Raw genomic sequence first — 57,671 nt, forward strand, 5'->3', positions numbered from 1 at the left:
GAGCGCGGCAGAATACCGCGCTCTCCTCACTGAGCTCTTTGAGCAACTTACAACTCAGCTGAGTTTCGCAGCCTCGTGGATCGACAAGTATCTCGGCGGATACCTCCAGAAGTTACGCTAGGTACTATGCTTCTGACGACACCCTCAAGGACCGAGGCGCGTATGCGCCGAGGGAGTAGGGTAGGGTAGTTTACTTCTCCAAGGATGTCGTGAGTTGCTGTTGCGTTTGGAGTCCGGTATGGAACCGATTGTTGACATCCTCCTCGGCGTTCACGCGGAGGAATCCCGAGCGGTGGGAGTTTCAGGTTTGGCGTCCAATCACCGGATTACCAGACCTTTTGGGCACGGATAGTCCCACGGTTTCGGTCTGGTGGACTGCTGGCGGTGCCAAGCCGCCGGTACCCCTATCCTCGACCGTGTACGGCGTCCCGGTGTTGTTTTTGCCACGGGGACGCCAGCAGGCGTCAGCAGACTCGGGGGTATCGTTTTGCTCGCTTTGAGCAGTCGGCACGGGCATTCACTCGTCTCTGGTCTAGGAAACGAATGGGAACTGCTGCAGGTCCTTGTTGTGGTGGTGGCCGTGAAGCACCCAGCCCTCACAGCTCTCGGGGACATTCTCGGGCCGATCGAGACAGTAGAACTCGTATCCACGATGTTCGAGCGTACAGGCGTCGACGACGGCATCTCGGCGGTAACGTGACGCGCTGCGTCTCGTTCGCACACCACAAGGCGGCGTGTACTGGGGGACGGCGACAAACACTCACCGCAGGTTGGGTCACTACTCATCCCACAACTCCGTAATCCGGTCTTCGATCTCCTCGAGGACGAGCGCAACGACATCACGATGGTCGTCTGGCCACGATGCGTCCTCGCCGGGCGTCGGGGCGGTGGGCGGGGGATGGAAATGGTCCCGCGTATTGTGCGGATTCGGGTGCCGGTCCCACCGGCACTCCCAGGCGTGGTCCGCGTGCTGCTCTCGATAGTGGAGTCTGAAGTCGTCGTTCGTGTACCAACGGACCATCAACTGCGCCTCGTCGACAGCTGCCGGGGAGTACGACGGGGCAAAAACGACGTGGAGTTCCAGATGACCGCTGGCGTCCGTGACGGTCGCTCGGGAGACCTGCTTCGTCGCTTGGAGCCGCGTCTGGAGGAACTCGAGGATGGGACGATCGATGGGAGCAGGGCTCCCGCCATCGCCTGTCGGTGGTACCATCGAACGGGTTACCCGGACGCCTGTTCGCGCTCGCCACCCGTGCGTTGCTGGCGCGCGCGTTCGTAGCGGTCACGCTCCTCGCGGGCGGTCGCCCAGTCGCCGAGGTCGCTGTACACGTCGTCGATGGTTCGCTCGTCGGTGTCCTCCGCAGCGGCGACGGCGTCGACGGCGGCCGGTGACGCGGCGTCGTACGTCTCTTCATACTCGGTGATGCGCGTCGTCAGCTCACGAACGCGGTCCTGCAGGTCCTCGACGGAATGGTCGGCTGCGAGCTGGTTGATGCGTCGCCACTCAAAATACGCGTCATTCCGTTCGTAGGTGGCCGGATGGCCATCGTGCCGGGTGACGATCCCCAAATCGTCGAACCAGCCAAGGTACTTCCGAGCGGTCTTGGGGTCACAGTCGGCGCTGTCAGCGATCGCGCTCGCCGTCGTCGGCTCGCGGGTCTGCAGGATGGTGCCGTAGACGCGCTGTTCGACGTCGTCGCTGCTGAACGCGTCCTCGAAGGGGGGCGGCCCATCGGCGGCGTCTGTGTCGGACATACTCGGGATTGCAGGGTGAATGATATAGTTCTTACTTCGGGGAATAGTTTCCTGATTAGAGTAGCGTACAGGGTGCCGCCTGATTGGCTTCGAAAGGAGTACGATGTTAACCAACAACAGGTCGTAACTCAGGGTGTTGTTGGTTAACTCACGCAGGTCAGCGCATCTGGAGCTTTCGAGCCGGTTTGACGCTGAACGTATCTGGGTTGTTGACTGGCACGTCGTGACTGCGATCAGTTGCTTGTGACAACGACCGGGTGAGCCGGGTGATGAGATCCTCACGAACAGCCCGCCGACTGACTGTCGACTCGTGCCACCCAAGTCGTTCATCGTAGTGCCGTTTGTAAACTACCCCACCCTACTCGCTCACGGCTTGGCCGTTCGCTTCGTTGAGGGTGGGGCTTTCGCGTGGACTCCCGCTCTGGCCGGAATCTTCGGCAGGAGGTTCATACTCTCCGTTCGCGTTCAGCGTCCCGCGATTCAAGCGCACGCCTACGGGTGCGCCTCCGCCGTCCCCAGTTTGGTTACGGCGGAGATACCGTAGTCCAATGTTCTTGGCCGCGTTGTAATCGGCGTGGTTCTCGTAGCCGCATTTCAGACACTCGAACTTCTCGCCGTCGCGGTTATCCGGGTGCGTGAATCCACAATGCGAACAACGGCGTGAGGTGTTCTCCGGGCCCACTTGCTCTACGTCGATACCGTGCATCTCAGCCTTGTATGCGACGTACTCGTATAACCGCTTGAAGGCCCACTTGTGCCCCCACGATGCGCCGGGCAGTCGGTCACGGATGCCGGTCAACTCCTCGAAGGCGACGACTGTACACCCGTTCTCGGCGGCTTCTTCGATGATGCCGTTGGCAATCCGGTGGAGCATCATCGTGAACCGCCCCGTTTCTTTGCGCCCGACCGACTGGATGTTCTCGTGGGCGTGGCGCGACCCACACCGCTGGAGTGACGCCCGCCGGTTCTCATACTCGCGCCGCCAGTGGTCGAACTCGTGACCGCTCCAGAACGTGCCCGTCGAAGTGACCGCGAGTTGGTTCACGCCGAGGTCAACGCCGAGGACTGTGCTGTGCTGGGTCGTTGCCTGCTCCGGCGTGTCGAACTCCACCTCCGCCTTTGTGCGAAGATGAAGGAACCACTCGCCGTCCGTGTTGTGGAGTTCTGCGCCCGTCACCTCGTAGTCGTCGTTGTCGAGATACCGGCTGTGAGGTGTGTCGCGGTCCCCATCTGGCAGAACGTACTCGACTTCGATACGTCCATCTACGGTCGCCAGCGACACGTACTCATCGTGGAACGTGGCGCACCGCTTGTCGTAGACGGCAGTCGGTTGTGAGAAGTGTGGTTTCCCGGCGTACTCGCCCTGTTTCCAGCGAGCGACGACGCCCTGTACGGCGTCGGCGGCCTTGTTGCGGGCGTTCTGGACGAGATTCGCGTGCAACCGTGTCCGGTCGCGTACCTCGTCGTAGGTTTCCTCCTGCAACTGTGCCTTGCTGGTCGTCTTGTATTCGCCCTGCCAAGCGTGGTCCGCGACGTAGTTGGCAGCCAACAGAAACTCATCAACTGTTTCGCGGAGAAGGGCGGCGTCGTGGCTGTCCACGTCGAGTTTGACCGGAACAGTGCGCCGCACCTCCATACGTCAGATGTATGGCCGGTAGTTTATTAGCGTTGGGGAGAGCGGGCGGCTACAGTCCGTGGTCTGTGCCGGAGTTGTCGGCTTCCTCCCCGGCCTACTCGCTTCGCGCTTCCGACTGGTCGGAAGCACTCGCTCCTTGAGGCCGGGGGCTCCGCCTCGAAACTGCTGAAACATCTCCCCGTTGTCGTCGATAGAGATGAACTGCGTTCGCTTTGTTCCCCACACGTTCGTAGAGACGTACTCCGCACCAACCTCTTCGTGGGTGAGCTCCACAAGGACACACTCAACGAAGGAGACGATGGAGAGCTGACTTCTCTCGTTGGGAACCGTCAGTTCGAGATCCGCCCACGGCGCTTCGCTCGATTGTTCTATCTGTTCGCCACGTAGCCGCGATTGCTGTCGCTCGTGTTCTGAAGACATGGTAGTTGAGTGGGCGCTCCCTGCGCCCCTCACCCCTCTTGGGGGTGAGAAAACCCACCGCAATTCGCGTCACTATCCGATGAGTGGATTCTGATATGTTTGCTGTAGACACTCTCGTTTGCTGGCCCTTCGGCCGGAGAGAGCCAGCGGCGTTTGCACCGGTGTACCCTAGCCTTCCTTTGGATAATTCTGGAGGTACAGTGAGAACCGAAACCCGCTTAGATTTGACGATAGGCTCGTCGGGCTGTTCTAAGGCGCTATTGATGTCCTCGACGAACTTCAAACACGGCTATCCGAAGTAATTGTACTTGACGAGGTGGTGAAAACCTCGAATTCGAGAGAGCGGTATCAAATTCTGGGCAAAAATTCGACAACCGCGAATTACAGCAGTTGACGGAGGTTCGTTGCGACTCGTAGAGAAATAACTCTATTCGGCTGAAAACAGATGTTACAGTGCCTGAAAAGTGCACGACGAGGATTCTGACCTCTTCAAAACCAGGCCTCTAATAAAAATTATATATGTGGTTCATTCGCCCATTGAAACTCAACGTGCCATCAGCGATTGAGACTTCCAACAGGGTCGCTTTGATCACATCCAATTGGTTCCCAGCAGAGCTAGAACTCTTCGCCGGTAGATTCCGCCTCATCCAGTTGGTCGTACATCTCGTCCGGGAAGGGAAGACTTCCCCAGATAGAGTAGGGACACTGGTCCTGCCCGATGCAGTACCGCTGCATATCGTCGTTGTCGCAGTTCATCGGGAGCGGGGTGTCGCCACCAATCGTATTCGAGAACTCGTAGCGAATCTGGTAGTCGGTGACCTGTTCGTCGTACCACGGCCATCGTGAGAAGATGTCCTTGAGATCCGCGACAATCGTCTCGAGGTCACTGTCCTGGTACTGGGGCAGCCACATCACCATCCGAGCAAAGCTGTACAGATCCTTTCGGACTGGCTTCTTTTCATAGAGACGTTCGGCCATATTCGCCATACAGGGGAGCTCGAACAGATCTTCAATCGACTCGACGTCAAGAGGCTGGACGCCACGCGAAGACTCCTGAATCCGATAGTGGTTCGTATTTCTATGCTGTCGGATAGTGAGATTCCGATGGTCGCGCTGGGATGCAAGGAGATTCCCAAGACTCCGAGGACTGGAGATACGATTACACACGTCTCGCTTCCAGTCTGCTTCTGGGTCGTACGCCTCTACTGCTTCAAACAGCTTCTTCGCCGAGTGGAACTCCCCCAGTGAGACGACCTCATCTGGAACGTCTCGAATCGCGTCCCGGAGCACACGGATGGTCCGCTCACCGGGGTTCCAATCTCGCCAGATTCGCTCGTGGTGTCCCGTCTCGATGAAGCGGTCAATGCGCTCTGTGATGGCCGACTCATTCGTGCACAGCCACGTCAGCTGGTCTTCGGAAAGGTTCTCCTCTTGGACTCGCAGGAGCTTCTTGAACGCACGTCTGGCGTACTCGCGATACTTCGTGTCGAAATCACCGACCGGTACGTAGAGGCAGTTGTTCTCGACGCGAGTGAGCAGTTCTCCGGTCTCTCCTGGCTCGGTGTCGGCGTGAACGAGACAGTCCCTCGACGCCGCAGCCATCGGGATTTCGAGATAGAACCCCTCACCGAACTCGGGTATCTCCTTGATCCCTGTACAAACGCGACCAGGGTTCGGACCATCCTCTCCGGGGTCTTTCGCGTACAACACCTCTGCAATATCCTGTTGAAGGCTCCCGTCACCGAACTCTCGAAGGAGGGACGCGAGGTTGTTGACATAGAGCTCGCGAATATCGTAGAGGACCTGCACCTTTCGTGGTGGGGCGTGCTCGAACTTCGGGTGTGCTTTGACGCAGATCGCACTCAACGTCGCGAGGATGGCGAGCGTTCCGGGATCGTCGACGAAGGGTTCCTCTGCGGCATGTGTCCTGATGTCTTCTTTGAACGCCGCTGTCCCGAACCGCTCGAGGTCGTTTAACAGATCGTCTGGTTGGTCTTCGCCGTCGACGATGTAGCGATTGTAGCCCCGCGTGAACAGCTGGTTGATGCGAGCTGTGCCGTATTCGAGCGGGAGCGTCGCAACGCGATATGCGGCACGCTCGTCCTCGACAGGCGTCGACTGAGTCATTCCTTGACCACCTCCGGTGTCGCAGACTGAACGTCAAAGTTCGGGCTCTCGATGGGCGTGACGATACTGCAGACGTCAGCGTGCAACGAGTAGGGTAGTCGTGCGACTCGACGACGGTCGGCGGTAACCACTGGGTCGATGGGGATCTCATAGGTCTCTTGCAGAAGTCCGTTCAGCACTTCTCGACTCTTGGCGTCGTACCGATGGGCTGGATCACTGTCGAGGAGGTAGACGTGGACGCCCTGACCGCTGTACACCACCATCGTCTCCTCGGCGTTGAAGTCGTCCTCGAAGATATCCCGCAGTTCGAAGCCGTACTCGATGGCCCGTTCGATATCCTCAAAGGCATACGGATACCCCTCAGGCACGGCCTCTAGGATTCCTGCGGCGTTGAGGAACGCATCGTCATCCCGGTCGTCGACGTCCTCCGAGACCGTATCCGCTGCTCGGTTCCTGGCGATATCTTTCGCGTCGATGTCGACGAGGAGGACCCAGGGCCGCTCCCAGTGATCCAGCGCGTAGTAGACTGCATCAGGACACGGGTCTGGTTTGTCAAGCAGGTCTGGATCTGCGAGCGCGAAGTTACTCCGACCGAGTGGATCATTCCGTGCTGGATGCCGGATGAACTCAAGGACGTCGTCGAAGTCGTGGAACGCTGCCGTGGTCCGCTCTCCGGAGGTGTTCGTCTGCCACGTATCTCGCCGAATGAAGTCCTTGTCTGGGACTCCGTCTTTCCGTACTGGGTGGGGTTCCCGAAACGCGAGTGCGTACTGTTTCGGCCCTTCTGCTGTGATGAACGACGGGAGTTCGTCACGGTATGAGGGGAACTCCTCGGCGTAGTACCTGTAAATCTCCTCGCGAGTCGCTTGTCGCCAACTCATTTGTTGAACTCCTGGTCGAGTTTGTTGAAGCTCCGAATCGTCGTCATCCCTTCTGCGTCAAACGATTCGACGGCTTCCCGAATATCCGAGAATCGACGGGCTGCACGCCCACTCACACTGCTGTCTATCCGGTCGGCCTCAGAGAGACAGTCCAGAACCTCGACGGCTGTCTCGCGTCTGTTGAACGCCCAGACAGCGTTCGCATCCACTGCACTCTGCTTGTCGTAGTCGTCGACCGGCGCGTGTTTGTTGTTACTCGCGAGTTCAGCCTCACCGACCCACACGAGGTCCCCGTCAGCATCGAGACCGGCAACATCGAACACCGTCTCCTCATCGTACTCATAGTAGGATTCGACCTGTACGACCTTGTCGCGGGAGTCTAACCACAGTTCGAGCAGCTTCACACCGACCTTGTGCGGCGTCTTCTCGCCGACATCTCCCTGACCAGGGCCGACCTTGAGTTTCTGGCCGAGCAGTTCTCGCCCTGCTGGGAGTACGGTGTAGTACTTCCGACTGCACGCTCGCCCTTCCTCCAGCAGGTCCTGGTCGATGAGCCGCTGCGTGTCTAGGTCATCAAAGTCGTCTTTGAACGCACTCATTGAATCCATAAGTCCATAATTCGGTGCGTCCCTGTTCATCACGTCGAGGACGCGAGTCAAGAACCGGATGTCGTCGTGAGTGAGTCCGCGCCGTCGGAGTTCGTCATCTGAGACGGTCACGCCACCTGCCTGTACTGGCGACGATCCGTTCTCGTCGACAGCGGTCTCCTCCTCTTCACCGACTAGCTCTTCTGACTCAGTTGACTCAGGATCTCCAAAGAGCGGGTTGCTGGTGTCCCTGTCTTCCCCTTCGTTTCCTTCGTTCTCTTCGTCGGCTGCTGAATCACTGGTTGCCTGTCCGATGAACGACGACTGCGTCGTGTCCACAGGGCTAGCCGATTCTGTGGATGTCGACTCTTCGCCCTTCGGTCTACTTCCCCATCCCTCGGTGCCTCCGGCATCTGATTCGCTAGTGGTCTCAGAAAGCCCGTACTGGGTCTGTGTCCGCTCGGACAGTCGGGGGAGGGCCACGGTCTCAAAGTGGTCCTTCTGTTCAACAGAAAGGGGCTCGTCGCTCTCTGGATGGCCGGCTGCTATCGGGATCGGCTTCACAGAGAACGGGGCTGGTCCCGTTTCCCCGAATGACGGGCTCGGGAGTTGTGCAATCCACTCCCCGCTGGGGAGCGTGTTGATCCGGTTCCGAAGGTCGGTCGGGCTCAAGTCTTCGTGGGCCAGCGACTCTGCGAGGTCGCGCTCGATGGAGATGTTCCCGATGAGCTTCGTCTTGATGTTGTTGAGGACTTCGTCGTAGGCGCGTTCGCTCCGGTTCCGGACCTGCCCGGGGAACTGCATCACCAGTCCCATGCTCAGGCCGAACGACCGGCCCTGTGGAAGCAACTGCTCAGAAACGAGTTTCGTTGATGCGACGGGGGCTGCCTCCTCGATGATGAGGTTGGTAAGGTTCTCGTAGTCCGTGTTCCCGTCACGTCGACGCACCTGTACTGCGTCCCAGAGGTTACTCAACAGGAGGAGTGTGATCGCTCGCTGTGCCTCCGGACGGAGATCTCCTAAGTCGAATAGAATCGTGGCGTCTTCGTCTAGGAACTCGCGGAAGTCGAAGCGGTTGTCGATGTATTCGCCGTTATCGTCCTGTTCCGGGACGTGACTGAAGATCCGTCGCAGGTGTGCGTCCTCTCTGAGCTTATCAAGGCGGTTCCCGACGGCGTCCATCGACACCTGGAATCGGTGGTCGTCCTTCGCAAAGTGCCGTGTGAGCGACTCCTCGACGTTCCTGTTGGCCGCCGAAACTGGCGGAACAGTCCGCTCGCGTTGCATCTGGAGTGCAGCCGCAAAGAGTTCATCGAGGCCGAAGGCGTCACTACCGTATTCCTCGTCGAAGAGCGCCTTGATGAGGTAGCTGAGGATCTCGTTGGCGACAAACGCTTGTCCGTACTGTTCGCGACCCATAACCATCCGCATAATGTCGTGGAAGTGGTCGACCTTGTCCTGAATCGCGTCTTCACGGTTTCGTCCGGCCTTGAGCGCAGGCCGGATGTCGAAGAAGGAGAACGCAGGAACTGTCTCTGGGACGCGGAACTGGTAGACGTCGTCCACCCCGTGGAAGTGTTCGTAGTGGCAGCGAAGGTAATTCGCGCACATGCCATCGCCTTTCGGATCGACGATCACGACGGGTCCGCCAGTCGTCTCCCGGAGGGACAGCGCGTCGTTGATGATGGCCTTCGATTTCCCGCCGCCTGTCGATGCGAACCGGCCGTAGTGCGTCGTCAGGAGCTTGGGCGGAATCCGAATCGGGTTCGGTTGGGGAACTCCGTTCTCATCGAGTGCATACCCGATCGCCATTCCCTCTTGGAACTGTTGAACCAGGTCTGGATTGGGCCACGGAAGCGGGTTTCTGCTTTGCTGTTCAGCGCGGGTACCGCGTGTTCCTTCTACTGTGAGTTGCTCAGACGATGGGACAAGCACAAAGGTCGCGAGTTCCGTCCCACAGAGGACGAAATCCGGTCGGGTCTTGCCTCGGCCGGTCGTAATCTCTCGATCAAGTAGCCGATGGAGGGCAGTCCGGGCGTTCTTCTCCTTCGTCTTTTCTCGAAAGCCGTCAGCACGGAGTCGGTCCCCTTCGACTTCGTAATAGGGGCCGTCAACCGGGTCGAACACGGGACGAAGCGCGTCCATCTGGGCCACGAGGTCGTCGCGAGCTTCATCACCGGTCGGAACGCCGACTGCTCTGATGTTGGCAGTGAATGACCGCTTGGGATTCTTCGCGTCGATATACTCGATGCGCTTGGCGACTGACTCGCTGAGCTGTTTCTCGTCGCGATTACTCCGCTGATCTTCGACCTCGAGGAGGGAGCCAATGATTTCCTGGAAGAAGGTGTCCCGCCCGTCGACGAGATCTTCTTTTCTGATCTCAGCGTCGGACTGCCAGCTTGTCCGTCGCTGGAACACAACCTGAAACGCTACTGGTGATGCCGCCTCCATCAGGTGGTCGACGAGTGACGCGAGCGTCGCACCGGGCTGGTCGATAGCAGCCAATCCGTCGTCTTCGTCCCCGGATGCGAAGGGCGTCAACGACGTCATCCAGTCTTTCTTTCGGGTGGCTGAACCAGACCAGCGTACGCCGACTGGCGAGACGGCGTCGACGGTGGGCCGAGCGAGTATTGTTCCCTCTGCCGTCTCGGTTGGCTTTTCGAGTGTCGTCAGTGGCCCCTCGTCCGGAACTGCATTTGGAGGTCCAAGCTCAAGCGCCGTCTCCCCAATCTCGACGACGTGGCCATGGGACGAGTCGACTGTGGCACCACCATCTGCAAGGGAGGATGCTTCGCCCGTTGGTGTCTGGTCTTGGTCACGCTCCTCGCCGCCAAGCTCGTGCTGCTCGTCGGGACTAAATTCGTACTGTAGCTGCCCTGCTTCGTAGTGTTCAATGAACTCTGCTGGTGTGAATTCGACTGGCTGAATGAGCCGTGAAGCGACGCCGACGTCGACGCGTTCGATGTCGAACGTCTCGGGATAGATCGAACGAAGGCGTTTTTCCAGTGTGTCGAGATGCTCGTCGGCGCCGTAGAAGAACTGGACAGGGTCGTCCGCTCCTTCAGATAGTGCGAGAAACTCGAACTTGGGCGGTGTCTTACTGTGGAGTGGGTTCAGCTTCTGTGCGAGACTCGCAGACTCTGCCGTCGTCAGCTTGTGCAGGCTTTCGAGGACTCGAGGGACCCCCTCAGGATCCAGGCCTTCTGATGTTGGCGTGACTCGGAGATACTCACACATCGTCTTCCCCCTCCATCGAACCGCCGTCAGGCTTGGCGGAGATGGATTCCGCGTCACTCGACTGTCCATTAGTCGTTTGCTCTTCCAGTTTCTCTCGGAACTCCTGCACGTCCGTATCAACTGCACCTTCACCCGCGCCGGGGAGTGTGGAACGGCGCTGCTCGGTCGGATCGAAGTCGATGACTTGCTTCTCCTTGGACATCGCCTCAACCTTGATGCCGCGCCATTCTCCGTCAACGCCGACGAGCGCCTCGGAGAAGCCGGCGTCCTCGTTGCCGGGCACGGCGTCTTGCACGTAGCGCATCTGGGCGTGATTTAGGCCGAACTCGTCGGCCCACCGGTCGTCCATCCCATCAAGACGATGGAACTGCTTGACGGCACACTGATCAAGGATGGCCTCGCTTTCAGCGTGTTCGAAGAACTCGTCGACAGTCTGGGTGACGAGTCGAATTGAAAGGTCGTGATGGCGGTGATGTCGGAAGACCGTCTCAAGGAACGCCAGACTGGCGGCGTCCTGCATAATATAGCGCGCCTCGTCGATGACGAACACGACCTCCTTGTCCGTCTCTTTCGCCCGTTCGTACACAAGCGAGATGAGCAACTGCATCGTCAGCGCCGTACTGCTATCGACGCTGCCTTCTTGCTGGGCGAGATCAAGGTAGATGACCTTCTCATCACGGATATCAAACTCCGAGGACTTCCCCAGGTTGGCGTGGCGACCCTCTTCTTCGAAGGGGCGGAGCTGATCAAGGAGCCACGTTGCGTCCGCTTTGATCTTCCCTGCTTCCTCGTCGGATCGAACCACGAACGCTTCGGGATTCGCCACCATCTCTTCAAAGACGTCCATCATATCTCGGATGGTCGGGCTGGGATTGCTATGCGTGGAGATGTCGTCGGTTATATTATTGCGCTTGTAGGCACGCTTGAGCCCAAGTTCAAGCGTCGTCCGGCGATCGCCGAGGGAGATACCGCGGAGTGCAAAGAAGTTCGTCAGGAAACTCATCGCGTCGTCGAGCTTCTCGTTGAACGGGCTCGCGTCCTCACCCATCGCCCGCTGGACGTGCTCTGGCGTCTGGCGAATTTCCAGGGGATTCAGACCGAGCGTCCCGCCGACAGTGATACGTTTCGCATCGAGAGCTTCGGAGACGCCAGCCCAGTTGTTGAGCGGTTCGAGAATGATGCCGATGCGGTCCTTACTCTGCTCGATAGAGCGGATGAAGTTCTGTTTCGAGCCGAACGACTTCCCAGACCCAGTATCGCCGACAGTGAACATCGCATACCCGTTGTCACGGGCGAATGGGTCGATAACGACGGGACTCTGGTTGTCCTTGTGGATACCGAATTCGACCCCGCCCTCTTCGAGGATGGTCGCATTATGCGGCGAGGAGAGGAGTGCGCCAACGGCTCCACCAAGGGCGATTGACTCGCGGCCAAACACGTTGTCTCCGATGGGGGCCGCTGATTGGAGAGCGAGATCCTGCCGACAGATCGCCGTCTTTGGTGTCAGATTTGCTGGGTCGTCCCGAAGTGCGCTCTTGACCTTCTGGACAGAGTCTCGAAGGTCGTCTTTGTCGTCGGCGCGAACCGTGACGAATAGTCCTTGGTCGAAGACGTTCGCACCACTCTCAACAGCTTTGTAGGTCGAAGCGGCTTCGGTCGCTCGCTCTTGGAGATATGCGCTGCGAATACTTTGTTCAAGATCAGCGTCGACCTGGAGGTCATCAGCGATCTCTTGGAGTTCATTCCGGGCTCGCTGCTGGTTCTTCGGGGTGATGTGTGCGGTAAGGTCGAACTGGACGTCGGTCAACTCGAAGAGATCGCTCAGGTATCCGTCGTTCGGGTAATCGGCGTAGTCTGCGATATACAGCGTTGTCGTCCACTGCTCGCCGACGTGGGCTGCCCGGGTCTCCCATTCGATGGCTGCCGGCGCAGTCACCGTCTGATGCGACTCGGAGATGTCGTCGAGGAGTTGGCCCTCTACCTCTCCTTCGTGTAGCGTCTCCTCGTCAAGGACATCCGAGAAATCGACTTCAGGTTCTTCGTCGGCAGTGTGTCGGGTCCAGAAGAGTTTCCCGATCGCTCCGAGGGCGACAACCAACAGGAGATACATCGCTGTGCCTTCAGATGACGTTGGATTCAGTAGCCACTCGGAGAGCTGCGAGATAGTCTCATCACCCACCTGCAGGACGACGCTACGCATTGGTCTCATCCTCCCGCGGGGAGTGGCCGATGATCGGTTGCTCGCGAACAACACGCTCGGATTCGTCATCGTGCTCACGACCATTCCAGAAATCCATATTCAGGACGAACAACTCGACCGTACTGAGCCGACGGGCAGACCACCCGGATGCTTGTTGAATGAATTCGGCACGAACGTCATTCACGCGGCTGTCGAGCTTCTCGAACATCTGAGCGCGACGTTCGACGTCAGTGAGATCCTCACGGCGTGTCACAAAGGGGTTGAACAGGAACCCGATGACGGGGAATTGCGTCAGTTTCTCCGCAGGTGTGCCTTCATCTCGATATCTGTCGTAGACTTCGAGCGGGGTCACCTCGACACCAATGTAGTAGCGAACTTGCTGGATGCCCCGATCACGCATTTCCCTGGGGCGGGTCTCGCGGTACTCTGCAAGAAGTTCCCGGAAGATCGGGTTCTGCGTGACGTCCTCATCGCTGAGCCGCTTCTCGATCGTCTCAGTGATCTGTTCGACTGGAAATGACCGCGTTGTCGCGTGGAGTTTGAGTTTCGAGTCCAGTTCCTTGTTGGCGAAGTCTTCGCCAGCCGACTGGAGCTGGGCCCAGTCGTCGGACATCGCGAAGTCCATATTGTCGGGGTCGATCTCGATGAACGCTTCCATCGTCCCATCGGCCCGTTGAATCGCTCCAGCTCCGGGCCACGCCCGCTTAACATTCGTGAGGTCCTGCGTTCGCTCGTCTGGTTTGAATGGGGTGTAGTTCGCAAGCCCGCCCTCGTTTCGCTCTGTCTCGTTCGTGCTACTGTCAGCCTCCGCTGGAGCACTGAATGTGACTCGTGGGCGCTTCGCGTACCGATAGACGTCCTTCGTCCACGTCCACGCGTTCAGGTGGTCAGGAGAGACGTAGATGACTGCAACACCGAATCCAAGCCCGCCAGCCACGAGCGGGAGCGCGAGCGATTCGACGCCGGTGAGACTCGCGATGAAGAGTGCGATGATTGGGAAGGCGATGAGCACGCCGACATCGCCCTCCTCGATGTTGAGATAGGGGATGCGACTCTCCTCGCCAAATTGGTTCATAATACGCCGTGCGGCCGCGTCTGAGTCTGTAGACATTTACTGAATTCCTCGGTCGTACTCCATTCCGCGTTTGTCGCTCGATGCGTCTGTGGTGGCCCCACTCGGGTCATTCTCGGTGCGACGGTACGATGGGGACGCATCCTCAGTTCCGTGTCCACCTCGAGCCGAGGCCTTCTGTGCAAGGGCTTGACCGGCGGCCGCTTTCGGTCCCCACCGTGCTGCGGTTGTCGCAACACCGGCGCCACCGACGTAGGCGCCGGCTGCAACACCGCCGATTAGGGCTGCACCTTTCGTTGCACTGCCAACGACTCTGGCTGTCAGCGGAGTCGCGAACTTGAACGTCTTCCAGGTAATGTAGAGGGCAATCAGCGGGAGTGAAACCGCGACAAGGTATTTGAGAAATGCAGTCTGTGGTGTGAGTGTTCCGCCACCGTATATCAGATCATATCCTTTGAATACTACAGCAGCTGGCAGCGGCAGAATGGCAAGGGGAACAAACCGCTTTGAGAACCCTGCTGCAATGCTAGAGAGGACAGGAATATTTCCGTAGGCGAGGGCGAATGCAATCGGCATCCCATACAAGTATACGTAGAGTAAGATCCTACGAATGTAGAACAGAGCCTCCAAAGCCCACATCGAAATTCCACCGATGAACGCGAACAAGAATCCCAAACCAGGATTTGTGATCGTCACTTCTAGGAATCCAAGCATAGCCTCAGTAACTGAGTAGAGGTCTGGCATCAGTGCAATCGTGAATCCGTCCACGAGATAAAGTGCCAGAGTTCCAACCCAGTACCACGTGATGATTAGAAAAGCCCCGACCCAGGCTGTTTTCTTGGCTTTCCGGGCTTCATACGCACTTCCAATATTAAAAATCCGAACTGTATGGCGTCCCTGAACGCTCATAACCAGAAGCAGGAGCGCGAGAAGCAGGATCTCGCCACCGACAAGAGCATCTTGAATTGTTGGCCAAGGCGCATTGGTTGGCTGCCCGAAAACAAATCCCCCGTTCGTTTCGGGAGTAGGAGTTCCAAATATCTCTTCGGTCAAAACCTCATACCCCGAGACGAGGCCATCCATAAACAGCTCGATGAGCCAATCAACAACGCCTTTGGTTCCCTGAAGTACGACGTCAATTAGGTCAACCATCGCTATGGCTCCGTGATTGTGACATCACAGTCCGTCATATCGTTGGACCCTGAGTACACAACATCATAGACTTCCGAGATCCGGTTGCCTTCGACTCGTGTCTCAACAGTGACGATGAATTGACCACTATTTCCGTCTGGTGAACAACCCATTCCATTCTCGGTTTCTGTTCCAAATGCGAACGAACTACTGAACAGATCAATTGTCTCGCCTGGAGCGATTACAACTTGTTCAGCATCGTAGATTCCACTCCCTCTTGGGTCTTCAATTGGATTTGGAACATCATCAGAGAACAGAAGTTCTACGACAGCATCCGGCCCACTACCAACGTTCTCGATGGTGACAAATGCCTCTCCGTTCTTTTTTCGGTCAGTCTCAGTGTCTCCGTAGACCTCATCCCACGGCTTGTCGGGGTTGTTTCGGTAGAGCCCAACGTCTTGGATTTGAATGTCTGGTACGATATCTGTCGTACTCTCTGTGACGGTCTCCCCATCTTCCAAGGCGACTACGCGGTACTCTCCGGGCTCGTATGCGGTTCCAATCTCGAATGAGACCCGTTGAGCTCCTGCAGCCACATCACGGGTTCCGAAGAGCTCTCCGTTCGGTTGGATGAGGTTGATCTGGTCAACGCTGGTGTCTGCTGAAAGTTCGACAACGAGTGTGGTCCCGTCGACAGCGACTCGTTGCAGCGGGCCGTGATCGTCTGGAGAGCCAGCCCCATCATTGGGCGTGCCAGAGTCTCCATCGTTGTTCAGGCAACCAGCAACGCTCACAAGCGCGGCACTTGCGGCTGTACGAAGGGCGGTTCGTCTACTGATGTGTGAATTGTATCTTGTCATTGGTCTTGTTGGAAGAGGTCTTCTGGACCAAACATTCTGAGAAGACGATGTCCGGCGTAGAACATCACGAAAAACGGTATCAACTGCCAGAAACTCTCAAAGAGGAATGCGAACCAACCGTCGATGGTTCCGAGTGGATGCCAGCGCACTGTCGCTGTATCACTCACGTACGCCGGGTTTTGCCCCAGCCACGATCCTGGATAATATCGGGCAGTGTAGATGTCGGGATCATCAAGCGTGACGAGAGCGATACCAAAGGCATTGGTCTCGACTCGCTTCTCACCGATTGTGATGTACCCCTCGCGGGCATCCCCACCGATGGGACTCCAGCGGCTCTCATTAGCGAGGACAATAGGATCGCCAGTCTGTGAATCACGCAATTGCACCTCCACAAGCGCTTGTGACTGGTTCTGCCACAGGACGTCAGCTGTCAGGGTACTCTCGCGGAGTTGCCGTTCCGACCCAGACGGCGGTTCGACAATTGAGGCATTAACACCCCGAACGATGCCGGCGACACGAAGGGCCTCTCGATCAAGGGTCTGCGATCGGACCGCAACCCCGTATGTCGTCGTATAGGACTGGTTTACGACTTCAATATCGACGTTCTCGTCGATCGTTCCGGTAGGAGTCCCGCGCTTGATACCCCACGTCTCGAGAATGTCTGGTCCATCTCGCACGGGTTCTGCACGGGGGCCAATCCGCGACGGATACGCGTGAACATAAACTGGGATCGCATCCGATTCGTGTTCTGTACTCGCAGTCTGATTTGCAGAGACGAGCGTGTCCCAGTTGGTGTCACGAGCGGTGTAAAAGCGCCAGATCCCACGGACACGTGCATCCGTCTTATCAGTGAGTGTATAGCCCTGCCACGGCTGGGTTTGGAAGACCGCAACTCCAGCGTCACCGTTCGGGAATGTCGCGTAATACGGCGATGCCGAGAGGGCATAGATCTTGACGGCTATTGAATCGGAGACGGTGTGAGTTTCAGTGTGATAGCTGACAGTGCGAGCGGACTGAGTACCAGCGCCGGTTCGGACGGCCTGTCGCAATCGCACGTGGATATCCGCTTCCAGCGTGAGCGTTGCATTCCAATCGTCGCTGATCTGATAATCAAGGACCGGCGTGTGTGAGCCACTCGTCTTCGCGATCGTCTCCCCGTCTTTCTGGAGGCGAATTTCTTCGATCTCGTGGGTCGCGAGAGACCAAGTGGTGCTCTCGGCCGTGTCGCTTTTGTTCGGCACACGAACGCGATAGTCGATAAAGCCGCGGAGCGTGCCCTCCGGTGCAATGTAGTGGGGCGTGACGCCGGATTCGAGATGCCCGTGCGTCGAGGGTTGGACAGCGAATATCGTTGCGTGGGCGTCTTTGATGAATTCCCCATCGTGTAGCGCCGCGTGAGGTGGATAGACAGACGTCTCTGTGTCGCCGGCGTTGAGATCTGCAAAATCATTCTGGGTCCACGTGGCGGCGGTCGCCGGTGGTCGCTTGAATGTGATATCTGTCCCATTCGCGAGTTGGTGGGTGACCGTCCGGGTGTCCCCATAGCGCTGCTGGTATTCCGCCTGTGTAATGTAGGCGTCTGCGTCACGAGACCAAAGCGTGGCAGACTCATTTTCGGAGAGTCCATTCGCTTCGGTACCGGGCCGCGGCGGGTTCGCTGAGACGACGCTTGTGATAAGACTCGCTATGAGGACAGCCGCAATGAACACCGCAACCGGCGAAGGGACTGGTGATCTCACGAGTGCGTTGGAGACGGCTTACCAGGGTGCGAGATCAACACACTGTGCTAATGGCAGCCCCATCACAGAACCAGCAACGGTGTAGAGTGGTCCCAGAATGAGCAGGACTACAGCAGATTTCATCGCGGACCGCTTGTGACGTTTGAGTCCCTTCTTCTGATCGGGGTTGAGCGTGAACATCTCAATAAGAGAGTCAGCCTGCCAGACGACTGCCAGTCCGACGATCCCCAACGCAGTCGAGAGCTGGAAGAATCCCTCAATCATCCCAGGGAGGTTATCAGCGCTACAGACAGCGCTCTGTGACGTCTGTTGGGCAAGCACAGGCTCAACCGCAATTACTGAAAGAAGTGCGATTGCGATCGGAATTTGCAGTGTGAGAGTCCCTGCTGTGACCGAATGCGGCGTTCCGACGGTTGTGTTGGTGTCAGATCCGTGCATACGTGTGAGTTGTCGCTGCCCGCATTCGAGAAGCTCCGACCGCCCTCAGAGAACGGGATATCAGCGTTCCGTTCTAACACTGAGTGGTGCCGTATATGAATTTGAACATTCGTGCGTATTCTTGAAGAATAATACGACTGTCCTAGTTTTTGACGGAGTAAATCTAGACATATACAACAATCATCTAAAGCCAAGCCTAGGTAAAACACACTACTCTACCGACTCAGGAGTGGCGTCGTTCGCTCCTTGAGAAGGGCGTTCTTGCATTCACAGGCGGTACGAGGCGGATGCCCCGAGGTCAAGCCGCGGGGCATCCGCCGTGACTTTTTTCTGTGAAGACGAACTTCCGCTCGCTACGTGTCAGTCCGTCCGCCAGGAGCCGAGACTGTGACTTCAGGAGGCTCCACTGAGTTAATGACAGACTCAACAACATCCGAGGGCCGGGTATCACTCAATTCAGCATCTGCACTAAGTATAAGCCGGTGAACAAGCACAGGTTCTGCGAGAGCTTTGATGTCGTCTGGGATCACATACTCCCGGCCTTTAATTGCTGCACGGGCTTTGCCAGTGTGCAGAAATGAAAGTGAAGCCCGTGGAGATGCACCATATTCAGTCTCACCGGCATCACGAGTGGCTCTGACAAGTTCAAGGATATAGTCATAGATCTTGGGATCAACGTAGACCTCTTCCACTTCTTGTCTTGCCGCAGTTAGATCAGTCGAGGAAGTGACCTGTGAAACAGCCTCTTCGCCGAGCTCAGGACGCTCATCAAATCGTTCAAGCACCATCCGTTCATTGCTTTTCGTTGGCAGTTCGACTGTGAGTTTGAGCTGGAAGCGGTCGCGTTGAGCTTCTGGCAGGGCGAACGTCCCCTCCATCTCTATGGGATTTTGTGTAGCAATAACAATGAACGGCTGTGGCAAGGGGAGTGTTTGCCCCTCAATCGAGACGTTTCGCTCCTCCATAGCCTCCAAGAGTGCACTTTGAGTTTTTGGAGTAGCCCGATTAATCTCGTCTGCTACGACAACGTTTGAGAAAACTGGGCCACGCTGAAGTTGGAACTCCTCTGCTGAATCCCGATAGATGCGCGTCCCAAGAATATCTGCAGGGAGAATATCTGGAGTCATCTGGATCCGGTTGTAGGACAACCCAGTAGCACGGGCAAACAGATTTGCCATCGTCGTTTTTGCGACACCGGGGACTCCCTCTAGAAGGATATGTCCGCGGGTCAGCACTGCGATTGTAAGATTCTCTATAACATCCTCATTACCGATAAGTACTTTCCCAACCTCATCTCGGATTGAGTCGTAGACATCCCCCGGATCACTCATTATCGTCATTGTGTGAATCCCGCGATAAAATCCCTGCTGTTATGCGAGTAACACGGTCGGCATCCCAATCCGGATGCTGATTAAAAAGCCATACACGGAGTGCGTCATTATCTACCGGTGTGGGGTCTTCGGTTGCTTCCGAACCAGATACCCACTGATCAATTAAGTGACGGCGGTTTCTAGCCTCGGAAACCGCAAAGACCGCTACAATGCCACCAATACCAACCAGTGCCTGGAGCAGTGGTGTATCCTGCAGAATCAGCAGGCCGACAATCAACGGCGGACGGCCAGAGTGGTGAGAATAATCTAATAACACTCGTTTGTGGTCAGCGAAGAGCAGACTGACGAAGGCACGATTGCCCGGTCGCTCTAACATCGTATTGATGAACAAGCTTGGGTCGCTCACAGCGATGACACTCCCGGACCCGACCCGTTCCTGAACAACGATTGGCCGGCGCTCAAGAGATTCATTAGTGTCCAGAGCGTCGTTCCGGTTTCGATCGAGATACGCGAACTCAGACGACCGGGCCAAAACAGTTGCATTCCCAATAGTTTCATTCCGAATAGTCGTCCCGTAATTTAGAGTAAGTTGGCTAACTCCATCTGTGCGCGGTGATGTAGAAATATTCGTTGCAATGGGGAACGCAGGCGATCTGTAATAATTGCGTTCATCTCGAAGAAGGGCTCCATCAAACCGAGCAGAAGCACCAACACCACGTAATAAGCGGTTCCCCTGGGAACCAAAATCTTCAGCAATGACGATCGTTCCACCTCTTCGCACATATTCCTCCAGTCGCTCTTGCTCGCTATCAGTATAGGGCTCATCAGGAGATAGCACAATCGAAATACTCTGATTTGCTGCTGTTGAGTCGTATGTAGACGTATTAAGAACGATCGTCGATTCTGCACCCGCTGCATTGGCCGTGTTCCGGAGACCGCTTGCACCATCCCAATCAGCATTGTAGAAGCCAAAGGCGGTCGCTGAGGTGCTCATAGCAACTAAAACGGTTGCTGAGAGCACAACGAGCACCCCTGCTAGAAGGAGTGTTGGATATGAAATCGTCTGGTTGCGGATCCGAATCCCCATTTAGAAGACCCCCGGTGGAAGGATTTCAATGATTCGGCGAATAACGATATACCCAAAGCCCAACAGTCCAAGCAAGATGACCCACCTAAGACGAGAGCGCCAAGTCGGGGTGAGATTAAACGGTGCAGTGAGCTCAGTAACGACTAAGAACCCAATCAGTGAGACGACGAACACAAGCTCGAACGACAAGGACTCCAGCAGTACCAGAATCAGAACAGCCCCAAGCATCCAAGCTAACTGCGCTTGAATAAAGTGTTCTCGTCTACCTATCCCCATACACGATAGCATAGACGCAGGTTTACAACATTTTCGAGCTTAGTTCTCTCCGCTTAAACAGCGGAGTTAGCTCCGCGAAAAAAGATAGCTTGGTCGTCTGACTACTATCCTGTACCCTAAAAATCATATCCGTGTGTCAATTACCAGTAAGATGTGAAACGCGTTGACAAACTCAGACATACCTACACCAACTTCCCAAGTGCGCCTCATTGAACGGGAACCAATTCCAAGTTCCCCCACAATGGTTTATCAGACCCTTCCAAAATTAAATCCAGAAGCCCGGATCCTCCATATTGATTACGTGTGGGCGCCAAAAGCACGCCTACGCTATTGGGATGATGAATTGGCTGAAGGGCCCGCCGAGATCGGAATTGTTCACACAGGGTATGGACTGCCAGACGCACAGAGCATCGAAAATTACGGAGAGTCACTAGGCGTCAAAACGACCTTCACTTATGTAGCACAACCAGGTGATCTCTCAAGGATTGGGCTTGAACTCGTCAAGTTTCTTGATCGGGTAAGTGCGGAGGAGGCTCAAGTTGTTGTGTGTGTGGATTCCTTATCGTTGATGCTTCAGTACGCATCTGGTGATACTGTAATGAACTTTTTAACTGAGTTGTATAACAAACTCGAATATTACGATGCGCTCGGTAGGATCTATTTTACACCGCTTGCGCACAGCCAACAGGTAGTTGAGAGTATCCGTGCGGAATTAACTAATAGCTAGAGCATCTGATATTCTCTCACGGCTTCACAGTAGGTGCCGAAGGAGCTGAGTCGGCGTTTTCGTTGTCGGTGACCAATCTATGTGATCCACGCAACGGAGGCGAAACAGCGGTCTCGTGCTGCTTCTACAGAGAAAGCAAGGCGAGTGCCTCGGGGCTTGACCCCGAGGCGGTTCACCGGAAAATTGGTGAGTTTCTCCCGCGAACGTCGGCTAGTACCTAAGCAAAGTTCTGGAGATTAAGAATTCTAGAGAGCCGTTGATGACTTCGTGAGACAGGGCATAGCTGCTATTCCACAAGCAGCAACCTCCAAAACTTCTCTTGATTACTAGCCGACGTTCGCGGTGCGGCTGTTCGAGTTCCTGTTCGCGGTAGCGCTGTACAATCTCTGGATTCTGGTGTGTCTCGTTCTAGTTGACCAGCGGGAACTCCCTGACCGACCGGCTGTCTTGACAGCGCTGTTTCGGCTGTTCGTGTTAGCTCTTCCAGACGGATAGCAGAGCGTGCGGCGACTGGCAAGGCTCCATTTCACCGTCTTTTGAGGCCTCCAGATTGTCTATGGAGGACATATAGCCGAGGAAAGAACGCCGATCGATCGGACTTTCTTAGCCCTCGTGGCCGGATAACGGTTGTCTCTGTTCGAGGTTCGTCACCTACTGTAAAGGCGGGGTATGCGTTCGTATCATCATCACCACCGCACGGCAGTTCGTCCAGATCGAGACGTTCTGACTGCCTGGCAAACGTGTTTTGCCAGAAGAAAAAACAGCAAACTAAGCCTGGATCACTCCTTGAGGTCAATAATCGAGTGGCCTTCTTCCGAACTTCGGCACCTACTGTAAATGGATGGGCCGTCGTCTCGCTACCGCTGTAAGCGTTAGTGTTGGCTGTGCTGTAATATTGGCATCACAATACTTTTATTCAGTCCGGAATCACGTTGACACGCCTGTTGGACTCCATAGAACAACAGGTATCCTGGCAGTTCCCCCGGAGCTGCCCCCCTTCCATTCACACTCCTTGTTCAGACGATATGTGGCGGCACGATTGTCTTCACACCCCTCGTTCAGACTGTATTCAGTGACATATTCCGGTCAACGACCGTACCCTACTTCGCTCACTCTGACGGATTCGCTCGTGGAGGGAGAGGCTTGTCGGCGAACAATTCCTGCGTGCGAACCGACATCCACACCCCCAATTCAGACTGATAAAACCTGACTAGAGAGCCTGTAAATCCAGAATTCCTAATCTGTCTCACATTGGAATAATGTTATACCAACTCTGCCGATCTCCCTGATATTCTTTCGTTGCATATTACCCTCGTCTTGCGTTTTCACTCTGAACGAGGGGTGGGAGGTCAAATGTTGAACTCTTGTATTTTCTATCGACTAACTTACAGCGGTAGCAAGGCGGAATCCCGCCCGCCTTAGTCCCAGCCGTAACCCCACTCTTTGAGTTTTGTCAGCACCAGTTCCGGATTCTCTTGTGCGACTGCCATTGCCGCTTCAGTAACATCGGTTTTGTATACACTCTCACTGAGCTCTGCTTCCATCTGTTCGAGTAGCTCATCAATCCCATCTTCAATGTGCTCTCGAAGGAAGACTGGGCGTTGTGTGCGGCCATCTTTCACACCGTTCCGAGAATGGATATACGGGAGCGAGTGGGGTTGCCCACCTGCTGTGTCTTGTTCTGTTGTAGCGGACTGGGTGCTGTCGTTCGAATCTGTACGGTCTGGTCGCGAAGACTGCTCTGTACTCTGTGTCTCCTCTTCCGACTCTTCACTGCCCTCCTGGTCTATTGCAGGGTCGTCTGCAAAGGGATCATCCGCTGACCCTTGCTTCATGCTTTCACCACCTTGGTTTCTCGAATATGGTTAGCCAGCTCATCGAACTTAGCGAGAGTGTCTAGTTCGTGGTCTCGCTCGCGATCTCGGTGGGTTTCTACGTACTGGAACGCCGTACATTGCTCAGCCCAACACCCTTCGAGTAATGAGGACCGTTCGCGAAACTTCACTGGAATATCCCACCCATCCTGTGTTAATTTGCCGAGGAACCGATCCTGGTCATTCATTCCTTTGTACCGATTCGGGACGACTGCAAGAACGCCAACTTCGATTCCGAGTTGCTCTTCGAGTCCGCCGACAAGCTGATCCAGCCCTTGGACAGATTCGTATCCTTTTCCACTGGGTTCAAATGGGATTACTAAGTGCCGTGTTGCGTGGATTGCATTGTGGAGCTTGATGTCCGCACTCGCCGGCGGGTCAATGATTAGTGTGTCGTACTGGTTGTGAACGCCCGCTTCTTGTAATACTCTGAGTAGTTGTTTGTTTGGGTTCCACGACTCCCCGAAGTCAGCTGCTTCTTCCTCACGACGACGCAGATGTTTGGATGCGTACTCGAGAATATTATGCGCCGGAACAATATCGATCCCTTCACTGGTCCGAATAAGATTCTCAAAGTCGTCTCTGGGCCGGTCGATCATATGTCGAAGGAGACTATCGGCTTGGTCGTTACTTCGGTCCTCAGCAACATCAAGTAGATATGATAGGGATGCTTCTTGCGTGTCCAGATCAATTACAAGCACATCTCTCCCTGCTCGAACCTCGGCTTTCGCAAGATTCGCGGCAAGTGTCGTTTTTCCAACTCCGCCTGCTTCGGAATAGACGGTGTACGCAAGCATATTCACTCAGTTGAGCTACTCATCTATAAAACTCAGTCAGACGATCTAGCTGATCTACTCAGCTGAGCCGCATAGCTGAGCTTCGCAGCTAATTCGCCCTAACCATCACCTAGTCTTCGGAGCAATCCAGAGGATGACAAGAATCAGTCCCCAGAATGCGGGAAAGGCTCCAAAGATCCCAAGGCCAGTGGTTGTTGCTGTTGTCTTAGATTCAGACGTTGGTGTGGCTGAATCGTTCGGCTGGAGAAGGCTATTATCTGTTGTTCGATCTGTTCTCCGCTGAGATTCAGTTGAGGTTTGTTCTGCGGTTGACGGTGGGGACTCCGTCGTCGGTGTCGGGATCGTCGTCAAGGGTTCCGGAGTTGTCGTGGTATTCACCGTTCCTGAGGTTGTTATTTGCGTTGTCGTTGGGTCGGATTCAGGTTGTTCCCCGCCACTGGATTCTCCACCACCCTCGTTAGTTGATTCTGTTTCTGTCGGAGTGGCAGTGGTCGATACCTCTTCAATCGACAGTGAATGTGCGTCACTCACTCCAATCGCCTCTTTGTTTCCGTTGATCGTCTCCGTCCCCCGCACGAATACGTTCATCTGATACTTGCCAGCCGGAAGATCGTCCGTTGAAATGTTTGCTTGGTACGTCGAGGAATCAACCGATTGCATCTCAACGCGCCGAGTAGTCTCGTCGTTTGAGACCACCACCTCCACAGAGTCAATGCTCTTTTCTGACTCAATTCGGGAGAGAGTTGCATTCGCCGTTATATTGCTCTTTTTTGCTATTTCGCTCGGCGCTTCCACTGAAATTGTAAATGCCGGAACTACTAGCGGGTGGATTGTCTCGAATGACCCATCACGCTCAAGAGCAAAGGTGTATGTTCCGGGCTCGAGGTTCTCTGTCGCGAAACTCACCGTTGTGTCTTCTTGTGCCGACTTTGTCTCGATGCGTTGCCTGTCCTTGTTGTACAGGTGGAGGTAGTATTGACCCTCTGTACGTACTGTCGTGCTCACGCTTACTGATGTCCCACTCTGTGCTCGGCCAAGTGCAGTTATCGTGTATGCGTTTCCGTTAAAGGAAGTCGTTCGATCTGGGACATCCACGTCAGGAGAGACAGTCAACGTGTCGCCTCCACTGTCTGCAGTGGCAACACCCCCAACAACAATAGCGACACCAATCAAGAGACTCAAACCCAAGGTTAAGAAGAGCGATTGACGAAACACGTGGGATATCCCTCGACACAAATTAAGTATTTTTCGACCGAATTGGCGAAGGCTTCTAACTAGACATCCGAGATACCTCTCTCAGCACAGTCTTCACCAGAGTCACGCTGTACGTTCGGCTACCCGCATTCGTATTACATCGAGCAAAAAAATCGCTGCAAAAGTCGCGCGGCGGAAGGCTACTTACTACTCGAAGTCGAGCGACCGGTAGGCAGCGTAGCCGACCGCAGCAAGCACGAGCAGCAGCGCGATGATGAGCGGGAGCGAGAACCCACCCGGACCGTCACCGGGACTCTCTGTGCCCGGAGCGGTCGTTGTCGGCGAAGTCGTGGTGGGGGTATCGTCCGTCGTTGTTGTCGGCGGCGTCGTAGTCGTGGTTGTCTCTTCGCGAGTGGTCACAGCGAACGGCGAGAACCCAGACACCGGTGCAGTTAGCGTAACTTGGTCGCCAGACTGCGAGACGTCGGTGTCAAGCACTTCCCACGCACCGTCACTGTAGTGTTGGATCACCAGATCGTCAGCGGACACACCCAACTCGGTAAGCCGGGACTGGCCCACGGTGATCGTCACCGTCGCACTCTGTCCTGCTGTCGGATCTGGTGCTTCGATGTCAACACCAGTGACGTACTGTCCCGTGGGAGCCGGGATCTCGGCTGGCGCACTGGCCAGTTCTTGGACTGTCACCTGACCGGTGGTGTTCGGAACCGAGACCGAAACACCCGTTACGCCGGTCTCACCAGAGAGCTGAACGGTTGCTTGTCCAGCCTCATCGAGAGGCGCTGAAACCGGCTCAGGGGTGACTTTGCCAGGCGTTGTCGGGGCGGCTCCGCCGCCGCCACCGCCGCCACCGCCACCACCACCGCCACCAGTGGACTCAACTAAGAGATCACCGATGGATTGGCCGTTGACAGAGAGGCTGTATGTGTTAGCGGTTGTTCGGTTGATGGTGAACGTTTCCGTAACTGTTTCACTGCTTCCGACAGTCACGGTTTTTGTTGTTTCGTCGGTGCCATCAACGCTGAGCGTCAGGTCGATCTGTCCTCTGGCACCGCCAGTGTTCTCAACTGTCACCGAAACGGTGGCGTCTTCACCTGTGTCCACCGTAGTCGGATCAAGATCCGTCTTTGTGATCGCGATATTAGCCTGCTGGCTCGTACCGATCACGAACCGGGAGAAGCTCTGGGTTTCGGTCTGGTAGATGTAGTTGGTCTCTTCTTCACGAACCAGCGTCACATTGAGTGGCTCGTAGCTACCAGTTGTCTGGTTGTAGTGACCAAACGTGACTCGGTCGGGCGCAACGTCAGTCCCGAGTGCAGACTTGCTCACACGGAACTGCAGTGTACTGTTCTGCAGTTCACTCGCAGTGAGGTTCTGCTTGGTAACCGAGACGTACTGAAGCGGCTTGGTCTTGTCTGTGCCAACTGTCGTGTTTCCGAAGGCTGTCGCCTGCGTCTCGAAGAGGAATCCGAAGTCCGAATCGGTCGTGGTCGTCGGCTGTGCAGCGATCACCGACGCATTTCGACCAACGTTCCGTCTGAACGATGCTTCGGGCTGCTGTCCGGCATCGACGTTCGAGTACGTGAGGTTGACGCTGCCGTACTGCGCCCGGACAATTGTTCGAGTGTTCGAGAGGAACACTGCCTTACCCGGCTGCCGCGGATCGTTCGTAGTAATCACGAGCGATGCGAACTTCGCACCGGGACGATCGGGGGTGAGCCGGACCGTCAGCGAGGCCGATTCACCCGGTGAGAGCGTACGATCGGACGGGGCAGCGACGGTGTATTCACCGCTGGCTGGCCCTGCAACCGTGATCGTCTCCAGGTTGATGTCTGCAGACGCGCTGATGTCGTTGGTGATCGTCACCGAACGCGTCGACGTGTCACCGATTGACGTCGAACCGAACTGGACCGCATCAGGTCCAGTCAGTACGGGCGTCTTGGGGGTGCCACGGAGTGCGGTCCGAACAACGCGCTCGTCCGGGTCATTACTCTGGGCCACGATTGTGGCAGTCTGTGCGACTTCATCGGTTGCAGCCGTAACGTTCGCCGACGGCTCGAACGTCACGGTGACTTCTCGAGTCGTCTTTGCGGGAATCGTCACACTGGAGCGATCCAGCGAGAACTCATCGGGATTCGCACCAGCGAGTGCGAGACTGTTGACGTTGAGCTCTGCGTTTCCAGTGTTCCGGATCCGAAGTGTAGCGGTGTCAGTCTCTCCGATCCGCGTTTGATCGAAGGTGAGGCTTCCACGCTGGATCTGGATGTCTGGTTCAACGCCCGTCGCACCCAGCGTAGCTGTCAGCGTGCCCTGCTGTGCTGTCTCGACGACGAGTTGGGCAGAGACACTGCCAGTGACACTCGGTGAGGTCGTGACAGTGAAGCTCTCAGTCGTCTCGCCCGGAACCGTTCCGGTAGTAAGACCCGATACTGAGAATGCTGCTGGGTCAGCACCAGTGACCGAGACACTGGTGATGTCGAGTCCGGCAGCACCGGCGTTCTCGAGGGTAACTGTCGTCTCACTCGAGTTACCGACTTCGATGCTGCCGAAGTCGATCGTCGACGGCGACAGTGAGGCGTCGGCTTCAATGCCAGCGCCTGAGAGACCTGCGGTGTAGCTCGAAATGTAGGAGGCGTTCGCTGCCAGCTCGAACGTCCCAGTACTGTCTTGTGCCGCAGTCGGAGTGAATGCAACAGCGTACGTAGTCGTTTCACCGGGACTGAGTGAGACCGGCTGGCTCCCACTCACCACAGTGAATCCGTTGGATCCAGAGATCTGCGGCGTCTCTAAGACCAAGGTCGCATTACCGGTGTTCTCGACAACCACTGTACCTTGGGCGGAACTTCCGACACGGACCTGCCCAAAGTCACCGTTGAGTTCCTGGCTCACGTTCAGTTCGGGCGCAATGCCGTTGGCGCTCAGCGACACCGTCGGGCTGCCACCGTCAGTGTTGATCGTGAGAGTACCGTCACTCGCTCCAGTGCTGCTCGGCGTCGCAGCGACGCTGAGTTCTTCGGTTGCACCGGGCACGAGCACATTCTGATCAAGACCGTTTACCACAGTGAACTCATTGGACGCGTCGATCGAGGTCCCCTGGAGTTCGAGTGGTGCACCACCGTTGTTCGTGATGGTGATGGTCTGTGTCGCACTCTGCTCAGCCTGACGGACGTCACCGAAGCTGATGGATGTCGTGTCCACTGCAGCTTCGGGTGCTGTCCCGACACCGGTCAACTGAACCTGTGTCGTCCGCTCGTCGGGATCGTTCGTCACGATGTCCAGCGTAGCGGTCTGCCGACCAGATGCCGACGGATCGAACTCAACTGTGACGGTGAGTGTATCACCGCCACCGCCAGCAACCGTTTGAGCTGGCTGGTTCACCACAGAGAACGCATCTCCAGTTGCAGAGATACTGTCGATGTTGAGTGTCGTCGACGGTTGGCCGACGTTGCTGATGGTAACATTTCGGGTGACCGGGTCAGCACCAGTGTCGACGTATCCGAACCGCTGCTCGGTCGCATCAACTGCGATGTCCGGCGGTGTTGCCTCCCCAGCCAGCGAGACTGCGAAGGAGTTCGGGCCAGTCACTTCACCTCGTGCAGCGAAGGTGACCGTCGCCGCGTGCGTCCCTGTCGCAGTCGGATCATACTCAATTGCGACATTTGTGGACTCACCAGGCGCGAGCGGTTCGAGGGTGCTTGTCTCGACGGCGAACTGTCCTGCACCGTCACCACTCTTCGAGCTGACGCGGAGGTTCGTGAGGTTCTCCGTGCCGTCGTTGGTGAGGGTGATGATCTGTTGGACGTCTCCATCGCGACCGATCGTTCCGAAGTCAATCGCAGACTGGTTGCCGGTTAGGCGCGTTGCCTCACCTTCACCGGTCAGGTTGACCGTCACCGAGCTGTTGTTCGGGTCGTTCGTCTCAAGGGAGAGATCAGCGTTCGATGCCTGCGGCGTAGTCGGTGTGAACACCACAGAGACCGTCCGGCTCTCGCCCGCGGGCACAGTCACGTTACTTGTATCGCCCGTAATCGCGAAGGGCACGTTGCTCGGAAGTGCATCCTCCCGATCGACTTCGAGAGTTGCGTCGCCAGTGTTTTCGATTGTTATCGACTCAGTCGTCGAACCACCGACTGCGACGCGGCCGAAGTCAAGATCCTGACTGATCTGTGCTGTCGGCGTCAACCCGTTTGCCGTGAAGTTGAGTACCGGATCGCGGCTTGCATTGGTGTCAAGCGTAAGATCACCACTTTCACTCTCGGCGCTGGGTGTGACGGTGACCGTGAGGTATCGAGCCTCTCCAGGTTCGAGTGTGAACTGCGTGGTGGTGTCAACACTGAATGCGCTACCCGTAATCGACGGGTTCACCGTGATCGCCTGTGTCCCCGTACTTGCCACGTAGATTTGCGTGCTCTCTTCAGCGTTGACGCTGACGTCGCCGAAGTCGAAGTCAGTACCCGTCCCAGGGTTCGGTGAGACGGTGACTTCACCACCGAGACCAGTCCCAGTAGCACGAACCGTCACCGTGTTCTGGAATGGGTCGTTGGTCGTGAGCGTCAGCGGCGCGCCGTAATCGCGGGGCGCGCTCGGGTCGAAGGTGACCGTGATCGTCTTGGATTGTCCTGGATCAACGGTCAGGCTGCTTGTGTCTGCCTCGAAGCCTGCACCCATCGAACTGGGACTAACCGAGAGCGAACGGTCACCGGTGTTGTTGATCTGAACAGTCTTTGTTGCACTCGAGCCATCGACCGCAACCTCACCAAACTGGAGTGAGGTCGTGTTGATCTCGAACTGTGGTGCTTCGCCCGTACCAGAGAGGCCAACCATCCGGGTTGGTGTACTCGGCGTATCGGACTTGAACTGCAGCGTTGCGCTCGCAGAGTCGCGCTCCGTTGGCTCGAAGGCGACTGTCAGTGTCCGACTAGCGCCAGCCGGGATCGAGCTCGGGAGCGAAGACGTAATCTCGAACTGGTCGGCATCCGGTCCGACGACCTCAGCACTACTGAGGGCGACGCTCCGACCGCCAGTGTTCGTGATGGTGACATCCCGAGTTGCCGTCGCGGAGTTCGGTCGCGAGTCTGTCTCCACTGGCGAGGCTTGCACACCTCCGTAAGTGACTTGCTGTGTTACTGCCAGCGGGTCAGTCACTTCGACGTCAACGGAGTCACCGGCGAAGGCTGTTGTGTCGTTGGCAGCCTTCGACACTCTCGCCGTGTAGTTGCCGCTAACTCTGACTGACGTTGTGACCTGCCCATTCACAGCACTCACACTGGTGTCACCAATGCTGACTGTGGCATTGACAGGGTTCCCGTTCGAGTCAGCAACTTCAAATCGAACCGGAGTTCCGGCCGGGATAGCCGACCTGTTTGCGTTTAGCGACAGTTGCACAGTGGTGACGGCGACAGAGACCGTTTCAGTACGCAGATCGTTTACTGAAACAGTTCGTGTCCCGTTCGTCGTGAAGGTCTCCGTGAGTCGGACCGTATCACTGTTTCCAGCGTCAAGCGTCACCGACTCATTATCCACGATCGTCCCATCAACCGTGAGGTTAACGACCACTGTGTCGGTGATCCCGCCACGGTTTTTCACTGTCGCGTCGACAGCGAGCGTTTCGCGTGTCGTCAGAGCAGTTGAGGAGAGTTCGTAGTCCGTGACCGCTGCGGCGGACTCAACAGCGATTGTCTCGACTGTATCGCCGTTGATTGAGAGTGTCTCATCACTGGATTCGTTGAACTGTGTTGTCAGCGTGACTGTCGTATCTTCACCTGCTCCAAGTTCGACCTCGCTGCTATTCAGCTGGGTCGTGCTGTTGTTCAGGCGGATGGTCTTCGTACCGGTGAGTCCACCGTCGTTCAGGAGGTCGACCTCAACGGTCACTTCCTCGCCAGCGTAGATCGGAGCAGCCGTCGTGACATCCGTGTCAATGACGCGGATGTTGGCCGGCTGTCTGATCGTCACCGAGGTAGCATCCGAGCTGAATGTTGTCGTATCCGTGGAGGCTGCTTCAGCCTGGGCCGTGTAGCTTCCAGTTGCGGCGAACGTCGTGGTTGCATTGCCGTCACTGTCTGTGGTCAAGGTCTGGCTGCCAACCGAGACGCTTGCGCCATTCACAGGGTTATCATTGTCTTCGCGGGTGACTGTGAACGTCACTTGCTCGCCGGTTGCCGTCACGACGGGTGTCGCCGTGATGTTGAGATCGACGAGTTCGCGCGAGACAGTCACTGTCTGTGCATCGAGGTCCTCAACGCTCACCTCAACGGTTCCGGGTTCGTCAAGAGTGGGCGTGAATGTCGCGAAGGTCGTCGATTCCGAGCTGACGTCGACGTCCTGACTCAGGTTGGTGTCCCCGTAAGTGGCGTTCAGCGGGAAGGTATCCTGCGTCGTCCCTCGATTCCGAACTGTTGCGTTGATCTCGACCGTATCACCGACGTTGACGGCAGTCTCGTTGAGACTGAATCCGGTGACGACGGTCTGGGGTTCGATTTCCACCGCCCCCGCGCTAGTGTCTTCAACTGAGAGCGTCTTGGTGCCCGCGGTGCTGAAGTTCGTCGTTAGCGTTACGGTTGTGTTTGCTCCCCCAGCGAGACTATCGATAGTCGTACTGTTGAGGCTAGTGCCAGTCGAATCGGTGAGGTTGACTGTACGACTGCCTTCTCGGTCACCGGTGTTTTCGATGACTGCTTCCACAGTCACTGAATCGCCAGTGTACGCTTGTGCAACCTGCCGGTAGGCATCGGTCACAGTGAGCATCGCTGGCTCTTCAACATCGATCGTCACCGAATCGCCGTTGTACGACGTTCCGGCCTCGTCAGCCTTCGAGACGACAGCACGGTACTGATCGACGTCGTTGTCGGCTCCGATCGACGTTGTTGCGAGTCCATCGGATTCTGTCGTGGTTGTCTTCCCAGCAACGGAGATTGTTGCACCATCGATCGGTGCCCCGTTGCTATCAGTTACGTTGAACGTGATTGTCTCGCCTGCGAGGTACGTCTTATTGTCCCGCTCAACGCTCACCGAGAGATCGACGATGTCCTCAGAGACCGTAATGGTCCGGGCGTCAAGCCCTTCAACTGCAACCGTACCAGTCTCAGTGAATGTGATGTCCATCGAGACTGTTGCCGTACTCTCGGCAGCAATCTCTCCAGTCGCAAGAGCCGTCTTGTACTGGCTTCCGTTCTTGTAGAACGCCACATCAATGCCCTCGGAGTCTGCGTTTTCACCGCGGTTCTCGACAATGGCTGTGACATTCACTGCTTGACCGGACTTCACAGCGGTCGCATTCACGGTGAAGTCTGTCACGACCGATTGCTCATCGACAGTGACAGTACCTGCAGTCTGGTTATTAACTGCCAGAGTTCTGTCGCCCGTTGAATCGAACGTTTCAGTCAGTTCAATTGTCGTCGACCCACCGGCGCTCACGGTTACCTCTCGGCTGTCGAGGACGTCACCGCTGGTGTTGGTCAGGTTGACTGTGGTCGAACCGGAGACACCACCATTATTCGCAATGGTTGCCTCCACGGTAACAGTGTCACCCGCGTACGCCTGCGTGGTGCCGAGGAACGTGGCGACAACACTGAGATTTGCAGGTGCATTGACCGTCACCGAGACGCTATCCGAGTCGAATGCGGTCGTAGCATTCTGGGATTTGCTGGCCGTCGCAGTGTAAGTCCCTGCCGTGGAAGGGGTGTAATTTGCCTGGCCAGTACTGTTCGTCGTAAGCGTCTGGTCGTTGATGGAGATCGTCGCGTTCTCGACCGGTGTCGCCATCTCTCCATCAGTTCGCTCAACAGTGAACGTCACTGTCTCGTTGGCGACGAGCGAATTCGGCGTCGCAGTAATCTCAAGCGGGACGGTCTTACGTTCGACCGTCACCGTCTGGTTCGCCAATCCGTTCACGGAGAGGTCTTTCGAGCCAACCTCCTCGACGGCGGACGTGTCCCACGTCAGCGTCGTCGTGCGTGACTCTCCGGGGGAGAGATCAACGCTATTGGTGACTACCTCAACGCCATCGACCGTCAAATTCACAGCTACCGTTTCGTTCGTCGAGCCACGGTTATTCACCACAGCATCGACAGTGAGAGTCTGTCCGACAGTAATTGTGTCAGACGTGGGCGTGAAGCCTGTCGCGACTGCGGCTTCCTTGACCGTCACCGTTTCAGACTGCACGGTGTTGCCATCTTCAATGGAGACGGATGCAACCTTCTCACCGGTTGTACTGACAGTGGTCGTGAACGTGATGACAGAGGTATTTCCACCGCCAACAGTCACTTCTCGTTCCTCGACAACGGACCCGTTAAACGAGAAGGTCAGATTCTTCGTGCCTGCGACGCCGCCAGTGTTCTCAACGGCTGCTTCAACGGTGAGGGTATTCCCAGTGTAAGTCTCCGTTGAGACCGGCGTTACGTCAGCCACACTGAGGTTCGCCGGTGCGTTGACTGTAACTGGCGTCTGGGCCGATCCGTAGGCGACCGTGTCAGTTGACTCTTTGTCTGCAGTGGCCGTGAATTCTCCGGACGTGTTAAGAGTCAGTGTGACAGTACCATCAGGGCCAGTCGTTCCAGTTTTGATTGTCTCCGCGGTCGTTCCGACAGAAATCGTCGCGTTCGAGACCGACTCGCTGTCATTCTCCCGCGTGACTGTGAAGGTGATATCTTCGCCCGTGCCAATGACTCCATCCGTGGGGTCAGAGGTCACGTTCAGCTGTACCTGTTTTCGTGCGACATCAACCGTTGCTGGAATAATGCCACTGTTCGGCTGAGCAGTGATGTCGAATGACCCACTGCTCTCAAAGGTACGTGTGAAACTCAGCGTTGTGTTCTCACCAGGTGCAAGCGTCACACTCGGCTTTGTCTCAGTATCGACGCCATCGACAACGAGGGTGATCGGAGCACTGTCCTCTACTGTGCCACGGTTCTCGACCGTGACAGTCACACCAACCGCGTCACCGATCGCTGATGACGTCTTGTTCACGGTGACATCAGTTGCAACAACTGCTGGATCGACCGACACCGTCCCAGCAGTGATCTCACCGACGGAGATCGTCTTCGATCCCGGTGTGTTGAACGCGACCGAGACAGGGACAGTCCGAGAGTCTCCTCCGGAAACAGTCACTGTTTCATTTACTGTGGTCCCATCGTCAGCACTCACTTGGATCGTTTTTGACCCGGCTAAGTCGCCGGTATTCTCGAGTGTGACATTAACTAGGACCGACTCGTTGGTGTACGCTCTGTCAACGTCCACCGACGCGTCTGTGACCGTGATGTTTGTGGGTGTAGGCTCTTCGATGGTTACCGTGTCCTTCGTGGCGGCAAGCTCGGTCCCCTCTTCATTCATCGCGAAGTGAACCAGCCGATACTCACCAGGCTGCCAGTCAGGCAGGGTTTCGACAACCACGGAATTATCAGCATCAGCTTCGACAACAGTCACCGAAGCGTTCCACGTTGCTTCGGGATCGACTGGCTCCGATGGGACATCCATCCCGGTCTCGTCGCCGAAGAAGGTGAAGACTTCACCAAATGCAAAGGGCCCATCACTGCGAGTCGAAGGAATCTCGACCCCACTCAACGTAGCGTCGTTTCGGACAGTCCAAATCCCATTGACTGTTCCAATCGTGTGCTCAACGGAGACATTGTCTGAGACACTTTCAATCGGCCGTTCTACGTTAACGGTGAACTCTTGCTCGTCGAGTTTGCTTTCGTTGTACAGCGCGACGATATGGGTGACGTTCTCTTCTTTCTCAGTCTGAATGATCGAGCTTGTATTCGCTGAGACAGTGACGTTGGTGCCGGCCGCAGACGTGGACGCAGTCGAGATAGTTGACTGTGCGTCTTGGACCATCACTGGATCGACGCCGAGTACCGTCGTCTGTCCATCAACCGAAATGTTTCCTGCGTCATCGACAGCAAGACTGCCACTTTCGTTACTCGCGACTAGGAGCACGTACTGACCCGGCTGGTCAGGGGTGAAACGGAACGCTGCATCTCCATCCGAATCTAGTTGAGTCGAAGTAACGTGTTGGAATGTTGCATTAGTGTTGGCGTTCTCACCTGAAAGCAGGTCTTGAAGATCTTCGGTAGAATCTACCTGCGAGAGCATCGGCGATCCACCCGTTTCCAAGCGCGCGGCGACAACTGTGACATCCAACTGGTTATCGGTGTAACCCAGCTGTGTATCCGCGACTGCTCGCGCATCGTCAAAGCTGACCGGGATTTCCGTTCCAGTTGTGTAGATCCCGACCGGATCTTTGTTCAGGTCTTTAACACCTAAATCTCCAGGGCTGGCAAACCATTTGGCGTTATTAATCGTTAGATCAGCCGCGCCCGTATCCGTTCGCAGTGGGAAGATCGACCGCTCCCACACCTCGACGTCCTCTGTTTCCGTCAGAATCTGGTCTTCCGGTGGGTGCCACACGTCGAGTTCGAAGGTGTTGGTCGTACTGGTTGCGACGTGCCCTTGTGAATCGGTTGCGGTAACCACTACTTCGTAGGTTCCGTCGTTAGGCGCATTCTCGCGCTCTGCGGTGACCGTCGCATCGTAGGTCCCATCGCCGTCTTCGTCGGTCAACTCGAGTGCCCCCGCACCGCGCACTGCGACGGTGGCAGTGACCGATTTGAGATCGGAGTCAGACACGTCGGCACTCACAGTGACGTTTTCGCCGTCTTTGACGATCCCATCACCGTCTTCGTCTTCTACCATCGCATTTGTGATCGATGGCTTCTCGGAATCTACCGAAAGTGACCCCCCGTTGACGCCCGTAACTTGGTAGTTCGTGCCGGTCTCGTTGCCAATCGCTGAGACATTGAGCTGGAGGCCAGTCTGTCCGGCCTGCTCAGCGCTGACAGTCACTTCGGCGAATGTGACTGGTCCTGAATCAGTCGTGTTGGCACCAAATGCATCGAAATAGACGGAGCTACCGTCCAGTGAGATGTTTGTTGTTGTTGTGCCATTGGGATCGCCAAGAAGTGAAACAGAAGTGATGTTGGCAACAGTGCCGTTTGTGAGAGCCGCGCTCACATTGTAAGCGCCAACACCTCCTGTTGTATTCTCAACGACTAGTTCATACGTGGTCGTTTCGCCCACCTGTACCTCCTCGGTAGCGGGTTCAACGCTGATCTCGGTCGCCATATCGGTGTTCGCAGCGACCGCGCCTGACATAGACACAGTAGCTGTTACTGTCGATACAACGACGAGAAGCGCCAAGAACACACTCCGCGCTTTCTTTCGTCTTGATTCGCTCATATGCTCACTCCGATCTTGGGCTTCAATTGTACAACAACTCAGTTAGGATCCATTTTAGGAGTCGCCCTCTTAGACTTTATTATATGATATTTGAGTAGTACGACATCTCTACCGTCTGCGAAAATTTGCTCTAGCGAATTAGTTACATCCTAATCCAGATAGAGAAACACATCATCTGCCCGTATATTGGATTTTTTCGGCAGTAATTGCCGTACTGTTAATGACTTCATCGACGTAGCTTGTCGAGCGAGTCTCCTTTCTGGAAACTCCTAATGAACACAACCTGCGTACGGGTTAATTGCTCATTACTCTGTGACAACATTTTAGTTAACGTATGAAAGCACCATCTATAGGTGATGCCAGATGTCGATTCACAAACAGGGATCCCTAATTCACTAGAGGGTTGTATCCTCATTCGAGTCGGGGGCTCGATAAGATATACTCGCCAACAGAGAGGTACGCGTGCCCGTAGCTCTCCAACCGATGGCGTGTATAACGGAGCGTGCTCACAAATCACTGCATCGGCTGTGAACAGCGATCGCAGTTGGCACCATTCCGATTATCGCTGCTACTGGCTGTTTGAGCACACTCCTCCGCGTTCGGTGAATCGTCATCGACACCTGCGGAGGGTACGCTGATGGTTGCTAGGAAGACACCCCCCGCTTCAGCAGGTCCCACGAAGATACAGCAGTTAGACACTGTACCCTTCTGGCTAACCCAACTCGATCCAGTCCGTCCATTTTCATCCAAGACTGGAGTTCAGTTCCACGACGGAGTCGTCCGCTCCCTGATTGCGCCCTACCAAAGTTGGATGCTGCCCAACATATCCAGCCCGAGTACTGTTTTTCGTTCAATCACACGCGCGGTGCACGTTGGTTCATACCAACGTACTGTACGCGCCCCGTATCGAAACCGGACCTACGTCCGACACCCTCCGATCGGAGTTACTAGTCGTTACCAATGACACGCAAACACATCCATCCATCCTTGAAGTCGAATCGGAGTGAAGTACTCAGGAAACTACTCGCAGTGGTCTTCACCGTACTGATGATCGGGTCGGCTGCAGCCCCGGCGGTTGCTGTTTCGTCTCTCGACGGATCCGCCGATTTAGATCCAGCCGGTGCAGATACACTCGAAGCGATCGGGTCAAGCGGAGATTTTGCAGAGACAACCACGCAATCCAGCGAGATTGAATACTCGAATTTCACTACATCGCAGGATACCGTGTACTTCGGTACCAGTGTCCGGTTCTCCGCTACAGTGACAAATAATGGCAGTTCTCAGCAAGACGTTTCCGTTCCGTTTAGACGGAATGACGAGGTTGTCGAAATCCGACCGATTACGCTGAATGCAAGTGAAACCACGAGGATTTCATTTTCGCTATTTTCTACGCCGGGGACCGACGAATATAGCATCGGTACGGCCGGCCCGGAAAGTGTGACCATCCGCCCTGCGTGGTATCAGTTCCAAAATGACCCTGGTCGACTGGGTACGCTCCCAGGCACTAGTGCACCTACTAGTCCCATTGTCGAAGAGTGGAATGCGAGTCTCAATGGAGGCAGTGCGGAATCTTTCGACTCCTCACCCGCGGTTGTCAATGGGACGGTATATGTTGGCAGCCCAGGTGGGTCAGTCATCGCCTACAACCAATCCACCGGTGACGAAATCTGGAGTTATCCCACATCCAGTCCAGTCCACGCCTCTCCCTCGGTCTCGAATGGAACGGTATACATCGGCAGTGATGACGGAACATTGTATGCAATTGATACAACAAGCGGGGCTGAGCAGTGGAGTACTTCACTCACAGGAGAGATCTCCGCGTCTGCTGAAGCAGGAGTTGCATCTGACCTGATTGTCGGAACGGAAAATGGTACGGTCTACAGAGTGGACAACCAAGGGAATGTTGTGTGGAGGTTCCAAGCTGGTGATGCAATTCGCTCCTCGGTAGCCTCTGGTGTTGGGTCGGTCTTCATCAGCAGTGATGACGGCAACGTGTATGCACTGGACCCCCAGACAGGCACCGAGAAGTGGAATTTCTCAGTCAGCACTGGCTCAGAAGTTGAAGCCACTCCCACAGTAGATCAAGGAGACAGGACACTGTATGTGGGGTCTGTCTCCTACGAAGAGACGTCCGATGGGACTGCAACTTCAAGTGGGACTCTCTACGCAGTTAACACAACGAACGGAGCTGAGCGCTGGAGCACGTCTATAGGAGCACCAATTACATCTTCGGCGGCCTTGGTGCCGGGAATGGATCGCCTGTACGTTAGTGCGGGGTCTGCATCTGGTACGATGTACGGCTTCAACGCCACGACCGGCGCACAAATCTGGGCTACCGCAACGAAGAGCGAAATTGAGTCTGCACCAATCACTGCCCCACCAGGTGTCGTTATTGCGGGAACTGCGGCCGGAAACGTCACCGCGTTCAATATGACGAGCGGAGACGTCCGCTGGACGTACACAACTGGAGGTGCGGTTGAATCCACGCCAGCCCTCCTTGACGAAACGGTCTATGTCGGGAGTAACGATGGCCAACTGTACGCACTTGGAGGGTCGGATGACACTACAGATTCAGGCGGTGGCGGTGATAGTGGCAGTGGCGAGCTTGTAGATGGTCCCGGTGCGCCAAACATTACCGAGTTTGAGGTAGAAGTCGAGGGGACTCGAACAGTCGAAGTCTCATTCGACTCCAATGAGACACTGAAGAACCTCTCCGTTCGGATTACGGACCCCTCGACTGGAAACACGGTCGATACGCTGACCGAAGCGGAGTTCGATAGCTATGACAGCTCGTATTTCAACGAAAGAACGTTCGACCAGCCAGGCACGTACCGCTATGAACTCATCAATGCGAGCGATGCCGATGGTAACAATGGCGCCAGCGGACAAAACGCGACAGTAACGCTCGTCACCAAGTCTGTTGACATCAGTCACGTCTCCGGCCCAAAAATAACTGATACAGAGAACCTCTCCGCGAATGTCTATCTGACCCGAGGGTCTGGCGGACTCTTGCAGGTTCAACTTCGAGATGAGAGCGATGAGTACGCAGACATAGCAAACCGAAGCAACCTCTCGGAGCTCGGCATTACAGCAAACACGACGCTTAGAATCAATGTCTCGGTGAAAAACTGGACGCCACAGCTGCTCCTTGGTGCCGGGCAAAATACGACGTGGGAAACCACCGCTGTTGGGTCGAACACGACGAATATCACAATCTACACCCAGCCGGCGAATGTCCAGTACAACGAAAGCCAACTCGAGGGCTCAGACAAACCGTGGTCTGAGACCGACACAGCAGACTTCGGATCGAACGTCACAGTCGATATGGCCATCAGTGACCTAGGGTACCTCAGCGAGACCAAGCGCTCTCAGCTCTCTGGGGCGTCGCTGATGACTGATGCCCAAGAATTTGGGACGCCTCAGTATAATCCCACAGCTGAGACACTCGGTCTGTATGTGGCTGCACCGGGGACCAACGTCAATGGGAATCCAAACCAGGGATTCTTTGATGCGGTATTGCCGTGGGCACTGCTGGACACGTGGAATGTCAGTGACCCGTCCGAGCTTAATGTCACTGCGATCGGGGAAACTGCTGAGCCCGCCACTACCGCGACAACAAACAAAGGCATCCGGATTAACGTCCCAATTGGGTACTCAGCTGGACAGGTTACTGTCTCGCCTGAGAGTTCGAGTACAACAGATACGACTCCTCCGTTGATTACTGATGCCCAGGTCGTTGACCTAACCGACGGTAACGGTAACGTATCCGATGGAGATACCGTGCAGTTGGCAGTCAACGCCTCTGATAATGGCACTGGTGTCGCGGGCGTTACGGCAAATGCGTCGGCGTTCGGTGCCGGTTCTGTCTCGCTCACTGATTCAGATGGTGACGGTCGGTACAACGCGACGTTCACTGTCGATAGCACGAACGCTGCCTCGCCCGGGCAGTATGCAATCTCAATCACCGCCGAAGATGGCGCTGGAAATCGGAACGAGACGACAACGGATAGGTTGACACTCTATGAGCTGTCAACAGCCGTTTCAATTGTTCCGACGAGCGATATTGGGAACACTGCAACTCCCCACACCGTTGTTGAGGAGACGACCACCGTCGATATCCGCGTCCAGAATGCGACTGGTGGAGTTGGAGAGTGGTCACTCACTGTCAATCAGATCGGAACCGGCACAGATGTCGTTAACATCACTGACGCTACGGTCCACGGTACTCCAAGCGATCAGAACGTCGCAATCGCCGCCGACAACAACTCAATCACGATTGATGCTGGTGGCGCAGACACGAACAACACTGGAGCAGTCACTCTTGCAACGGTGACCCTCAAAGGTGAGCACGTTGGTCGGGCGATGCTCGAACTCAACGTGACTTCACTCCGGACTGAGTCAGGGAGCAACTACAGCATCACCAGCACAGAGAACAGCCAGCTTGTTGTTACGCCGCCGAAGGTCAACGCAGATTACAGCGGCCCACCGAACGATCTCAACGGAGACGGGAAGTTCGAGGACGTCAATGGAGATGGCCAGTTTAACATCATCGACGTGCAGGCACTCTACGCCAGTCGGTCGAAAGCGGTTGTGAAAGAATATGCTGCTGCATTCGACCATAATAACCAAAGTGGCGTGGATATCGTCGACGTGCAGCGACTCTACTACGAACAGAAGCAAAACTAACAACTTCGAGACACTCACAGCCCTCACTCCGTGAACTCCCTCACCCCGCTCTCTAATGGACGCCGCCTGGTATACCTCATACTGGTTACTCTGACAGTTGCTGGGATGCTCACCGCGCCTGTAAGCGCTGCTGGAAGCACCGCGGTTGAACTCACACCTGCAGATAGTGACGTCGATGTTGGCAACACAACGACTTTCGATGTCGTCGTTGCTTCGGCTGACGGTGGCGTTGGCGCATACGAACTCGTTATTGACGTCGCTGAAGCCGACACCGCACGCATCACTGAGGTGCACCGGCTCGGAGATCCTGGCGTCGGCTCCTCCAATATCTCTGGAGACGGCAGTTCAGCTGCTGTTGAGTCCGCGCTGATGGATACTACAGAGACTGGCAGTGTCACTATCGCGCGCGTTACAATCGAAGGGACTGTTGATGGCTCCACAGCGATCCACCTTCAGGTAGATGCGCTTGGTGATGAGGCCGGCAGTAGTTATACGGTGACAGCTAGCTCAGGGTCAACACTAACTGTCGGTGCTGGTGAAGACACACCAGCGGACAGTTCCTCAGGATCTTCTGGTTCGTCAGGGTCGTCGGATGGATCGGCGTCAACAGACCCACCTGATTCGACTACGACAGTCTCATCCGCAGAGACCAGCACGGCCACGGTTGGGACCTCCCTCACGTCCTCTACTACCGCTCAGTCCGACGAGGAGCAGCCGGCCACTGTGACACCGGCTGTGACCGACGCAGGCAATGCGACCAATTCAGCTACTTCACACTCCGACACAACAGGTGCAACTACTGGACAAAGCTCACCGCCAGCACAGACCGATTCATCGGTACCTGGGTTTGGGCCGCTCACTACTCTTGCAGTGTTGGCCGCTACGCTGATGGGTCTCTGGGTCCGATATTCGCCGTCTTGAGACAGTCGGCTCTGCTACGGATGAGCTAGGCGAGTGCTCTGGGGGCGGACAGAAATCTTTGATTTCCGTGATGACGGGAAGCTCTGATACTCGAACCACGTGAACCGCGAGAAAGGATGTTCCACGCCGCATTCGCGTCTCTGTCTGCCTCGAACCCGCAGGCAGGACAGGAATGTTCACGGACCCATAGCGGCTTGTCCGTCTTGACACCGCAGGACGCGCACTCCTTGGTCGTCCCTCTCGGGTTGACCGCGACGAAGTGTGTCCCCTCGCGCTCGCACTTGTATTCGAGCAACGAGAGGAACGTCCGCCACGCGGCGGAGGCGGTGTTGCGGCTATTCGACAGCGACTCTATCATCTCCTTCACGTTCAGGTCTTCGACTGCCACGAGGTCGTACTCCCGAGCGTAGTAGTTCGAGAGTTTGTGCAAGAAGTCACGGCGCTTCCGTCGGAGGTCGGCGTGACACTCCGCAACGCGCCGTCGTTGCTTCTCGTATCGCAGAACCGTGTTGCTTCCGCGAGAGGGACCGCTGTTCGTGTTCCAGTCGCTCCCGCTCGGCGGAGAGGTCAAGCGACCCGACCGCCGTGCCGTCGGTGTCGTGGGCGTACGTGAGAATCTCCACGTCGATACCAACACACTTCTCGGTTCTCGGGCGGTTCGGACGGTTCGTGGTCCATTTCGACGCCGAAGGTAGCGAACCACTCGCCCGTCGGTTCCTTCTTGACTGTGACCTGCTTGAGTTTCGCGTCGTCGGGGATGGCGCGGTGAAGCCGAATCGGTACGTCTGCGAGTTTCGAGAGTGACAGTACAGTCTGACCGCCCTTCTTGTCGAGCTTGAAGCCAGACTGACTGTACGTGAAACTGCGGAACTCCCGTGGTGGCTTCCACTTGAGTTGGCCGACGCCGTAGCCGTTCTCCTTGAGCTTGGAGAGGCCTTTGAGGTTGTCGAACAGGCGTTCGACGACGGTTTGGAGAACCTTCGAGTACACGTCGGAGAGGTCGTCCCACCACTTCTTGAGGTCGGGCAGTTCCGACCGAAGCGTGGTCATAGACGGCAGTTCGCCGTGTTCGTCTTGGTACTCGTTGAAGCGGTAGAGCGTGTGGTTGTACAGTTGCCTACAAATGTCTCGGTGGCGGTCCAACTCCTCGCGGTGGGGGTCGGACGGCTTGAGACGGTACTTGTAGGCGTAGTATATCCTATTCGCGTTCCTCGATTAGCTCGTCCAGTTTCTCACGGACGAACGAGGAGAGATTGAGGTGTTGGTCCTCAATCCACTCGTCTTGGTCCTCACGGATGGTGATTGTCTTCCGTTTCACTGTAATGCACGGTATGCGCGTCACACGCATAATAACTACAGTAGACATAGGCCTGTGAGTCTGCAACAGAACAGTGTATGGAAACGATGACGGCGCTGTATCCCCGCCCTACTGTGCTACTCGGGCTTCGCTCTGGTTGCTCGTTGCGGACGAGGGCTTAGGGCCTTTATCCAGCTAAGTTAGGATAGTGTTATTTATTGTGATGACGGCAGTTAGAAATGAATGGTACAGGGGGGAGGAGAGGGTGCCTCTGACCTTGCACTTTCCTCCCCTGTGTGCCGATTCCGCAATCGGCACTGTGGACTATGCTTCCGAGGGATTTGAGTGCTTTGCGATTGCGCCACTGATTACTTGACCTCCTTCTCCGCGTGAACACGGCATCTCGCCACGGGATTTCAGACCGAGCGAAGCGGCCTGTTGGTTTCAAGACGCATACGGTCCACGCGTCACTTCCTGGGTGTCAGCATCCGCGTGGCTGTCTTGTGGCCCGATCAAGGGGGCCCCATCCGTAGCCGAGTCATCGTCACCGGCCTTTTCTCCGAAGTTCCGGTTGCTTTGGCGGTGACTCTCTCCACTATGGTACGGTCTGCAATATTCATGAGCCCTGACTAGTCAAGCGGATACGGATCTATCGAGTAAGAAGTCGATATAGCGTTCGTCGTCTGGATACAATTAAGTACGAGACACCTAACAAATCAGCTATATGGCTGATGCCGCCTCAATTACCTCCTCCAAAAGTACGGCACCACCAGTGGTGTCGTGTCAGAAAGTGACACGCCAATATACGCGTGGCAGTGACTCCGTATTCTCCAGACAGAGCCAACCAACCGTCACAGCTCTTGATTCGGTTTCCGTTGATATTCATCCAGGGGAATTCGTTGGAATTGCAGGCCCAAGTGGGAGTGGGAAATCCACACTGCTGCATTTACTTGCCGGGCTCGATACCCCTACAACAGGACAAATCACGCTTTCCGGAACAGATACGACTGGACTTTCAGAGCAGCGGCGAGCACAGCTCCGGTTGGACCACGTCGGGATTGTCTTCCAACATTTCTATCTGCTTCCTTCGATCTCAGCACGGGCGAATGTTGCTCTGCCGCTCGTCGAACACGGTGTTGGAAAGCGGACCCGTCGGAAACAAGCCACAGCGCTCCTCGAACAGGTTGGCCTTGCCGATCGGATCGGGCACAAGCCTGGGGAATTGAGTGGTGGCGAGCAACAACGGGTAGCAATTGCACGCGCGCTCGTCACAGATCCAGACGTGGTCATCGCAGATGAGCCAACAGGTGAACTCGACACGGCGACTGGTGAGCAGATTATTGCGGTCCTCAGCGAGAGTGCTGATGATCGGGCTGTAATCGTTGCCTCACACGATGAGCAGGTGTTAGAACAGACTGACCGCGTCATTCGACTCCGCGACGGACAGGTTGTCCACGATGGGTAGGTGGCACCGCTACACTGGACTGGTACGATTAGCTATCGGCCGTATTAGTGGCCGGTTCGCCCGCGGCGAAGGGAAACAGCTGGCAGTGAGTATCTTCGGCGTCGCGATCGCGATTATGGTGATGGTCACTGTGGGTGGCGTTGCAATCGGCCTCGCATCACAATCTGCAATTCAAGGCGAAGACGTGGACTACTGGGTCGTTCCTGAGGACCGGACGGCAACCTCGATCGCTGTCTCTGTTGAAGGGACACAGCTCGGCGGGACCCACGATGTCGCAGCCCAACTCAACCAAAACCCCCAAGTCTCATACGCCACCCCAGTCTTGCTTCGAGTCATACAGGTACGTGCACCAGCGTCGAACACCTCGGAGTACGTCCTTGCTGCTGGTGTTATTCCGAATGGGGCAGATCGTGACATTCTAGGCGTCTCGACAGCGTCACTGACGCCAGGAGATCCATACTACGCGAACGGCACCTACAGCGGCGAGTGGACAGGTGAGGTTGTGGCGAGCGATGCTGCTGCTGACCTCCTCGCTCTTGATACTGAAGATTCGGTCACCCTCCCGAGAAAGAAATTCAATCGCTCTCTGCGTGTGGTAAATGTCTCTACAGGGAGTTATTCGACGGGTACTGGGCCATTGCCGATTGTTATACTCCACCAGAGTGAACTCCAGGCAATTACAGGGGCCACGAGTGGGGACCCAGCAGATCAAATCCTCGTCAGTACGACTAACTCTGGAGTCAAATCCCAGATTGAAGAACTCTATCCCCAAACAACAGTGGTTACTAAGAGTGGCTTTGCCGGTCAAAGCGTCTCGACATCGAGCCTGCCCGTTGCGATAGCGGTTACTGCGCTGTTGACCGCTGTTGTTGTTGGGACGCTCTTCGTTGCGACGATGATGGGCCTAGAACTGCACGCTGATCGAAAGCGTCTCGCTGTATTAACAGCAGTTGGATATCAAACGAGTTCGAGAGCGTTGCTCGTCGTTGCTGAAACGTTTGTTCTCACTCTTCTTGGAACCGGGGCAGGGATCCTGCTTGGGATCGGTGGAATTAGCGTGACGAACCAGCTTGCAGCGCGGTATCTCGGCGTGCAGTCAGTTGCTACCTTCGACCCAAGACTGCTCCTTGCTGCCGGCGTCGTCGCCCTGGTCATCGCAGCGGCTGCGTCGATCTATCCAGTCTGGCTCACTCGTCGGGCTGATGTGTTGGAGGTGCTTGGCTGATGTGGCTACTCTCGAAACTTCGGGCCGTTATCGGAATCGCCATCCAACAGCTGCGCCACGACAGAGGCCGCACGATACTCGCTGTACTCGGGATTTGCCTGGCGGTGTTGTCAATGACGCTGCTTGGAAGCGTTGGCCTTGGTGTTGTCGAGACCGGTCAGGAGAAGTTTGATGCCTCCGGTCGTGACCTCTGGATCACTGGTGGTGCAGTTCAGCTGGCGCCCGGAGCTGGTGGCGGCTTTGAGAACACGCTGTATGATGCACACAACGTTTCATCTGAGGTTGAACAACGAGATGCCGTACAAACAGCGGTCCCGATGGCTTTCCAAACCGTGTATGTCTCCCCCAATGGGTCTGATTTTGACACACTCATTGGAACTGGAGCGCCAGCTCGTGGGGGCTCTGTCCAAATAACGCGCGGAAATGGCTTCTCATCGCGGGATATCCATTACGCGGACGGAACGTACAACGGCACGATGACGCACGAAGTCGTCATTTCTCCGCAGACTGCGGAATTGTATAATGTCGGTGTTAACGATACACTCTATATTGGTGGCACAATCGGAAATGCCCGCAATAACGAATTCCGCGTCGTTGGGATTTCGCCCACCTTCTCGCAGTTCCTTGGCACGCCAACCGTTATTGTTCATTTGAGCGAGCTGCAAGAGATTACAGGCACTACGGCGAACGACAAGGCGACAATGATCACCATCGACGTACAGGATAGTGCGTCAATTGCTGCTGTGGAATCTGATATCCAATCGGCCTACCCAGAGTATCAGGTCCGCACGAACCGTGAGCAGCTCCAAGCTACGCTTGAGCGGCAAGCAGTGCTCCTTGCGGCTGGTGGCAGTCTTGTTATTCTTGCTGCGATTGCAGGGATCGCGCTGACGACGAACTTACTGCTCTCATTAGTCTACCAGCAGCGACGGACTCTCGCTGCTTTGCGCGCACAGGGCGCAGCTGCATCGACACTTGTCGGTGTCGTCGGAACGCAAGCATTGCTCCTCGGAGTTGGTGGTGGAGTGCTCGGTGCTGTTCTGACTGTCCCTGCAATCCGTGTGTTAAATATCGTTGCTGAAGCGGTCGTTGGATTCGAGAATGTCGTCAGTATTCAGCCGTGGATCCTTCTGGGAGGTATTGTCATCGCTCTCCTCATCGGGATTATTGGTGCCCTCACTGCAGGCTGGCGTGTGTCGCGTCTCTCACCGCTTGAACAACTTTCCTGAGAACGCGTTACAGGCGTTTTTCTTTGGACTCAGATCCTAGATCGATATCTAGATCCCACAGACACGTGACGGTAAAGGTGCCAGGATCATTGGAGGCTGTTGTTTCAACTCGCACTGGAGTGTCTAATCCGACTGCGACCCCAACGGCAAGGAACGACGCAATCGGGTTGTCGAATTGTGAGCCATCATACGCACTTCCAGTCACTTCGATCGAAGCCCGGCCGTCCTTAATGACCACATCGGCTTCCGTCGAATCTGCAAGCTCAAACCCATCTCGTACTGCCGTCGTTAGCTGTGACACCAATTCTGCTGGCTGATCTGCAAGCGGCCCGGTACGCATCTGCTCAAACTCACGGAATAACCGACCACCAGTTGGCTCAAAGGCGACACCGCGTTCGTGAGGTGTTTCAGTAACTACAAGCAGTGACGATAGCGCCTCCACATCTGGAAGCTGATGTTCTGTGTGCTGTGGGACGAATAGCTTCGCTGGTATTCGTTCTCCCGTCGGAACATACACACGTGTGTCTGTGAGGCCGAGCTGTCCACTAAGCGCTGCTTCGTTGCTTGCAAGTGCAGCAGATATGCGTGCACTGACATCCGAACTGATGAACTGTTCAGGAGTTAGATAATAGGTGAGCACGGCTCCGAATATGCCGATGGCGCCAAGTGTGAGTAGGATTTGCTGTGCCGAGGGAAATACGAACGCGATAAGAGCGGCAACAATACCACTCCCAGCAAGTCCAAGTGCTGTACGTTGATATTGTGTTTGCCGTGCTCGTTGGTACTCTTGCCGCAGACGGTGGTTCTCTTCTTCAAGCAGTTCAATCCGTGCTTGAAGTTCCGCACGCAGTTCTCGATCATCAACGCCCTCCGTGTGGCTGCCCTCCGTACTTGTGTGTCCTGCAGGCTCTTGTTGCTGGCTCATCTGTGCACCTCTGTTCTGGAATCAGTAACAAGCCCCAGCGTCACTTGCTCGTAGCGGTGCAGCACATAGGTGATGGAGAGAACAGTGATCATAAACACTGCCGCGATGATCACGTTACTCTCAAGCCAAATGTACAGTCCAGCAACTACACTCAAGAGCCCGCCGAAGAGAGCTATGAGCCCAATTGGGAGCCACTCCTGACTTTGTACGGTATTCGTCTGGAGAGCTGCAACAAGGAGTGGAATGAGGCCAGCCTCAGCCACGCCCAGTTGAACAACCGAAAGCTCAGGAAGTACGCCTATCCACAGGAAGTGAGCAAGGGCAAACGTTACGAGTCGAGTTGATGCATACCGAAGTATCAATAACGCTACGCCCGCCAGAATCCCACTTCCCCCTGCAAACAGCGCGAATGCGACACTACTCAGGAGTATTGAAGCACCATCAAGCCACGTCACCTGCTGTCTGGGTGTCACAGAAAAGTCGGAGAGAGCAGACATACTGTACCCGAGTGAGTCACTATTCATAAGTCTGGGTGCCCTGTCGGCGTGCCGTAAGAATTGCATTCAACCGATCCTGTGGGCCGACCTCAAGTACTGTCGCTCGGGGAAATTGCTCTAATTCGCGTCTGAGCTGTTCAAATTCGACATACTGTTCGTATGCCGTATCAAGTTCGCTGAGCTGCCCCGGCTGGAACAAGACCGCTGGGTGGAGGAACACAATGACGTGGTTGTCTTTTTGCACGGCGAGCCGGACTGCTTCGCGCACGCGATCTGGACGTGAGTCGTCAGTAAATATCATCGTCCATACAGTCCCACGGATCGTCGCTTGAATCCGTTTTACAGCGGCAAACAGCGCATCCTGCTTAAATCGTTTAACATATGTGTCTGTTGTCTGAAAGAATGGTTGGAGGACGGATGCAAACTCTGAGTCATCAGCGCTTAGCTTAGTCTCCCTCTTTCGGACTGTGCTTGGTCGTGTCAAGCGTGTTTCTGTGAGGGTCCCTTCAGAGTCCTGTGTTGGTTCAAGTGATCGCAGTGTCGTGCGGATTTGCGTATAGATCCCGGCTGCTGTCCCCGGGTTTTGTCCCATTGTCAGCCCCTGATCGCCAACCGTGTAGAGGCCGAGAGATCCGCCTGTGGTTTCAACTGCTCGTGTGACTCCCAGCGCAACCTCACGCGCATAATCAAGCATCTCTTCTCCGCGTGGCCCAGCGCTCATTGACGAACGGTGATCCACCAATAACATCGTTTGCCTGTCGGTCTCCGCTTCGAATTCCCGGACGTGCAACTCGTTCAGCCGTGCTGTTGCTTTCCAGTCGATACGAGCGACCTGATCACCCGGTACATACTGGCGTACTTCTTCAGGAATAAGCCCCCCTCCCCGAGAGTCTGCCTCGTAGTTGCCAAAGACTGCGAAGACGGGATCGCCGGACTGCCCGACGTGGATATTGTCGGGCTGTGGTGGTTCAACGACAATCGCAGGTGGAGCCTCGCCCAGCAGTGTCTCTTGTAGGAGGCCTTGTTCATCTGTCAGTGTAAGCTCCGGTTCTGGGAATGTATATTCGCCTGCGACAGCAAAGCTCACAGTAAATGTTGTTTCTGCGGACTGTTCGCCCGGTCCGAGTGTCACAGATCGGGTCTCAACTGATGACTCACTTTGGGCACCGACAGGAAGCGGCACTATTACATCGATCGATGTTCCGGTTGCCGTTGCCCGCTCAACGTTTGCAGTGATCAGAATTTCTTGATCTGTCGCAACTGTATTCATCGCAGGTGTCACTGAAACGGTGGTCTGTTCATTCGCTGTTCTAAAGGATTGAATAGCGGCATACTGACACGTGAGAAACCACGCACTCAAGCCAACGCCGCCAAGAAATGGAAGAATCCGAGCAGAAAGAACTGCGATACCGATCAAAACACTTCCGACCCCGGCCACAAGCCAGGCCCGGCGTGTCGGATACATATCCATCAGAATTGGCGCAATCTAATTGAAGCCTTCCTTTTCTGTACTAGTTGACCAGATCCCAATAAGTGTCAAATAGTCATAAGATATAAGTGTAAAACGATTCTAGGAGCCGCTGGGGAGCCAGAGGCACATTCCTTCCCCACTAACTCACCCCGCGTTACCCGAGGTTGGTGAGATATTTCTGGAGGTGATTTGCAGTCTTTATAAGTTTCTCCGGTGATACCCCCACGCTAATGGCTGACCTCAGTCGCTGGGCATATCTCTGCCTTTTTTGCTGCTTTTTGCTTCTCGTTAGCTCTACTGGGGGCGTGGTCGCTGCACCGGCTACGGACGTCAGCGCTGGCTCACCAGCGTCTATTGCATCGGAGCCAACGTTCTTTCAACAGTCAACACAGAACAATACGACCCAACAGAAGAACCCAGACACGGTGAATGACGATGGTGACCTACAGCGTGTGCAGTCCCACCTACAGAGCCAACTGTTAGGCAAACTGAATACTGGCGTGATACACCTCGATCAGGGCGAATACGAACGGGCACGCGCAGTCCTTGGTGATGAGTATTCTGAGGAGTATGACAAATATGTCGACGTCCTTGGGGAAACCACAGGTGGTGATGGTGAGGGAGGTCCAGGAGACGGCTCAGCTGACGCCTTCAACCAAGCGCAAGAAAACCAACGTAAGCTTGCGTCAACGGTTGATACCTTCCAAGAGACACAAGAACAATATCAAGACGCTCGACAAGCCGGGAATGAAGAACGCGCACGGGAGTTGGCTCGAGAGATAAACCAACTTGCTACCGAGACGAACACGACTAGCAGACAACTCCGCGATAATTACCAGGTAATCGGGACCACTACCGGCACCGATGTGAGTACTGAGATCCGCGTTATTTCAACCATTACGCAAAACGTTACTGAGTCCAGAGCCGAGATCGTCGAACGAGAATTCGTTAAAACCCGACTCCAAATTGCCTCGAGCCCGGCGGAACTGAATGGCTCTTTCAGTGATCCCCTCTTCATTACTGGATCACTTCGGACACAGACCAACGAATCGCTCGCCAATCGCCCTATAACGCTTTATTTCGGCCAGCGATCCATCCAAACGACTACCAGTTCGACCGGCACATTTGCTCTTTCATATCGACCTCGGCTCATCCGCGTCAACACCTCGAATGTCTCTGCGCAATTTACACCAGAGTCGGAATCTCAGTATTTGGGTACTAATACTACTGCTGAGGTGACGCTCCGTGAAACCACGGCTGAAGTGCGTTCCCAGACGAGTCCAGGTTCCCTTTCGTATGCTGCCCGTTTGAACACAAGCGGGGTACTGCGCACTACCAATAGCTCTGTTTCTGGTATCCCGCTTGCTCTCTCAGTCGGTGGGCAACGGATTGGGACAACAACAACCGTCTCAGATGGCAGCTTTCGGTTCACATCACGTCTCCCAGCGAGTGTGTCCACTGGGAACCAGTCGCTGCGTATTACGTCTGCACAATCTGGGCGGGCGATCAGCGTCAGCCCAACAGATTCGCAGGTTCGCATTATATCTACGCCCACTGAACTTGAGATGTCTGCAGCCCAAGCGGGTACTCGCAGTCTGACTGTGACTGGAACCTTACGAACGGACAGTGGTACTCCTGTGTCAGGCCAGCCTGTGCAGCTCCGACATCAAGGTGAACTCATTACACGTACACTCACAGCACCCAATGGCTCATACACCACGACTATTTCACTGCCATCGTCCGTCGAGCCGGGTGATACGGTTGCCGTTTCAGCACGCTATGTTGCTCCCGACTCAAACCTCAACGACTCACGTGCGACCGTCTCAACAACACTTGCTCAGATCGGCTCGGATGAGACGTCACAGACGGACTCAAATACGGGAACAGGGTCTCCGCTGACAACTGCCCGGAATGTTGTTGCTTTCCTTGGTGGAATCGCTATTTTAGGGGTGATTGCTGTGGCGGGTCGATACCGACGCCGACAGGAAGAGCAACAAGAGTCAACTCCCCAGGCAGAGGCCCCTAATGAAACCCCTACAGCGTCTTCCACTACACAGAATAACGCTCTCCTTGCAACCGCTGACTCACACCTCGATCAGGGGAACACGGATCTTGCTGTCATCACTGCGTACAAACAGCTTCGGCAAGAGCTAGCTGCACGGCATTCTCTGAGTGAGACCCACTCCCTGACACATTGGGAACTGTACCAGTTGTGTACAGATATTGATGATATTGATGATCTCGACAGTGAGGCGATGCGTTCTGTGACAGAAACGTATGAACAGGCAGCCTATAGCCCGCACGCAGTCACAGCTGCTGGTGCACAGTCTTCCCTCGCTACAGTTCGGGCCTTTCTCCAGTCCGACAAAGACACTCTGAGCGATACGTAGCGAGCAACCTCCTTTTTTGGATTGTGGGTACTTCCAAGAACAGTCTTCGATTAGTGTTGCTCAGCCGGTCCAAACCGCTCATCAACGCCGGGGCTCTCAGCTCAATCTTCTAGTCTTCGTCCCCACCGTTCGGTTGTATCGATGATTCGCAGAGAATGTTATTGGCTGTGACCACCAATACAGTCGTTTCGCTGGTGAGACTGCCGAAAGAAGCAGATTCACCAGTCTCAAATTGTGTATCGCTATCGCCGTCAGTAACCCTGAATGAGAGCTCCGTCCGGGACGAATCGTTTCGAAGTCTCGTAGTTAGTCGGGCGACTTCTACGGGATCTCCACCGGTATGTGTGACGGAGACAACATCATTTGTGTATTCAATTGAACACTCAGTAAGAGGACGGTCATCACTTATTTGCCCAGAGTAATTTGCCAGTACCAACCCGCCAGCAAGAGACACTGAGATGGTTATAAATCCTACTAACAAAAGCGAATCAATGACTTCTGACTGGGCTCGATTGCTAGACATACTCATCGTGTGAAATTCCAAATATCTAAGGTGTCTGGCAGGTGAACTCAGACAAGCTTAGTGACTCTTTTTTTCTTACTGGTTTGTCGCTGAAGCAGGTCTGATAGGCAGCATCGTTCCCATCGAGCAGTCTGATTTCAACGTATAATTTTTTTTCATTGGGTTGATTAGGGGAAGTTGGAATAGTGAATGATTGAGTCATCTGACGGCTGTTCTCTCCGAATGGTGTGTTGCCGGCGCTATCCTGAAATAACTCCATCTGTATCTGGCCATTCGAGTCCGCTTGCGTTACCGCACCTGAAGCCTCGACCTGATTGATGTTCCCATCAGACACCTCCACAGTTAGGGTATCGAACCTAGGCTCGCTCGGGTCAGGTGGCGATGGATTCTGATTGTCTGGTGGCTGAGAGGCCATCCCTACTCCTTGACTAACAGTGTTCGTATCGGCGGGGGACGAATCGATTCCAACGGTATTGAATTTGAGCGATTCGGCATCGGCAGTGATGTTGAGATAGTGAATACCGTCTGCAACTGCATTTTCTTCAACACCATTATATCCATCAAAACGACTCAGCTCGTCGTCCCAGTACTCGGTGCCGTTCAGTCGAGTGGGAATATTGAGTGTAATATTTCCTTCCCAAGAACTGGAATTTATGCTCGCACTCTCAGTTGGGTACAGTTCGACTGTGACTCGTCCAGTCGATGTTTCGTGGATCTCATTCTGTAATGCTGTGAGTCGGGCTGATGCATCGTCTTGAATGATATTCTGGTCCTCGTAAACAGCTACCCGCCCACCGGTTTCGCGCTCGTCAAGATATAGTACCGAGTGTTCATACCAAATTGAACCGATGTCCATCTCGTTGTAGCCATTCCTATATTCGAGAAACCGTGTCGAGACATTTGTTGGATCAGCACCGGTCTCATTCACGATGCTAATATTATATGCGTCGCTAGTCCGCAGTGTTCCTGTTGGAGCAGACGGGTTCACTGCGACGGTCCGAGCCGGATAGGTGGTCCCCAATCTAATCGTTGGATATTGTGAGACGTCGGCTTGACCAGCCGTCGCAATTGCGCTCCTGATCTCAATCATATCGCTCTGTACCTCTTGGAAATGGCGAAATTCGACTTCTCGATTCTCTTGGGGGACAAATTGGGCCTGGTATACTGACAGAAGAATTATAACAATTGCAAAAATAAATATAAATCCGATAACAGTAGAGACTCCCCGCGAATCATCGCTGAAAGAAGAAAGGGACTGATCTCGCAGAGACATATGAATATAGAATGTTTATGCCCGACGGACTTCAAGATTGTGTCATATTTTACTCTGCAGAGCAAGCATAGATAACAATTTCACTACGATGTCTCGCTTCGCACTTCTATCGAAGTTCGTACGACCGATCTGGACCTATATTACAGCCTCATTCGATTTTTCTGACTACCGAATTCGGAGACTCACATATTTGTACCTCATAGTCACGTGCCTGCACGGTGTTCTCGATCCTGCCATCTCATACATCGGAATCGAGATTTTTGCCCGGGGCTGGGAGGCTAATCCTCTAATGCGGCTGCCAATGCAAAGTGGACCAGTTATGTTTCTCCTCGTTCACATACCACTGTATCTCATCCTTCTTCTTTCGTATGTGATGATGATAGAACTACTAAATCGAGAGCTACAAAATGGCACAGATACTGTATATCATCTCGCTTTCGGTGGCCTGACACTCTTGTGTGTGTGGGGGGTCTGGTTGAATATTCGAAATCTGCTGACACTCGTGAGCGGAGCTGGCTGCTGAACGCCACGACCACCGTCTTGACACGATGAGGGATCCCGAATTTTCCACTCCCCCGGCTTAGTTCGGCTTCTCAAAGGGTTTTAGAATATGTTGAGACTCATTCACCGTGTCTGGATTCGGGAAGTTGGGCTTCGACTGCTTAATCCTCAGTCGCATTCGCATTCGTGGCTAACTCAGCCAACTCATCAGAGTCTTGTTCGATCACATCAATTAGTTGGCGGGCTGTTCTGAGTTTATACGTACCTCAGGATCGTTAGCTTCCTCTGTAGCACTTTTAAGGAGGGCGTCAATCGAACTCACGGGTGTGTCCGCCATATAGAGAGCTTAGTGTTATCCCTAAAATAGCATTTGGAAAACAAGTGTACACATCAAGCAGTGGTTTCTGTACCATTGCTCGCCTGCGAAAAGGTTCAAACGAGGGAGCGAGGCGGATTCCCCACCCACTGTGGAGGGGAAGGGAGGAAACCGCCATCTGCTGGTCACCTGAATAGTGACGTGCCTGATATCCCGACGTACTGTCAGTGGTCGACGGTCAACGGCTGTCGCCAGTCACACTCTGGCATCCGTGTTCGGTTACCACTCTCAGTAATATTCTATAGGTTCGAGATTGCCTGAGCCGGGCGTAGACGGCAAAATCGACCGATACTCAAACCCTCCAGAACCGTCGGCTCGGGCTTAACCGAACACCGATCGGGAGTTACTGACTTCGCTCAACGTACAGAAGCCGCCTGCGCCTACGCTAGGCCAAGAGCGCGGACAGCATCAGCAGAGATGGTGATGCCCGATTCGGAGTACGTCACAGATTCGTCTGTGACATCCTCGATGAGAGCCGCTAGCGCACGGTAATAGCTCGGTGGTCGGGCTGACTGGATCCGTCGCGTCGCCTTATCTTCGAAGGCAATCGCACGCTCCCGCACAAATAACTCGGCAATTGTCTCACGAAGCTGAGCGGGTGCGTCATCAAGCCACTGGGGAAGGGAGGTGACAGTTGTGGCCGTCTTATTTCCAGTCGGGGCCCCGGCGACCATCAGACAGCGGCCAAGAATACTTCCGTGAGTCCCGGGCCACAACTCCCTCGTACGATCCTCAGTCTCAACTCGGACGCCAACGCCAACGTTCTCAAGGGCCGTTTCAAGCTGTGTGCGCCCTTGGGCTGTCTCGGGTGTCCACGTAGGGCGATAGCCTTGCTTTTCGATACTCCCACACGCAAACACACCCGCACACAAGACTGCCAGTGCCTGTGTCTCCTGGGTCCAGTCGTTGCTGAACCAGTTCTTTGCTGTCGCAATCTCAATGGCACGGACGGCGTCTGGTTTCGCGCCGTCAAGCCAGGGTCGGACACGCCCACGGGGGATTTCTAACTCACGGGCGATGTGAGTGCTACTTGCATCGTCAGGATACCGCATTGCGGCGCGATATTGCTCTACCACATCGTATGTATCCGCGACTGACTGATGTGCATAGGTCCGCGCCACCGCTTCTTCATTCAGTATGACGCCCATATCGCAAAAAAGCGCTGGGGCCGAATTAGCTACTCGGTGCCTGGCTTTCGGAGATGATCGCGGAGTTGCCGCTATCAGGAGCATTCCACACGATGCGGAGCGTCTCTCCTGGATCATAGGTCCCGTTTGCGATTTCTTCGCCGGCAGTGTATGTACTATCGGAACCACCACCAACCAATGAGATGGTATGTCCAGACGTGTTCGTTTCAGAGATGCCGAGTGTGCTGTTATCTAGGGCCTCACCGGTATTGTGAGTTGCATTTACCACAGTACCACTCTGATTATACTCCCAGTCGATTGTTGCTTGGGGGGACGTCTGCTGAACGTTATTTCCTAGGTTCAACACGAATGACCCAATGACTGCAGCCAGAATCACGGTAATGGCGACCATAAGGATCACCCCGATCACTGGCGACACGGCGCTGTCGTCTGTGAAGATTTCTTTGATATCCATAGTTGTACGACACTTTCGACAGTAGTTTCCTCTTACTGTCTGCGTGTCCTGACTCACTCTTTTAACTCCTGCCTATTAAATTAAACTCTTCATTTTCCAAATATGAAAACCAAGGAAAGGTGAGACAATCTGCCGTGTTACATCCCAATACAGCTATTACAAGCCACCCTTCGCTATTCGTCTAAAAGTAAACTTAGTCTTACACGTCCGCTCATATATGTAGTTTCTACTTCTCGTTAAGAAGCTCCTAAAAGGCAAGCGCTCGCTGGGCTTTTGCGGACACCGAAAACTGTGGAGCAGCATCGCCAAGCTAATCCTCAAAGACACCGTTTATATTTCTGAAGCAACTGCCGGGACATATGACAGACGACACCCGATGGCAACTGCTCCTTCCATCGGGACTTCGTAATCTTCCTGCTGATCTTGCAGCGGTCGTCGTTCTCGTCTTTCTGACGATCGCCGCGGTCGTTCTGCCAGGGATCCGGACCACCCCACTTCGCGTTCTGTTTGGACTCCCGTTCGTGCTTTTTGTCCCTGGGTATGCATTCATTGCCGCATTATTTCCAGAACAAGGACACGGGCCGTCTGATGAGGAGACTCCAGATGCTGGGAGTTCCACAAGAGGGATTGACGGGATCGAGCGTGTCGCGCTGTCCTTCGGGCTTAGC

34 protein-coding genes and 3 pseudogenes (1 of these 37 running past the window's edge) are annotated in these 57,671 nt (G+C 55.2%); 9 read left to right on the forward strand and 28 right to left on the reverse strand.

Annotated features, from left to right (window positions below; all coding sequences use genetic code 11):
* Positions 1-121 (forward strand): annotated as a pseudogene (locus D3D02_RS15445) (IS630 family transposase); the annotation flags it as partial.
* A gap of 411 nt (positions 122-532) precedes the next feature.
* Here D3D02_RS15445 and D3D02_RS20335 read toward each other — a convergent pair.
* From D3D02_RS20335 to D3D02_RS21225, 17 genes are all read right to left on the reverse strand, one after another.
* Entirely contained in the window at positions 533-721 is a 189-nt protein-coding gene (locus D3D02_RS20335) for a hypothetical protein (protein WP_147435627.1), read from the reverse strand.
* 57 nt (positions 722-778) lie between these two features.
* Complete coding sequence (locus D3D02_RS15450) at positions 779-1,213, reverse strand: hypothetical protein (RefSeq protein WP_115821751.1); 435 nt, start codon at positions 1,211-1,213, stop codon at positions 779-781.
* An 8-nt stretch (positions 1,214-1,221) separates the two neighbouring features.
* On the reverse strand, positions 1,222-1,755 hold the full coding sequence (locus D3D02_RS15455) for a sugar-specific transcriptional regulator TrmB (protein ID WP_121570894.1): 534 nt from the start codon (positions 1,753-1,755) through the stop codon (positions 1,222-1,224).
* A gap of 358 nt (positions 1,756-2,113) precedes the next feature.
* Positions 2,114-3,391 carry an RNA-guided endonuclease TnpB family protein gene (locus tag D3D02_RS15465; protein WP_121570895.1) on the reverse strand — a complete coding sequence of 426 codons (1,278 nt, stop codon included), beginning with the start codon at positions 3,389-3,391 and terminating at the stop codon, positions 2,114-2,116.
* 3 nt (positions 3,392-3,394) lie between these two features.
* Positions 3,395-3,811 carry a hypothetical protein gene (locus tag D3D02_RS20975; RefSeq protein WP_199723122.1) on the reverse strand — a complete coding sequence of 139 codons (417 nt, stop codon included), beginning with the start codon at positions 3,809-3,811 and terminating at the stop codon, positions 3,395-3,397.
* Between the two features lie 615 nt (positions 3,812-4,426).
* Positions 4,427-5,938 (reverse strand): primase-associated protein, encoded by a 1,512-nt coding sequence (locus D3D02_RS15475; RefSeq protein WP_121570896.1) that lies wholly within the window; start codon positions 5,936-5,938, stop codon positions 4,427-4,429.
* Positions 5,935-6,819, reverse strand: coding sequence for a DNA primase (locus D3D02_RS15480; RefSeq protein ID WP_121570897.1), 885 nt, complete (start codon positions 6,817-6,819; stop codon positions 5,935-5,937). The genes D3D02_RS15475 and D3D02_RS15480 overlap by 4 nt, the downstream gene beginning before the upstream one ends.
* Complete coding sequence (locus D3D02_RS15485) at positions 6,816-10,643, reverse strand: ATP-binding protein (RefSeq protein WP_121570898.1); 3,828 nt, start codon at positions 10,641-10,643, stop codon at positions 6,816-6,818. Before D3D02_RS15485 ends, D3D02_RS15480 begins: the two co-directional genes overlap by 4 nt.
* On the reverse strand, positions 10,636-12,843 hold the full coding sequence (locus D3D02_RS15490; protein WP_121570899.1) for a VirB4 family type IV secretion system protein: 2,208 nt from the start codon (positions 12,841-12,843) through the stop codon (positions 10,636-10,638). The genes D3D02_RS15485 and D3D02_RS15490 overlap by 8 nt, the downstream gene beginning before the upstream one ends.
* Positions 12,836-13,954 (reverse strand): hypothetical protein, encoded by a 1,119-nt coding sequence (locus D3D02_RS15495; RefSeq protein ID WP_121570900.1) that lies wholly within the window; start codon positions 13,952-13,954, stop codon positions 12,836-12,838. Before D3D02_RS15495 ends, D3D02_RS15490 begins: the two co-directional genes overlap by 8 nt.
* Entirely contained in the window at positions 13,955-15,067 is a 1,113-nt protein-coding gene (locus D3D02_RS15500; protein ID WP_121570901.1) for a hypothetical protein, read from the reverse strand.
* Positions 15,068-15,069: 2 nt separating this feature from the next.
* A complete protein-coding gene (locus D3D02_RS15505) occupies positions 15,070-15,906 on the reverse strand; it encodes a hypothetical protein (protein ID WP_121570902.1) in 837 nt (278 codons plus the stop codon).
* Entirely contained in the window at positions 15,903-17,615 is a 1,713-nt protein-coding gene (locus D3D02_RS15510) for a hypothetical protein (protein ID WP_394337734.1), read from the reverse strand. Before D3D02_RS15510 ends, D3D02_RS15505 begins: the two co-directional genes overlap by 4 nt.
* Positions 17,616-17,663: 48 nt before the next feature.
* Positions 17,664-18,083: a hypothetical protein gene (locus D3D02_RS15515; RefSeq protein WP_233560676.1), complete on the reverse strand. Its 420-nt coding sequence runs from the start codon at positions 18,081-18,083 to the stop codon at positions 17,664-17,666.
* A 353-nt stretch (positions 18,084-18,436) separates the two neighbouring features.
* The gene (locus D3D02_RS15520) at positions 18,437-19,414 is read right to left on the reverse strand and encodes a MoxR family ATPase (protein ID WP_121570923.1); all 978 of its coding nucleotides are present in this window, start codon (positions 19,412-19,414) and stop codon (positions 18,437-18,439) included.
* Entirely contained in the window at positions 19,407-20,501 is a 1,095-nt protein-coding gene (locus D3D02_RS20340) for a DUF4350 domain-containing protein (protein WP_147435628.1), read from the reverse strand. Before D3D02_RS20340 ends, D3D02_RS15520 begins: the two co-directional genes overlap by 8 nt.
* A complete protein-coding gene (locus D3D02_RS21225) occupies positions 20,502-20,777 on the reverse strand; it encodes a hypothetical protein (protein WP_121570904.1) in 276 nt (91 codons plus the stop codon).
* Between the two features lie 241 nt (positions 20,778-21,018).
* Between D3D02_RS21225 and D3D02_RS20345 the strand changes: the two genes are divergently transcribed.
* Positions 21,019-21,504: a hypothetical protein gene (locus D3D02_RS20345; RefSeq protein ID WP_147435629.1), complete on the forward strand. Its 486-nt coding sequence runs from the start codon at positions 21,019-21,021 to the stop codon at positions 21,502-21,504.
* A 1,418-nt stretch (positions 21,505-22,922) separates the two neighbouring features.
* Here D3D02_RS20345 and D3D02_RS21520 read toward each other — a convergent pair.
* The 4 genes from D3D02_RS21520 to D3D02_RS15550 form a co-directional block, all read right to left on the reverse strand.
* Positions 22,923-23,048, reverse strand: a complete 126-nt coding sequence (locus D3D02_RS21520) for a hypothetical protein (RefSeq protein WP_255410169.1) — start codon at positions 23,046-23,048, stop codon at positions 22,923-22,925.
* A 287-nt stretch (positions 23,049-23,335) separates the two neighbouring features.
* Positions 23,336-24,175 (reverse strand): ParA family protein, encoded by an 840-nt coding sequence (locus tag D3D02_RS15545; RefSeq protein ID WP_121570906.1) that lies wholly within the window; start codon positions 24,173-24,175, stop codon positions 23,336-23,338.
* Positions 24,176-24,280: 105 nt separating this feature from the next.
* On the reverse strand, positions 24,281-25,357 hold the full coding sequence (locus D3D02_RS20350; RefSeq protein WP_147435630.1) for a hypothetical protein: 1,077 nt from the start codon (positions 25,355-25,357) through the stop codon (positions 24,281-24,283).
* A gap of 219 nt (positions 25,358-25,576) precedes the next feature.
* Positions 25,577-36,229 (reverse strand): S-layer family protein, encoded by a 10,653-nt coding sequence (locus tag D3D02_RS15550; protein WP_158599386.1) that lies wholly within the window; start codon positions 36,227-36,229, stop codon positions 25,577-25,579.
* Positions 36,230-37,582: 1,353 nt separating this feature from the next.
* Here D3D02_RS15550 and D3D02_RS15555 point away from each other — a divergent pair.
* Positions 37,583-41,308: a PQQ-binding-like beta-propeller repeat protein gene (locus tag D3D02_RS15555; protein ID WP_121570908.1), complete on the forward strand. Its 3,726-nt coding sequence runs from the start codon at positions 37,583-37,585 to the stop codon at positions 41,306-41,308.
* Positions 41,309-42,332: 1,024 nt separating this feature from the next.
* Here the strand turns inward: D3D02_RS15555 and D3D02_RS15560 are convergent.
* Both D3D02_RS15560 and D3D02_RS21645 read right to left on the reverse strand, forming a co-directional pair.
* Positions 42,333-43,426 (reverse strand): annotated as a pseudogene (locus D3D02_RS15560) (RNA-guided endonuclease InsQ/TnpB family protein); the annotation flags it as partial.
* A gap of 544 nt (positions 43,427-43,970) precedes the next feature.
* Positions 43,971-44,155, reverse strand: a pseudogene (locus D3D02_RS21645) (RNA-guided endonuclease TnpB family protein); the annotation flags it as partial.
* Positions 44,156-44,250: 95 nt separating this feature from the next.
* On the opposite strand from D3D02_RS21645, the gene D3D02_RS15570 reads away from it, so the two are divergent.
* The 3 genes from D3D02_RS15570 to D3D02_RS15580 all read left to right on the forward strand — a co-directional run bounded on the left by D3D02_RS15570 (position 44,251) and on the right by D3D02_RS15580 (position 47,445).
* On the forward strand, positions 44,251-44,991 hold the full coding sequence (locus D3D02_RS15570) for an ABC transporter ATP-binding protein (protein ID WP_121570909.1): 741 nt from the start codon (positions 44,251-44,253) through the stop codon (positions 44,989-44,991).
* A gap of 85 nt (positions 44,992-45,076) precedes the next feature.
* On the forward strand, positions 45,077-46,216 hold the full coding sequence (locus tag D3D02_RS15575; protein ID WP_233560677.1) for an FtsX-like permease family protein: 1,140 nt from the start codon (positions 45,077-45,079) through the stop codon (positions 46,214-46,216).
* On the forward strand, positions 46,216-47,445 hold the full coding sequence (locus D3D02_RS15580; RefSeq protein WP_121570911.1) for an ABC transporter permease: 1,230 nt from the start codon (positions 46,216-46,218) through the stop codon (positions 47,443-47,445). Before D3D02_RS15575 ends, D3D02_RS15580 begins: the two co-directional genes overlap by 1 nt.
* A 7-nt stretch (positions 47,446-47,452) precedes the next feature.
* Here D3D02_RS15580 and D3D02_RS15585 read toward each other — a convergent pair whose 3' ends face one another.
* The 3 genes from D3D02_RS15585 to D3D02_RS15595 are packed head-to-tail and all read right to left on the reverse strand — an operon-like array spanning position 47,453 to position 50,332.
* Entirely contained in the window at positions 47,453-48,370 is a 918-nt protein-coding gene (locus D3D02_RS15585) for a bZIP transcription factor (RefSeq protein ID WP_199723124.1), read from the reverse strand.
* Positions 48,367-48,867: a hypothetical protein gene (locus tag D3D02_RS15590; RefSeq protein ID WP_147435631.1), complete on the reverse strand. Its 501-nt coding sequence runs from the start codon at positions 48,865-48,867 to the stop codon at positions 48,367-48,369. Before D3D02_RS15590 ends, D3D02_RS15585 begins: the two co-directional genes overlap by 4 nt.
* Positions 48,868-48,886: 19 nt before the next feature.
* Positions 48,887-50,332: a DUF58 domain-containing protein gene (locus tag D3D02_RS15595; RefSeq protein ID WP_158599388.1), complete on the reverse strand. Its 1,446-nt coding sequence runs from the start codon at positions 50,330-50,332 to the stop codon at positions 48,887-48,889.
* 236 nt (positions 50,333-50,568) lie between these two features.
* Between D3D02_RS15595 and D3D02_RS15600 the strand changes: the two genes are divergently transcribed.
* Complete coding sequence (locus tag D3D02_RS15600; RefSeq protein ID WP_121570914.1) at positions 50,569-52,728, forward strand: DUF4129 domain-containing protein; 2,160 nt, start codon at positions 50,569-50,571, stop codon at positions 52,726-52,728.
* Between the two features lie 548 nt (positions 52,729-53,276).
* Here D3D02_RS15600 and D3D02_RS20355 read toward each other — a convergent pair.
* Positions 53,277-54,524: a hypothetical protein gene (locus D3D02_RS20355; protein ID WP_147435632.1), complete on the reverse strand. Its 1,248-nt coding sequence runs from the start codon at positions 54,522-54,524 to the stop codon at positions 53,277-53,279.
* An 88-nt stretch (positions 54,525-54,612) separates the two neighbouring features.
* Here D3D02_RS20355 and D3D02_RS21650 point away from each other — a divergent pair, with 88 nt between their 5' ends.
* On the forward strand, positions 54,613-55,047 hold the full coding sequence (locus tag D3D02_RS21650) for a DUF5658 family protein (RefSeq protein WP_394337735.1): 435 nt from the start codon (positions 54,613-54,615) through the stop codon (positions 55,045-55,047).
* A 1,527-nt stretch (positions 55,048-56,574) separates the two neighbouring features.
* Here the strand turns inward: D3D02_RS21650 and D3D02_RS15610 are convergent.
* The gene (locus D3D02_RS15610) at positions 56,575-57,003 is read right to left on the reverse strand and encodes a type IV pilin (protein ID WP_121570916.1); all 429 of its coding nucleotides are present in this window, start codon (positions 57,001-57,003) and stop codon (positions 56,575-56,577) included.
* A gap of 359 nt (positions 57,004-57,362) precedes the next feature.
* Here D3D02_RS15610 and D3D02_RS15615 point away from each other — a divergent pair, with 359 nt between their 5' ends.
* Positions 57,363-57,671, forward strand: the 5' portion of a protein-coding gene (locus D3D02_RS15615) for a DUF1616 domain-containing protein (RefSeq protein ID WP_121570917.1). It continues 708 nt past the right edge of the window; only the first 309 of its 1,017 coding nucleotides appear in the window; the start codon lies at positions 57,363-57,365; its stop codon lies beyond the right edge, outside the window.

The organism is Halobellus sp. Atlit-38R (genome assembly GCF_003665925.1).
In the GTDB taxonomy this organism is placed as follows: Archaea; Halobacteriota; Halobacteria; order Halobacteriales; family Haloferacaceae; genus Haloquadratum; species Haloquadratum inordinatus.

What these genes read in the sequence shown, in the direction of transcription:
- D3D02_RS15505 (WP_121570902.1), bottom strand. Translation starts at nt 15,906, where the DNA reads ATGACAAGATACAATTCACACATCAGTAGACGAACCGCCCTTCGTACA.
- D3D02_RS15545 (WP_121570906.1), bottom strand. Translation starts at nt 24,175, where the DNA reads ATGCTTGCGTACACCGTCTATTCCGAAGCAGGCGGAGTTGGAAAAACG.
- D3D02_RS15455 (WP_121570894.1), bottom strand. Translation starts at nt 1,755, where the DNA reads ATGTCCGACACAGACGCCGCCGATGGGCCGCCCCCCTTCGAGGACGCG.
- D3D02_RS21650 (WP_394337735.1), top strand. Translation starts at nt 54,613, where the DNA reads ATGTCTCGCTTCGCACTTCTATCGAAGTTCGTACGACCGATCTGGACC.
- D3D02_RS15590 (WP_147435631.1), bottom strand. Translation starts at nt 48,867, where the DNA reads ATGTCTGCTCTCTCCGACTTTTCTGTGACACCCAGACAGCAGGTGACG.
- D3D02_RS15555 (WP_121570908.1), top strand. Translation starts at nt 37,583, where the DNA reads ATGACACGCAAACACATCCATCCATCCTTGAAGTCGAATCGGAGTGAA.
- D3D02_RS15585 (WP_199723124.1), bottom strand. Translation starts at nt 48,370, where the DNA reads ATGAGCCAGCAACAAGAGCCTGCAGGACACACAAGTACGGAGGGCAGC.
- D3D02_RS15580 (WP_121570911.1), top strand. Translation starts at nt 46,216, where the DNA reads ATGTGGCTACTCTCGAAACTTCGGGCCGTTATCGGAATCGCCATCCAA.
- D3D02_RS20975 (WP_199723122.1), bottom strand. Translation starts at nt 3,811, where the DNA reads ATGTCTTCAGAACACGAGCGACAGCAATCGCGGCTACGTGGCGAACAG.
- D3D02_RS15475 (WP_121570896.1), bottom strand. Translation starts at nt 5,938, where the DNA reads ATGACTCAGTCGACGCCTGTCGAGGACGAGCGTGCCGCATATCGCGTT.
- D3D02_RS20355 (WP_147435632.1), bottom strand. Translation starts at nt 54,524, where the DNA reads ATGTCTCTGCGAGATCAGTCCCTTTCTTCTTTCAGCGATGATTCGCGG.
- D3D02_RS15595 (WP_158599388.1), bottom strand. Translation starts at nt 50,332, where the DNA reads ATGTATCCGACACGCCGGGCCTGGCTTGTGGCCGGGGTCGGAAGTGTT.
- D3D02_RS15570 (WP_121570909.1), top strand. Translation starts at nt 44,251, where the DNA reads ATGGCTGATGCCGCCTCAATTACCTCCTCCAAAAGTACGGCACCACCA.
- D3D02_RS15485 (WP_121570898.1), bottom strand. Translation starts at nt 10,643, where the DNA reads ATGTGTGAGTATCTCCGAGTCACGCCAACATCAGAAGGCCTGGATCCT.
- D3D02_RS15480 (WP_121570897.1), bottom strand. Translation starts at nt 6,819, where the DNA reads ATGAGTTGGCGACAAGCGACTCGCGAGGAGATTTACAGGTACTACGCC.
- D3D02_RS20345 (WP_147435629.1), top strand. Translation starts at nt 21,019, where the DNA reads ATGGTTTATCAGACCCTTCCAAAATTAAATCCAGAAGCCCGGATCCTC.
- D3D02_RS15450 (WP_115821751.1), bottom strand. Translation starts at nt 1,213, where the DNA reads ATGGTACCACCGACAGGCGATGGCGGGAGCCCTGCTCCCATCGATCGT.
- D3D02_RS21225 (WP_121570904.1), bottom strand. Translation starts at nt 20,777, where the DNA reads ATGGGGATAGGTAGACGAGAACACTTTATTCAAGCGCAGTTAGCTTGG.
- D3D02_RS15520 (WP_121570923.1), bottom strand. Translation starts at nt 19,414, where the DNA reads ATGAGTGATCCGGGGGATGTCTACGACTCAATCCGAGATGAGGTTGGG.
- D3D02_RS15515 (WP_233560676.1), bottom strand. Translation starts at nt 18,083, where the DNA reads ATGCACGGATCTGACACCAACACAACCGTCGGAACGCCGCATTCGGTC.
- D3D02_RS20340 (WP_147435628.1), bottom strand. Translation starts at nt 20,501, where the DNA reads ATGGGGATTCGGATCCGCAACCAGACGATTTCATATCCAACACTCCTT.
- D3D02_RS15495 (WP_121570900.1), bottom strand. Translation starts at nt 13,954, where the DNA reads ATGTCTACAGACTCAGACGCGGCCGCACGGCGTATTATGAACCAATTT.
- D3D02_RS15465 (WP_121570895.1), bottom strand. Translation starts at nt 3,391, where the DNA reads ATGGAGGTGCGGCGCACTGTTCCGGTCAAACTCGACGTGGACAGCCAC.
- D3D02_RS15600 (WP_121570914.1), top strand. Translation starts at nt 50,569, where the DNA reads ATGGCTGACCTCAGTCGCTGGGCATATCTCTGCCTTTTTTGCTGCTTT.
- D3D02_RS15490 (WP_121570899.1), bottom strand. Translation starts at nt 12,843, where the DNA reads ATGCGTAGCGTCGTCCTGCAGGTGGGTGATGAGACTATCTCGCAGCTC.
- D3D02_RS21520 (WP_255410169.1), bottom strand. Translation starts at nt 23,048, where the DNA reads ATGGAAGCAGAGCTCAGTGAGAGTGTATACAAAACCGATGTTACTGAA.
- D3D02_RS15610 (WP_121570916.1), bottom strand. Translation starts at nt 57,003, where the DNA reads ATGGATATCAAAGAAATCTTCACAGACGACAGCGCCGTGTCGCCAGTG.
- D3D02_RS15500 (WP_121570901.1), bottom strand. Translation starts at nt 15,067, where the DNA reads ATGGTTGACCTAATTGACGTCGTACTTCAGGGAACCAAAGGCGTTGTT.